This is a genomic window from Aeribacillus sp. FSL K6-1305, assembly GCF_038050115.1.
Classification (GTDB): Bacteria; Bacillota; Bacilli; order Bacillales; family Aeribacillaceae; genus Aeribacillus; species Aeribacillus composti.
Genome location: NZ_JBBOQV010000002.1, coordinates 1,571,542 through 1,626,819 on the forward strand (window position 1 = coordinate 1,571,542; position 55,278 = coordinate 1,626,819).

Consider the following 55,278-nt stretch of genomic DNA (forward strand, 5'->3'; position numbering starts at 1 on the left):
ATTTTATTGTTCTCAATATTTTTTGCATATATAGCTTTTTAAATTTCAAGTTCATAAGACCACAAATATCGTATCAAAAAAATCATAAAATGTATATTTTTTTGTGAAATTTCCCACCTTGAAAATGAGGTGGTATGATGACAAAAAAGGTAATGACAGCCATTTTAATTTTTATCTTATTATTCAGCATTTCATGGTATTTGCATGAACAAACGAAACAGACGTATGTACATCCATCATATGAGTGGACGCCAATCAATACTTTTTCCAAAAATATGAAGGGAGAAACGTTTGCACCAAGAGAATACATTCGTGTCATCAATTACTTAGAATGAAATGCCAAAAATATTTAAGAAAATACAAGTAAAATCGAGTTTTTTAAAGGAAATTGGCGATTTCCCAGTTTTTTTCTTTATTTACAGGAAGAACAATTTATGAGATGAACAGGAAGTTTTAAAATTTTCTCGGATTATTGTAAAAAACGTTTTTTTATGTTTTCACTAGGAAGGATGCATTTGTTTTTTTGACCGAACCATTTATATCGGTTTTTAGCAATGATCTGATAAAAAAAATCGCGAATTGGTTTCGGGATGATGATGAATCCGTAAAATATTTTCAAAAGCCCGCTTAAGTGTTTGGCGATATGTAAAGCAGCAGTGGATTTTGTATAATAGCGATTCCCATCCGATAATACGAGCGAATCAAAAGATTCAGTCGAAAGGCCGAATTGCTGTAATAATTCCTTTCCCTTGCTTGATTGCAGCGGTGCGAATATAAAAATTTCATCTGGATCGTGCGAAATGATGAAATTTACGGTCGAATCGCAAAAATTGCACATGCCGTCGAAAAGAATGATTTTTTTTGGCTTCATCGATATTCACTCCTTTCTTCTATTTTATAATAAAAAATTCATAAAAAATTTTTTATTTTCCGAAATGGAAGATATTTATTCTTGTTAAATGATATAATGAAGTAACGGTGTTTTCGGAGCAGTGATTCATAAGGGGGGAGGATAACGTGGAGGCCAAGAAGCAGTTATTTATTGATTTTGAATTTACAATGGCTGAGAACAAAATGAATCCGGAAGGCTTTTTTCCGGAAATTATCGAAGCGGGTGTCGTAAAGGTAGAAAGGGGAAAAATTAAAGAGACGTTTTCCACATTTGTAAAACCTAGATTTTTTCCAAAATTAACAGAACGATGTAAGCGTTTTTTGGAAATTACCCAAGAACAAGTTGATAACGGTCTATCGTTTTCCGAATTGGTTCATCTTCTTCGCAAGCTTTCTTTTGGGGAAGAAACAATGATCGTGACATGGGGCAACATGGACATGAAAGTTCTTCGCCATAATTGCAAAGAGCATGGACTGCCATTTCCAATAGCAGGTACGGAGATCGATTTATCAATGGAATATAAAAAATTTTTTGGCGACCGCAATCAAACAGGATTGTGGAAAGCTGTGGAGGAATACGGCAAAAAAGGAATCGGCAAGCATCATCGTGCACTTGACGATGCGTTAACAACTTTTAATATTTTTAAGCTGATTGAAAAAGATAAGCAATATCTTTTGAAACCAAAGCCGTTGACAATTGGTGAACGAATAGATTTAACAAAATTATGGCAAAAGCAAGCGACATGAAAAGGCCAGCTGCAATTTGTAGTGGCCTTTTCATAATGCTTTAAAATATTCTCTCTCTAATCGATTCAAGTTTTCAAGAGAACGCAATGCCCAATCGCTTCCATCTTCCTCAAGCTCCTTCTTTAAAGCAGCGGAAGCTTCTTTCAGAGAAGTTTCGTAATCAGGAATTTCCCCGTTATAATGGTGAACCATTTTTTTTGGAATATTTGCTTGTTCATTGAAGGAAAGTGCTTTGCGTTCATGAAAGAACGGAACATCAGCTTGTTTCGGCTGGTGCAAATCCCCTTGCATCGGATGTTTTAAAACCGCTTTTACTCTTACTAAATAATGATTCTCCCGAATTTCGGTAACTTCCCCGATATATTTACCGGTTTTATAAATGCCTGTAACGATATCCCCGACTTTTATGTCCAAAGTTTTCCCCTCCAGCAATTGTAATGTTTTCACCTATTGTACACTTTTATTTTCAGAGCAGATGGCATGATAAAGCAAAATTTTGCTATAGTAAAAGATAGAATGGATTTGAAAGGTCGTGATGATCATGGAATGGCTTCTAAATTTTATTCTATATTTTCCGGAAAATAAAATTGAATATTTATATGGTTTTTTGCAAATGGTTCCGTTTATCATTTTAGCTGTAGTTGCGATCATTTTTTTTAAAAAAATATCCCGCAAGGAAGAAGAAAAAGCGAATGAGCTGCTGAAAAAGCTTTCAGAAAATGAGAAAAAAAGAAGCTGAAACCGGGAGGCGATGCCTCCCAACGAATGTTAAGAAAGAGCCGTTTTTAGTCTCTTTAATCCATCTAGGACCATCTGCCGCGGACAGCCGATATTCATCCGCACAAAACCTTCTCCAGCCTTGCCGTATTTACTGCCCAGTTCCAATGCTAATTTTCCTTTTTCAAGCAGCTGTTTTTTTAATTGTTGTTCAGTCATATTTAATGAACGGCAATCAAGCCAAATTAAATACGTAGAATCAGGATGGATTACGTTTATACTTTTTAAATGCTCCCCAATATATTGTTCGACAAGTTTTACGTTTTCTTCAAGGTAAAGGAGAAGTGAATCCAGCCATTCATGTCCGTTATTGTAGGCTGCTTCCATTGCCGTAATGCCAAAAATATTTAAAGAAAAATGCCCCTGCTTTCTTTTCACTTGTTTAAATTTACCTAATATTTTCCTATCAGGAATGATCACTGCCGAAGCTTGAAGGCCGGCAAGATTAAATGTTTTGCTTGGCGCAATAGCTGTAATGGAATTTTGAGCAAATGATTCACTGATGGAAGCAAAAGGAGTGTGCTTATTGCCGAACAGCAAAATATCTGAATGAATTTCATCTGAAAAAACAAACACGCCGTTTTCTAAGCACAATTCGCCGATTTTTGCAAGCTCCTCTTTTGTCCATACTCTTCCGCTCGGGTTTTGCGGGTTGCAAAGAATCAGCATTTTGACGGATGGATCTGCCAGCTTTTCCGCCAAATCTTCAAAATCGATAGAATAACGCCCGTCTTTTAAAACTAATTCATTCTCCACAACAATGCGTTTATTATACTTCACCATGTCAAAAAAAGGCTTGTATACCGGGGGCTGAATCACAATCCGATCCCCCTCTTCCGTTAATGCTTGGATGGCTATGCTCATTGCTTCCACTACGCCTGAACAAAAATCAAGTGAATCGGCTGAAATTTCCCATCCATGTCTTGTTTTTAGCCAATTTTGAACCGATTTTTTTGTTTTGGAGGCGACGCCAGTATAGCCGTACACACCGTGTTCGACTCGTTCTTTCAAAGCCGCTATGACCGCATCGGGAGATTTGAAATCCATATCAGCTACCCACATTGGCAAAACATCTTCATGTCCGAACAATTCTTTTGTGAAATCCCATTTGTAAGATTGTGTTCCTTTTCTTTTTATTACTTGATCAAAATCACTCATCTTCTCACCTCAATACCAATGTATATGTGCTAAAATACAATTGCAAACATTTTGTACCAATTTGGGGGAAGCGATATGGAACAAAAAGAGGCAAATTTATTTATGATTGAACTGTTAAGTGAATGGGATCCGCTCCAACTGGGCAATGATGCTTACGAACTGGAAATAGTTGATTGCATTCAAGCCGTTCATACAATTGATCACCCTTTACAGTTGGCTAGGAAGATTCAGTCAATTTACGAATTCTCTTTTGAAGAGGTTATACCTTTAAAGGAATGTGAAAAAATCGCCAAAAAACTATTGGCGATTAAAAAAAATGCGTCATGCCAATTATTGTAAAAACACTTACCTATTTAGCCGAAACAAAAATCAAAAATGTGATTACTAACATGATATGGCCGCTCTTCAGGCACTAAATGGCCTGTTTGTTTGAAGGAGACAAAACGAGAGATGGGCAAATCTTTCTGAAGCTGGTATCCGACTTCGATTGGAACGATTTTATCTTCTTCCCCCCATACTAATAAGCATGGAATTTCAATCGTTTTTAAGTCTTGTGAGGAAAGATCTCCTTCACGTTCACGAATCATTCGGGTCAATGCTCTGAAAATTTTATCGTCATAAAACGGTTCGCTATATCCGTATATCATGTCTTCGTTAATGAGCGATTGGTCGTGCACGACACTGCATAAGCTTTTCCATACGCCTTGCCTGATAAATTGTCTTTTAACGTAAAGGTAAAAATACGGGAGATATGAACAAAATATGAGAGAGGAAGGCATCTTTTGCATATAACCAGAGCTGCAAATGAGCACAATTTTTTTAAACAAATCAGGTTTTTGCTTAGCTGCATATAAAGAAATTTGTCCGCCCATGGAATGGCCGACAATTACAGCCTGTTTGATTTGCAGACGTTCTAAAAGCTCTATAACCGCTTTTGCCATGTTGTGATAGGAATAGAAAAACTTCGTTGCTTTTTCTGATTTCCCAAATGGGGGAAGATCAATGGCTATAATGGAAAAGTGCTTTTTTAATAAAGGGATTAATTTTCTATAGCTGAAGGTGGAGGATAAAAATCCATGAATCAGCACGATCGTATCTGTTTGTTGTGGATGATGATAATATTCGTAATATATATTTGTTCCTAATATTTTCATCTTGTGATGGATTTCCTTTAGCAATGCTTATTTCTCCTTTCAGTAATTTTGTACCGTTAGTTTATCCATCAATTTAAAAAATTTTCTGGCATAGTGATGTAAAAATTCTGGAACGTGATATAATTATCTGAAGATTCCATTTTAGGGGGATTTACAAAAATGAAATTGACTGAAAAGGAAACAGAAATTTTAGAAATTTTGGAGGAAGACAGCCGCTTAACACCTGAAACAATTGCGAAAATGATTGGACTTTCTGAGGAAGAGACAAAGAAATTGATTTCAGGTTTAGAAGAGAAAAAAATCATCGTGAATTATGCGACAACTATTGATTGGAAAAAGGTAGACGGACATGAAGGCGTAACAGCCATGATCGATGTAAAGGTGGCTCCAAAAAGAGGCGTAGGGTTTGATGAAATTGCCGAACGCATTTATCGATTTAACGAGGTTAAATCGGTTTATTTAATGTCAGGCGCTTATGATCTTTCTGTCGTGATTGAAGGAAAAACAATGAATGATATAGCCCGTTTTGTATCGGAGAAGCTGTCAACGCTTGAATCCGTTTTATCTACAACAACACATTTTATTTTGAAAAAATATAAACATGACGGAATCATTTTTGATCACGAAGATAAAGATAAAAGAATCGTGGTGTCACCATGAAAATGAAGACGTTAAATTCATATTTGTCAGAAACTGTCATAAATATGAAGCCATCAGGCATCCGCAAGTTTTTTGACCTGGCTGCCAATATGGAAGGCGTTATTTCACTTGGTGTAGGAGAGCCTGATTTTGTCACTCCATGGAATGTACGCGAAGCCTGCATTCTTTCCTTGGAACAAGGATTTACATCTTATACAGCAAACGCTGGATTGTATGAGCTTCGCGAAAAAATCAGCGAGTATTTGTTCAAACGTTTTGATTTACAGTACGATCCGGCTGAAGAAATTATTGTAACAGTTGGTGCGAGTCAAGCGATCGATATAGCTTTCCGGTCTATTATTAATAGCGGGGATGAAGTATTAATAATAGAACCTTGCTTTGTTTCATATGCGCCTCTGGTCACTCTCGCGGGAGGGAAGCCTGTCAGCGTATCTACCTTTGGAGAAGAAGAATTTAAAGTCAATCCGGAAATTTTGGAAAAATATATTACAAGTAAGACAAAAGCCATTATGATTTGTACGCCAAACAACCCGACAGGAACGGTTTTATCGAAGAAAGAGCTGGAAGCAGTTGCACAAATTGCTAAGCGATATGACTTGCTGGTAGTGGCTGATGAGATTTATGCTGAGCTCTGTTATGAAGATGAATATGTAAGCATGCCGAGTATTGAAGGTATGAAGGAACGGACAATTCTTATTTCCGGCTTTTCTAAAGGCTTTGCCATGACAGGGTGGCGGCTTGGGTATATAGCTGCTGACCGAGTTTTTGCGCGTGCAATGTTGAAGGTTCATCAATATTCGATCATGTGCGCGCCGACAATGGCCCAATACGCTGCATTAGAAGCATTGGAAAATGATGAAGATGTTTTATACATGCGGAAAAGCTATCAAAGAAGAAGAAACTACATTGTTCAGTCGTTAAATGAAGCCGGTTTATTTTGCCATATGCCGGGCGGTGCCTTTTATGCTTTTCCAAGCATTAAAAGCACCGGATTGTCTTCCGAGGAATTTGCGGAGAGATTGCTTTTAGAAGAAAAAGTAGCAGTAGTCCCCGGCAATGTTTTTGGCCAAAGCGGAGAAGGATATATTCGTTGTTCATACGCATCATCTATGGAGCAGCTTCAAGAAGCGATGAAAAGGATCAAACGATTTGTACAATCTTTATAATGCTTTTATTGCCTGGCCTAATATGAGGCCAGGTTTTTTTATTTATTTTTGCTCAAATGAGTACATTGTGTTATAATTGATCACCGCATATTCGTTTTAAGCAGAAATTATGAATTAGGAGTGTTTAAATGGCTAATCAATATCCTATCGGGGCTGTTTTAGTTGGTAAAGTGACAGGAATCCAGCCGTACGGTGCATTTGTAGCATTGGATGAAGAAACGCAAGGTCTAGTGCATATTTCGGAAATTGCCCACGGATATGTAAAAGATGTCCGGGATTACTTAAAGATCGGCGATGAAGTAAATGTAAAAATTCTTTCTGTTGATCATGAATCGGGAAAGATCAGCTTATCCATTAAGGCAGTGGAAGAAAAATCAAAACCAATTGCTAAACAAAAAACAGAAAGCGAAGCGTCAAGAGGCTTTAACACATTGCGTGAAAAGCTGCAGGAATGGATTGAACAATCAAAACACGAAAATATTATAAAAAAATAAAGACATACGCATCGCTGTCATGGCGGAATTTTACGGAAACGTTATTGTAGAACACGAATTTGCTTTTTAATACTTATTCGTGTTACAAAGACTGCTATCGAACTTTGCCCGGACATTCTTTTAAAGATTTATCGAATGTCATTTCGGTTATAGAAGTTCGAAAAGCGGCAATCCTTCAAGCTGCGCTAATGAAAAAAACCGGCAATTATGCCGGTTTATTTGAACCCTACTTTTCGGTTCTGTCGATTTTTGAAAAAAATTATAGAAGGTTTTTTTACAGAAAATTATGTCGATTTTTTAAGCTCCGAATTTTGATCTCATTGAAATGCTTGTTGTCTTTATCTTGTTTCCGTCTTAGGCTCATTACGGGCAAATTCTGCATCAGGTTTAAATAAGAGAGCAAGATTAATGAGACCGGCAATACCGACTATACCATAAATGATTCTAGATAAAGCAGCATTTTGGCCGCCAAAAATAGCTGCCACAAGATCAAATTGAAAAAATCCGATAAGACCCCAGTTCAGGGCTCCGATTATTGTAAAAAGCAGTGCAATCCGCTGTAAAGTGCTCATGTTGCTACCTCCTTTAAGTTGAATTTTTCCTTATTAACTTGTATCAAAATGAAAAATTTATACATCTGATAGCAGGAATAATGAGCCTGCTCAGTTTATTGTTTTCTTGATTTCGACAAATATTTTCGATAAAGTGGAAGACATGGCAGATAAATTTTTAGAGATGGAGGAATTGCATTATGGCACATGTACGTTTTGATTACTCTAAAGCTTTATCTTTTTTTAGTGAGCAAGAATTTACATATTATCAAGATTTTGTAAAGGTTGCCCATCATTCCTTGCATGAAAAATCAGGTCAAGGAAGTGATTTTTTAGGTTGGATCGATTTGCCGCAAGATTATGACAAGGAGGAATTTGCACGGATTCAACAATGTGCCGAAAAAATCCGTTCGGATTCTGATGTATTGCTTGTCATCGGAATCGGAGGTTCTTATTTAGGTGCTCGAGCTGCAATTGAAATGTTGAACCATTCATTTTTTAATGCTCTTTCAAAAAGCCAAAGAAAAGCGCCGCAAATTATTTTTGTCGGAAACAATATAAGTTCTACATATATCCAAGATGTTATTGATTTTATAAAAGAAAAAGATTTTTCCATTAATGTCATTTCTAAATCTGGAACAACGACAGAACCAGCGATAGCGTTCCGAATTTTCCGCAAATTATTAGAGGATAAATATGGAAGAGAAGAAGCGAAAAAACGTATTTATGCTACGACAGATAAAGCGCGCGGAGCCCTCAAAACACTCGCAAATGAAGAAGGATATGAATCATTTATTATCCCGGATGATGTCGGCGGACGATATTCTGTTCTAACTGCTGTCGGGCTTCTTCCAATTGCGGTAAGCGGAGTGGATATTGAAGAGATTATGAAGGGCGCTCAAGATGCAAGAAGAGATTTTTCTTCTTCCGAGCTAATGGAGAATCCAGCTTACCAGTATGCCGTTGCGCGCAATATTCTTTATAATAAAGGGAAAACAATTGAAATGCTCATCAATTATGAGCCGGCTCTTCAATATTTTGCTGAATGGTGGAAGCAGCTTTTCGGGGAAAGTGAAGGAAAAGATTTGAAAGGTATTTTCCCTGCTTCAGCCAACTTTTCGACAGATCTGCATTCGTTAGGACAATATGTGCAAGAAGGGCGCCGGGACATATTTGAAACGATCTTACATGTAGAGAAGGTACGGCATGACATAACGATTGAAGAAGATGAAAGCAACCTGGACGGATTAAATTATTTAGCCGGAAAATCTGTTGATTTTGTCAATAAAAAAGCATTTGAAGGGACTCTCTTAGCTCATACTGACGGGGGCGTACCGAACCTCATTGTTTCCATTCCTGAATTAAACGCTTATACATTCGGATATCTCGTTTATTTCTTTGAAAAAGCTTGTGCAATGAGCGGTTATTTACTTGGCGTTAACCCGTTTGACCAGCCAGGCGTAGAAGCATACAAAATCAATATGTTCGCTCTTTTAGGCAAACCGGGCTTTGAAGAGAAAAAAGCTGAGCTTGAAAAACGCTTGAAATAAAAGGGAATCATGTAAAAAAGAACGGCAATTTGTTGCTGAATTTTCCTTTGCCAAGCAGACAGAATTTGATTAAACAGCAGCTGTAGCTATTTCTAGCTACAGCTGTTTTATTTTTGTCTATCTGCTGCCCGCTTCCGACAATTGGAATGCAATGTTGCTCTTTTATTCCTTTATTTAGAAAAATAAATACACAATTTGCTCTTCATCGCAATATTTTTGACTGTCACGTTATATCCCTTCCATTAACAGAAGCCCTTTAACTTTTATCTGTCCGCTGTAAGAGCGTGGAGAATATTATTGGAAAGAGGGATCCGCATAGTTAGAGCAAAATTCGAAATAAAAAACCAATTTTTTAACTTAAAATAATGACTTTCCATCAAACGAAAAATTCGCTCGAATATTTGCCGAATGCAAAAATCGCCATTTTCCATAAAGCTTGAAGAGCATCTTTCATGACTACTTTTTCACCATTGGGTAAACATAATAAAAAATGAGCAGGAAGGTGTTTAAGTTATGATTGAAATTTCTTCATCTTTGGAAGGAAAACAATATCCTTTATACGATTTAGAACTGGAATTAAAACAGTTAGGATACACAATTGGAGGGAATTGGGATTATGATCACGGTTATTTTGATTATCTGATGGATGATGACGACGGATACCACTTTTTAAGAATACCGTTTCGTGCTGTCGACGGGCAATTGGATGCACATAATGCAACGGTAAGACTCGGCCGGCCTTTTATTTTAACCCACAAATATAAAGAGGGACTTGACGATCATGCGGCAATTGGAAACTTCCAAGCCTCCTTTAATCAGTTTTCCGAACCGGCGGAAAAAGATGCCGATGTTTTAGAGCCTTATGTTCAATTAGGAGAGACACTAATTCAAGAGCTTGAAAGAAGATTAAATTAGTTTTTTAAAGCTATTAAACAATCGTGTTGAACGACTGTAAAATTGTGGGGAGGGTTTAGAAAAATCTCTTCCCCTCTTTTGATGCCAAAAAGAATGATGCCATTGGAAAACAGGTCATTATGTAATTGCTGAAAATTTTTCCCGATGTCCTGGTCTGTTGGAGATTCAATTGTTAAGCGGGCGCCGTATGCTTTCCCGAGCTCTAATATAACATTCGAAAATCCATTCTGAAATAAGAAGCTGTTTAAAAAGACTTGACCAACCACCTGGAAAGATTGAATAATCTCATCAGCTCCCGCCCGTTTGGCATTCAATGTTTGTGTTTTTGTCATCATTTCGCAAATGGTGTACACGGACGGATTTGACGCTTTTACCGTAATTAATACTAAAATCGTGAGCATGTCGGCTTCCAATTCGTTTCTATGTTGATCAGCTGTTATGAAGACAGCTTTTGCCTCTTTAATGTTTGCTTTATTTAAAATTTGATCATCGGCAGGATTTCCTTTAATAAAGTGTATGTTTTCATCAATATAAGGTGCCTCAGATAATGTTTGGTCGATAAGAACAATAGGGCAGTAAAATTTTATAATACGCAGTGTTTCAATAATCTCCTTTGTTTTTTCATTCCAGCCAATTAATAAAAAATGGTTTTTCCCTTTGAAAGGAATTTCCCCGTCAATATAGGCATTTTGCCTTTTTACAGCAGCAGCTGATAAATTCGTAAAATAGGATGTTAAAAATGCTACTCCGGTCAAAATTAGTATCATTCCGAATGTACGTCCCAAAAAAGTTTTTGGAACGAAATCGCCATAACCGGTTGTAGACATTGTTACAAGAGCCCACCATATGCCTTCAAAAGGTGTAGGAAACTCCTTCGGTTCTATGTAAGAAATCATCGTGCCAAACAAAATTAAAATCATTAACACAATAACAGACATTCGGATAAAAACCGGCCACCTTAAATATTGAATCCAAAGCTTTGTCGATTTCATGATTTACTTCCTTTCGTTTCGGCAAGAAAAGAGAAAATTTCTGTAATAATTGTATTGATTTTTTTGGAAACGGCCTCTTTTCCGTATGCATCGACCGCGCGTTTAATCGCCTTGATGGTTTGATCTTCAAATTCTATAATGCTTACATCTTCTTCTGATTCATTGTACAGCTCGATAAATACATCTAACGCATCGTTCATGTTATCAATTGCGGTACTCAGTTGTTTTTTCTCTTCATTATTAAGTTTCATCTCAACACCCCTGTATTAGTATGTGCAAATTCTTTTTTGAAAATGAAACTTTTCGTATACAAATGCGTATGAATATGTTGGACAGCTGAATTCATAATTATGGGGTGATTTTACAGTAAAGCTGAATGAAATGGTTCATGTCATCGTAGAATAGTAAAGACATGTGTCAGTTCTTTTACATTGATACAAAATTCTGTACAAATTCCTTCAAAAATTGTTATATTATTGTTAACTATAAAAAATAGAACGGGAGGTTTTTCAAAATGCTTTTTCATCCGATGGACATTCTGGTGTTCATTGCCTTCGGAATATCTATTTGGGCGCAATTCCGTGTGAAAGGGAATTTTGCTAAGTATTCCGATGTGATCGCTTCGAGTCATTTAACAGGGGCAGAAGTTGCGCGGAGAATTTTGGATCAAAACGGACTTTATGACGTTCCAGTCGAGCCTGTTCACGGGCAGCTGACAGACCACTACGATCCAATTCATCGGGTTGTGCGGTTATCAGAGCCGGTTTATTACGGAAATTCGATTGCGGCCGTCTCCGTCGCGGCGCATGAGTGCGGACACGCAATTCAACATAAAGAACGGTATGGTGCTCTTGTGTTAAGACATAAAATGTTTCCAGTTGTCAATCTTACATCGGGAATTGCTCCGATTTTGCTTATTGCCGGGTTTTTATTACAAAGCTTAAACTTGTTAGGGCTTGGGATTATCTTTTTCTCCGCTGCAGTTGCATTTCAGTTGATCACATTGCCTGTTGAGTTTAATGCGAGCTCTAGAGCAAAAGCTATTTTAGTAAGCGACGGCTTTATCCGAAACGAAGAAGAGCACGGAGTCAATAAAGTATTAAATGCAGCGGCTTTAACGTATGTTGCGGCAGCTTTAATATCTCTATTTGAACTTCTGAAATTCGTGATGATTTTCTTCCAATCTCAAGAAGAATAAAAATTGGAAAAGGGGCTTATTCGTATAATAGGCCCCTTGTCATTTTAGAAAAAGCGCAAGGCTAAGAGGCGGTGTTTATCATGTTAAAAAAATTTATATTACAGACGAGCCGGCGTGATGAAATGATTGACATTACAATGTCAATTCAACAGTTTGTACATGAATCAGCCGTTTCAGAAGGGATAGTTGTGGTATACTGTCCGCACACGACAGCAGGCATTACGATCAATGAAAATGCTGATCCTGACGTAAAGCGGGATATGATTCGCCGTTTCGATGAGCTGTACCCATGGGAGAATCCGCTTGACCGGCATTTTGAAGGGAATACTGCTGCTCATATGAAAGCAAGTACTGTCGGAGCATCCCAGCACGTTATCATCTTGGAAGGAAATTTGCTGCTTGGGACATGGCAAGGCATTTATTTTTGCGAGTTTGACGGACCTAGAAAACGGACATATTATGCAAAAATTTTAAAAGGATAGGTTTTAGTTAAAATGTATAAAAAGTTTGCCCGATTCTAGCCGAAATTCGTTTATTTTTATTTTCACGAATATAGTTTTGATAAGTTGATAGGTACTTGTAATTCGGTCTTGTAACTTGATCTTTTAAATAAGCCGATTCAACCGCTTGTCTTTTTCGATATCGATTTAACGTTTCGATGACGCCTTTTGCATCACGAATTCCGATTCCGTGACCGTAATACAGATTATTGCCGAGATGAATCGCATTTACCCCCCGCCACTGTGGTGTTTCCGGGTTAAAATCCGGGTTGTTGAAATAAACGCAGTCTCCTGGGACAAAATCAGTCGTAACGGTCGTTCGGACTCCGAGGTCTTTGTCGTAATGCCAGTCATATAAAACAAGATCTGCAAATAAATAATTAAAAGCTTTTTCTCCTATTGAATCAAGAGCAGCTTTATAGAACACAATGACTATAGCTGTTGCACATTCAAATGCATATTTATTTCCATTTATAAAAATGTCCTCTATTCCTTTTGCCGGAGTCACATCTTTTTTTAACAAAAACGCCCCTTTACTGCTCAGCTGCCAGAAGCGATCATGACAGTATGAATTTTCAAATGTCGCAAATTGCGCTTTGCTTTTTAAAAGGTCGAGCGAAGCTTCGATCGTTTTTCTCCTGAATAAAATTTCAAACTTTAATTCATTTAAGGATTCATAGCGATAAACTTTGTGGCTGTTTGCCATCCAATCAATAATTTCCCGATCTTTTGCATCTGAAAAAAATTCTTTTAATTCATTAGCTGTAATAGGCCTATTTTGAATTGAAATCATTTATCGTTCCCCCCTCTGTAGCCATCGTATGATTTTGATAAGTAATTGGTCCATGTAAATTCTGATATATCGTTGAAAAGAGCGTTACCGCATCAACTTTTTTACAGGAGAAAAACCTCTTATGAAATTTCGTCATTTGTATAAATTTATACTTGTATTGGAAAAATCATCACGCTATAATATTGTCTGTGACAAATGAAAAACGGGGCATTAGCTCAGTTGGGAGAGCGTCGTGCTGGCAGCGCGAAGGTCAGGGGTTCGAGCCCCCTATGCTCCATTTAAAAAACCCTTGTTGACCAAGGGTTTTATTATTTCTTCATAAAAAATGAGTTTTTTGTGATAATATTCGTCTTCAATGAAAAGAAGGGGCTGTCCAGAAAGTCAGATCCCCATTGAAAACAAAAAATCATAAACACCGATATATCAACGTTTCTAAAACATTAATGGGGGCGTCAATAAGCCGTAAAAACGAATTATTAGACACCCCCGTAAAGATTGTATAAATCTACTGATTGAATTTATAAATATATTTTGTGATAAAAAAAGTTTGTAAAAAATGCAAATATAAATCCGAGTGGAAACGAAAAAATGACGGACCAACCGTTCACTTTTCCGTTTTCTTCGCTTATTCTTATAGCTTCTTTATATCCATATGCAAAATGGAAAATGGATAAAAAATAAGCAATAATTAAGAAAGCCAGATCCATTTTTATCCCTCCCGCTTTTGTCTCTCTAAATTTTATATATTCATGCTTGTCCATTTTTAATACAAAAAAATAAATGCTATGGCTGCATCAGCATTCTGCTTTTATTTGTACTTGGCTGCATCGCGTCTTTTTTTAAGTTGAGGAAACTATTGTCTCGATCGATAAATTGCTTCACAGTGTCATGTTTCAATCCGGTGAAATCGTGTTTATGAAAACGGTGATGCTGACAAATGCTTGACATCGATTTTCCTTTGGCTCGTTAGATAGAAATTTTAGCGGATCACAAACAGTAAGAGGTGCTTAACAATGCGTTTGTTTGTGGTAAAATATGTTCTAACAGATAATTATTTGAATGAGTATGCTTTCGTCTACTAAATCAATTTTTGTCTAACGACTATCAAAAATAAATCTTTTTTTATAAAAATTTATATTGCAATTAGTGGTTAATGGTGATAGAATATCAAATGTCGTTAAGATCAATGAGACATTAGTCATGAATAAAAAATTACTTTTAAAAAAAACTCTTGACATTTTGCTCTGAATAGTTGTATATTGAAAAAGTCGCTGTAAAAATACAGCGGAAAATGATCTTTGAAAACTGAACAAAACGAAAAGCGTGCCTGTTGATTCTGACAAGAGCATTTGGTGACAAACTTTTTTTGGAGAGTTTGATCCTGGCTCAGGACGAACGCTGGCGGCGTGCCTAATACATGCAAGTCGAGCGGACCGAAGGGAGCTTGCTCCTTTAGGTTAGCGGCGGACGGGTGAGTAACACGTGGGCAACCTGCCCTGCAGACTGGGATAACTTCGGGAAACCGGAGCTAATACCGGATAACACCGAAAACCGCATGGTTTTCGGTTGAAAGGCGGCTTTTAGCTGTCACTGCAGGATGGGCCCGCGGCGCATTAGCTAGTTGGTGAGGTAACGGCTCACCAAGGCGACGATGCGTAGCCGACCTGAGAGGGTGACCGGCCACACTGGGACTGAGACACGGCCCAGACTCCTACGGGAGGCAGCAGTAGGGAATCTTCCGCAATGGACGAAAGTCTGACGGAGCAACGCCGCGTGAGCGAAGAAGGTCTTCGGATCGTAAAGCTCTGTTGTCAGGGAAGAACAAGTACCGTTCGAACAGGGCGGTACCTTGACGGTACCTGACGAGGAAGCCACGGCTAACTACGTGCCAGCAGCCGCGGTAATACGTAGGTGGCAAGCGTTGTCCGGAATTATTGGGCGTAAAGCGCGCGCAGGCGGTTCCTTAAGTCTGATGTGAAATCTCGCGGCTCAACCGCGAGCGGCCATTGGAAACTGGGGAACTTGAGTGCAGGAGAGGGGAGCGGAATTCCACGTGTAGCGGTGAAATGCGTAGAGATGTGGAGGAACACCAGTGGCGAAGGCGGCTCTCTGGCCTGTAACTGACGCTGAGGCGCGAAAGCGTGGGGAGCGAACAGGATTAGATACCCTGGTAGTCCACGCCGTAAACGATGAGTGCTAAGTGTTAGAGGGTATCCACCCTTTAGTGCTGCAGCAAACGCATTAAGCACTCCGCCTGGGGAGTACGGCCGCAAGGCTGAAACTCAAAGGAATTGACGGGGACCCGCACAAGCGGTGGAGCATGTGGTTTAATTCGAAGCAACGCGAAGAACCTTACCAGGTCTTGACATCCCCTGACAACCCTAGAGATAGGGCGTTCCCCTTTCGGGGACAGGGTGACAGGTGGTGCATGGTTGTCGTCAGCTCGTGTCGTGAGATGTTGGGTTAAGTCCCGCAACGAGCGCAACCCTTGACCTTAGTTGCCAGCATTCAGTTGGGCACTCTAAGGTGACTGCCGGCTAAAAGTCGGAGGAAGGTGGGGATGACGTCAAATCATCATGCCCCTTATGACCTGGGCTACACACGTGCTACAATGGGTGGTACAAAGGGCAGCGAAACCGCGAGGTGGAGCGAATCCCAAAAAACCACTCTCAGTTCGGATTGCAGGCTGCAACTCGCCTGCATGAAGCCGGAATCGCTAGTAATCGCGGATCAGCATGCCGCGGTGAATACGTTCCCGGGTCTTGTACACACCGCCCGTCACACCACGAGAGTTTGTAACACCCGAAGTCGGTGGGGTAACCCTTACGGGAGCCAGCCGCCGAAGGTGGGACAAATGATTGGGGTGAAGTCGTAACAAGGTAGCCGTATCGGAAGGTGCGGCTGGATCACCTCCTTTCTAAGGATATATACATTGAAATAGGGTGCGCTTTTCCGTTTTGTTTAGTTTTGAAGGATCATATCCTTCTTGATTGTTCTTTGAAAACTGGATAACGGAAAGACATTCACGAATAGATCGCTCATGTTAGGAAGAAACGGTTAAGTTAGAAAGGGCGCACGGTGGATGCCTTGGCACTAGGAGCCGATGAAGGACGGGACAAACACCGAAATGCTTCGGGGAGCTGTAAGTAAGCGTCGATCCGGAGATGTCCGAATGGGGGAACCCACTGTCCGTAATGGGGCAGTATCCATACCTGAATCCATAGGGTATGGAGGGCAACCCGGGGAACTGAAACATCTAAGTACCCGGAGGAAGAGAAAGCAACAGCGATTCCCTGAGTAGCGGCGAGCGAAACGGGAACAGCCCAAACCAAGAGGCGTGCCTCTTGGGGTTGTAGGACACTCGATTAAGGAGTGACAAAGGAACGGGGTAGACGAAGAGGTCTGGAAAGGCCCGTCAGAGAAGGTAACAACCCTGTAGTCGAAACTCCGTTCCCTCCCGAGTGGATCCTGAGTACGGCGGGACACGTGAAATCCCGTCGGAAGCAGGGAGGACCATCTCCCAAGGCTAAATACTCCCTAGTGACCGATAGTGAACCAGTACCGTGAGGGAAAGGTGAAAAGCACCCCGGGAGGGGAGTGAAAGAGAACCTGAAACCGTGTGCCTACAAGTAGTCAGAGCCCATTAACGGGTGATGGCGTGCCTTTTGTAGAATGAACCGGCGAGTTGCGATTTCGTGCAAGGTTAAGCCGAAAGGCGGAGCCGCAGCGAAAGCGAGTCTGAAGAGGGCGAAATAGTACGAGGTCGCAGACCCGAAACCAGGTGATCTACCCATGTCCAGGGTGAAGGCAAGGTAACACTTGCTGGAGGCCCGAACCCACGCACGTTGAAAAGTGCGGGGATGAGGTGTGGGTAGGGGTGAAATGCCAATCGAACTTGGAGATAGCTGGTTCTCTCCGAAATAGCTTTAGGGCTAGCCTCAAGGGAAGAGTCTTGGAGGTAGAGCACTGATTGGACGAGGGGCCCCCATCGGGTTACCGAATTCAGTCAAACTCCGAATGCCAATGACTTATCCTTGGGAGTCAGACTGCGAGTGATAAGATCCGTGGTCAAAAGGGAAACAGCCCAGACCGCCAGCTAAGGTCCCAAAGTATACGTTAAGTGGAAAAGGATGTGGAGCTGCTTAGACAACCAGGATGTTGGCTTAGAAGCAGCCACCATTTAAAGAGTGCGTAATAGCTCACTGGTCGAGTGGCTCTGCGCCGAAAATGTACCGGGGCTAAACGTATCACCGAAGCTGCGGGTTGACACCGTTGGTGTCAGCGGTAGGAGAGCGTTCTAAGGGCATCGAAGCCGGACCGGAAGGACCGGTGGAGCGCTTAGAAGTGAGAATGCCGGTATGAGTAGCGAAAGAGGGGTGAGAATCCCCTCCGCCGAAAGCCTAAGGTTTCCTGAGGAAGGCTCGTCCGCTCAGGGTTAGTCGGGACCTAAGCCGAGGCCGAAAGGCGTAGGTGATGGACAACAGGTTGATATTCCTGTACCACCTCCTCACCGTTTGAGCAATGGGGGGACGCAGGAGGATAGGGCAAGCGCGCGGCTGGATGTGCGCGTCCAAGCAGTTAGGCTGGCAAGCAGGCAAATCCGCTTGCCGTGTGCTTGAGCTGTGATGGCGAGGGAAAGGAAGTACCGAAGTTCCCGATTCCACACTGCCAAGAAAAGCCTCTAGCGAGGTGAGAGGTGCCCGTACCGCAAACCGACACAGGTAGGCGAGGAGAGAATCCTAAGGTGAGCGAGAGAACTCTCGTTAAGGAACTCGGCAAAATGACCCCGTAACTTCGGGAGAAGGGGTGCTCATCAAGGTGATAAGCCATGATGAGCCGCAGTGAAAAGGCCCAGGCGACTGTTTAGCAAAAACACAGGTCTCTGCGAAACCGTAAGGTGAAGTATAGGGGCTGACGCCTGCCCGGTGCTGGAAGGTTAAGGGGAGCGCTTAGCGAAAAGCGAAGGTGCGAACCGAAGCCCCAGTAAACGGCGGCCGTAACTATAACGGTCCTAAGGTAGCGAAATTCCTTGTCGGGTAAGTTCCGACCCGCACGAAAGGCGTAACGATCTGGGCACTGTCTCAACGAGAGACTCGGTGAAATTATAGTACCTGTGAAGATGCAGGTTACCCGCGACAGGACGGAAAGACCCCGTGGAGCTTTACTGCAGCCTGATATTGAATGTGGGTACAGCTTGTACAGGATAGGTAGGAGCCAGAGACGCGTGAGCGCCAGCTTGCGCTGAGGCGACGGTGGGATACTACCCTGGCTGTACTGACATTCTAACCCGCGCCCCTGATCGGGGCGGGAGACAGTGTCAGGTGGGCAGTTTGACTGGGGCGGTCGCCTCCTAAAAGGTAACGGAGGCGCCCAAAGGTTCCCTCAGAATGGTTGGAAATCATTCGGAGAGTGCAAAGGCAGAAGGGAGCTTGACTGCGAGACCTACAAGTCGAGCAGGGACGAAAGTCGGGCTTAGTGATCCGGTGGTTCCGCATGGAAGGGCCATCGCTCAACGGATAAAAGCTACCCCGGGGATAACAGGCTGATCTCCCCCAAGAGTCCACATCGACGGGGAGGTTTGGCACCTCGATGTCGGCTCATCGCATCCTGGGGCTGTAGTCGGTCCCAAGGGTTGGGCTGTTCGCCCATTAAAGCGGTACGCGAGCTGGGTTCAGAACGTCGTGAGACAGTTCGGTCCCTATCCGTCGCGGGCGCAGGAAATTTGAGAGGAGCTGTCCTTAGTACGAGAGGACCGGGATGGACGCACCGCTGGTGTACCAGTTGTCCCGCCAGGGGCACCGCTGGGTAGCTATGTGCGGAAGGGATAAGCGCTGAAAGCATCTAAGCGTGAAGCCCCCCTCAAGATGAGATTTCCCATCGCGAAAAGCGAGTAAGATCCCTTGAAGATGACGAGGTAGATAGGTCCGAGGTGGAAGCGTGGTGACACGTGGAGCTGACGGATACTAATCGATCGAGGACTTAACCAAGTAAGAGCATCTATTCGTGAAGGAACCGTTATCTAGTTTTGAAAGAATTATGGACTTTTATTTACTTTGCATATGTCCTCTGGTGATTTTTGAATTGGAGGATTAGCTCAGCTGGGAGAGCACTTGCCTTACAAGCAAGGGGTCGGCGGTTCGATCCCGTCATCCTCCACCATACAGTATATCGATTCAGCTCAATTGGCAAAGCACGGTCGAGATATCGTCTTTCATGCTGCTTCATCGTACCAATTGAACTTTTCCTTGGACAAGATTTCTAAGATTGGAACGACGATCAAACGACGATCAAATGAAGCAAGACTGATTATTGATTGTTGTATTCATCATGCCGGTGTAGCTCAATTGGCAGAGCAACTGAATCGTAATCAGTAGGTTGGGGGTTCGATTCCTCTCGCCGGCATCATTAAAGGTGTTGCATATTGAGCAGGAGCTTTTAGATTAGTCGTCAGAGCAACGAGCAATGCTTCGACGAACAATCAGAGAGTTGTCCCGACGCATCCAACATCCTCGAAAAGACTGGCAGAGGAAGGGACATCTGACAAATGAAAAATGGATTAGGAGAAAAAATTTTTTATGAGCCATTAGCTCAGTCGGTAGAGCATCTGACTTTTAATCAGAGGGTCGGAGGTTCGAATCCTCCATGGCTCACCATTTTGACGCGGGTGTGGCGGAATTGGCAGACGCACTAGACTTAGGATCTAGCGCCTTACGGCGTGGGGGTTCAAGTCCCTCCACCCGCATAATACGCGGAAGTAGTTCAGTGGTAGAACACCACCTTGCCAAGGTGGGGGTCGCGGGTTCGAATCCCGTCTTCCGCTTTTCTCTGCCGGGGTGGCGGAATTGGCAGACGCACAGGACTTAAAATCCTGCGGTAGGTGACTACCGTACCGGTTCAAGTCCGGTCCTCGGCACCATATTTGCGCCCGTAGCTCAATTGGATAGAGCGTTTGACTACGGATCAAAAGGTTAGGGGTTCGACTCCTCTCGGGCGCGCCATATCGGGAAGTAGCTCAGCTTGGTAGAGCACATGGTTTGGGACCATGGGGTCGCAGGTTCGAATCCTGTCTTCCCGATCAGGGAATTTAAAGGGGCCTTAGCTCAGCTGGGAGAGCGCCTGCTTTGCACGCAGGAGGTCAGCGGTTCGATCCCGCTAGGCTCCATATTTAATTTGGCGGTGTAGCTCAGCTGGCTAGAGCGTACGGTTCATACCCGTGAGGTCGGGGGTTCGATCCCCTCCACCGCCATTTTTCGGACCTTTAGCTCAGCTGGTCAGAGCAGACGGCTCATAACCGTCCGGTCGCAGGTTCGAATCCTGCAAGGTCCACCATCTTTATTATATGGAGGAGTACCCAAGTCTGGCTGAAGGGGTCGGTCTTGAAAACCGAGAGGCGGGTCAAACCGCGCGGGGGTTCGAATCCCTCCTCCTCCGTCATTATTATCGCGGGGTGGAGCAGTCCGGTAGCTCGTCGGGCTCATAACCCGAAGGTCGCAGGTTCAAATCCTGCCCCCGCAACCAATGGTCCCGTAGTGTAGCGGTTAACATGCCTGCCTGTCACGCAGGAGATCGCGGGTTCGATTCCCGTCGGGACCGCCATTAATTATTGATTCAACAGCTGTAGGAGGAATTTTTCAAGTACAGCAGGTTGTGTCAATGAATTCTTTCTTTAATGATGGATTGTACATAACTTTTTATCGGAGTTTTACGGCTCGGTAGCTCAGTCGGTAGAGCAAAGGACTGAAAATCCTTGTGTCGGCGGTTCGATTCCGTCCCGAGCCATTGTTTTATTAATTGCGGCGACTGTGGCGAAGTGGTTAACGCACCAGATTGTGGCTCTGGCATTCGTGGGTTCGATTCCCATCAGTCGCCCCATTTGCCTATAGTAGAGATAGATAATATGGCATTGAAAATAAGTATTTATTTCTATTATCAGCTTATTATGCGGGTGTAGTTTAGTGGTAAAACCTCAGCCACGAGCGACACTTCAATGAATAATCTGCGAGTTACCTCGACGCATTTACATCCTCGAACAATGCTGGAAGAGGAAGAGGCATGGAAAATGCGTGTTTATCATTTAAATAGAAAAATAAATATTTTCGTGCGGGTGTAGTTTAGTGGTAAAACCTCAGCCACGAGCGACACTTCAATGAATAATCTGCGAGTTGCCTCGACGCATTTACATCCTCGAACAGTGCTGGAAGAGGAAGAGGCATGGAAAATGCGTGTTTATCATTTAAATAGAAAAATAAATATTTTCGCGCGGGTGTAGTTTAGTGGTAAAACCTCAGCCTTCCAAGCTGATGTCGTGGGTTCGATTCCCATCACCCGCTTAATATGGGCTTGTAGCTCAGCTGGTTAGAGCGCACGCCTGATAAGCGTGAGGTCGGTGGTTCAAGTCCACTCAGGCCCATTGCTATTTTTTTAGCAGCCTAGTTGGGCAATTGACATTGCTGCAATTGTCAGTCAAAAGCTGTTCTATTTGGCAAAATGCCTTAAATTTTTTTTATATTCCGCAGTAGCTCAGTGGTAGAGCATTCGGCTGTTAACCGAACGGTCGCAGGTTCGAATCCTGCCTGCGGAGTCATTTCGAAATCAAAAAAAGCGTTGCAGTTTGCAACGCTTTTTTTTGTCTTCTTGTAATTTTAATCATTTTTCGTATATGGTTCTTTTTCTGTTAATGGAAGATCTCCCCATAAAACTGTTAAATCCTCTTCATCAAGCATTTTTTCATATTGTTTATGTTCATGTGACGGATAGACGTTTACGTTTTTTCCCTCAATATCTGTATAAATGAAGTTTTCAATATCTTCAATATATCCAATTTCATCATCGGAATTATACATATCTCCGTACGATAACGGTGGAGTTCTTACATCTTGCGGTGTTTCTGACGTTCCGTATTCGATAACATCTTGAAAATAATCATACGGTTCAGTAACAGCGGTATTTTCATGGTCGATTTGAGAGGATCCGTGAAAAGTCGCATCAAGTATTTCTTCCTCTACAGGTCTTTCATGAGAAATCGTTTGAACTAGAGTATGTTCTTTGCATGTTTTGGCTGTCGGTATGGCTTTGAGACGGTCTTCATCAATTTTTTTTCCGCAGACGGAACAAGTACCGTAAGTGCCCTCATGAATTCTTTCTAATGCTTCAACGATCTCTTCATATTCTTTTTCTAAATGTTTATTTAATGCTAAATCTTTTTCTCTTTCATACAGTTCGGTCGCATCGTCTCCGGGGTGATTGTCGTAGCTGGAAAGCTCTCCAGTTGATTCATGGTCCAGCCCTTTTTCCAATTGAAAATGATCGTTATTATCCCAACGTTTTTCAATCTCATTTTTCATGAATATTAATTGCTTTTGAAATTCCTTTAATTTTTTTTCGTCCATGTCCATATGAAAGACACCTTCTTTTTTAGAATCTAAAGCTATTTTGGACGAAAAGGAATAAATTATAACTTTAAAATCATGAAAAAAATTCACCTTTGCAGCCATAAATTTCATCATCATTTTAAAACATGTCAGGAAAGGATTGCTGCTTCCACGCCTTTTTTAACGCTATGCTTTGAAGCTGATGGCACTTGAAAGGCTACCACAACATCATTCGGCTGAGAAACAGGCTGGCTATCCGATAAAGAGGCTGTGACCTATCGAGATGTTTTTTCAGGACAAAATATTTGCTCAGCATATTGAAATTGCGAGTGGATGATACAGAACAAATTTCACAGTAAAGCTTAATAAAAAAACACGATAGTAAACATACTATCGTGTTACTGAGATATGATGGTGCTTATGAGCAAACCTGCAGCAAGCAAAAAGCCTAATAAAGTGTTTGTTTGCGATGTTGCTTTCATGGCCGGCATCATTTCAATAGGCTTTGTTTTGCCGACAAATCGCTTCACCGCCTGAATAGCTTTTGGAATGCTAAGAAAAGCTAGAATAGACCACCATGTGGAATAATCAAAAATGATCATAATAAAAATGAGACAGTAAGAAACAATAAACATAATTGCTAAAAATCGAATTGCATTCTGGCGGCCAAGCAAAATTGCTAATGTTTTTCTTCCGTTTTCCTTATCGCCGTCTAAGTCTCTTATGTTATTCGCAAGCATGATGGCGCCGATCGTGATCGCAATCGGGATCGAATGAATGAAAGCTGTTGAAGTTAGATAACCTGTCTGAATAAAAAAGGAAATAAGGATAATAACGACTCCCATAAATAAACCTGAAGCTAGCTCGCCAAACGGCGTGTAAGCGATTGGATATGGACCTCCAGTATATAAGTATCCTACTGCCATACAAATTGAACCGACTAATGCCAACCACCAGCTTGACTGGAGACAAATGTAAATTCCCAATAGGATAGAGACAACAATACATGTGATTGCTAAATTTAAAACGGTTTGGGGCTTGAAGCCATTTCGGACAATTGCTCCTCCAATTCCGACAGATTCTTCTGTATCAAGACCTCGTTTATAATCGAAATATTCATTAAATAAGTTTGTGGCTGTTTGAATTAACAACGAGGCAGTAAGCATTGTAAGAAAAAGTCCAATATGAATGGGTCCTACTTGCAGTGCCAAAAGAGTTCCGACAATCACGGGGACAAATGCTGCAGTTAATGTATGGGGTCTTAAAAGCATCCACCAAGCCCGAAACCCTCGTTCAGCTTTTATAATGGGTACATTATGTGACTCCGTTTTAGGATGCATAATATGTTCTCTCCTTTATTTCATTCTGAAAACGAAAGCTATTCCCCACAACCTAGTCTAGAAAAATGTCGAAAGAGTGTCAATTGTTTTTCATTGGAATAAATGCTCAAGCCCCATCAAAGAGCTGAGCAGTTTGTTTGCTTGTTGTTTTGCATTGCGTCATTCTATAATATAGTTGACATAAATTTTGAACAGGTGTATCTTAATATAAGCTATTTTTCGGTTATGGAGGGATCATCTTTGGTTTCAATTCCATGTTCAGATACATTGAGGGATAAAGTTGCGAATGCTGTCAATCATGCCAAAAAATATTCCCATCCAATCATTTTAAGTTATGTATTTGAAATCAAGGAGAAAGATCCGCTCCAGATTTTCTCAAGCTTTCAATCGGCTTATGCAGGGAAAAGATTTTATTGGGCGACACCTGATCGTACATTTATCCTTTGTGGAATTGGTGTTGAGCTCGAATTGACGTCAGACAAAAAATTTTCCAACCGTTTTTTTGACATTTATTCAAAGTGGAAAGATTGGAAAGAGCATATACAAATTGAAGGCGCCCATCCGATTGGAACGGGTCCGCTTCTTTTTGGGGGTTTTTCTTTTGACCCTTTAAAAAATGCGAATTCTTCAAAATGGAAACCGTTTCATGAAGCACGATTCACTTTACCTTCTTTCATGATTACAAAAATTGGCCGTCACACACTTGCTACTATAAACAGGTTAATTCAATCAACTGATGATATAAATGAAATTATAAATCATTTCAATACATATGAATACACCTTAAAGAAAAAAAATGAAGACACAAATTCTTTTTTGAATTTTACCATCAAAAAAGAAAGTTTGTTTTATAAAAAAGAGTGGATGGCAGCTGTTGAAAAAGCAACAGAACAAATAAAACAAAACCGTTTTGAGAAAGTCGTATTGGCAAGGGAAATGCTGCTGGAGTTTGAGGGATCGATTGATATCCATTATGTTTTATCAATGTTAAATGAACATCAGCCTAATTGTTATTTATTTGTTGTTGAAAATGAAGGAAAAACGTTCGTTGGTGCAACTCCTGAGCGGCTTGTAAGCAAGAGAGACCAAAAGGTCCAGTCTGCATGTGTAGCAGGATCAATTAAAAGAGGAAAAACAGTGGAGGCAGACGAAGAATACGCTCAGATGCTGCTTTCAGATACAAAAAACATTCATGAACATCAAATTGTTGTCAAAGCGATCGAAAAAGTGTTCCGTGAATATTGCCAAGAAGTGCAACTACAAAACAATCCAACGATTTTAAAAACGCCGAATATTCAACATTTGTATACACCTGTTGAAGGAACCGTAAAAAAAGGTTTTACGTTGATTGATTTTGTAGAAAAATTGCATCCGACCCCTGCGCTTGGCGGCTATCCGAAAGATGCTGCTCTAGCATTTATTCGCAATGAAGAACCTTTAGAGAGAGGCTGGTATGCTGCTCCGGTTGGATGGATGGATGATCAGGACAACGGAGAATTTGTCGTTGCGATCCGTTCAGGTCTGCTGGATGAGCAAAAAGCTTATTTGTATGCAGGATGCGGGATTGTTGGAGATTCGAAGCCGGAAGAGGAATACAGGGAGACAGAAATCAAATTTGGACCTATGCAGCATGCATTAGGGGGAAAACTGAATGAAAAATAAAAATCTATCTGACTATGTCATTGCATTTGTAAATGGATTAATTACAAAAGGTATTTCTGAAGTTGTGATTAGCCCAGGTTCACGATCTACCCCGCTTGCGATCACATTTGCAGAGCATCCGAAAATACATACTTATATTAATATTGATGAACGATCTGCAGGTTTTTTTGCTCTTGGATTGGCTAAAAAACAAAGAAAACCAATTGCTTTGCTTTGCACATCAGGAACAGCTGCAGCAAACTATTATCCAGCTATCATAGAAGCCCATTATTCACGCATCCCTCTTGTGATTTTAACGGCTGACAGACCTCATGAGCTGCGGGATATTGGAGCTCCACAAGCAATTGATCAAATTCATCTGTATTCGAACTATGTGAAATGGTTTGTTGATTGCGCTCTTCCTGAAAGCAGTCAAACGATGCTGTTATATATAAAAAATATCGCTCAACGGGCGGTCCAAACTGCAAATGAAAATCCGAAAGGACCAGTCCATATCAACTTACCTTTCCGAGAGCCGCTTTTGCCCGATCTATCGAAAATCCATCAATTGCAGAAGTCTCTTCATATTGAGCCAGTGGTGGAAATAAAAAAGCTGGTCGAACATGAGCAAATTGAACGGATTGTGGATGAAATCGATTCAAGCGAGAAAGGACTTATTGTATGCGGGGAATTACATAACAAAGAGTTTCGTGAACAAGTTTTGGCACTAGCAGAGAAATTGAAATTCCCGATATTAGCGGATCCGTTGTCCAATTTACGCTTTGGCGAACATTCTAAACATTATATTATTGATTGTTATGATTCCATTTTAAAAACGATGGGAAAGAAAGCGTATCTGAAACCTGATGTCGTCCTTCGTTTTGGTGCAATGCCCGTCTCAAAACCGCTGTTTCTATTGTTAAGAGACCATCCTGAAATAAAGCAAATTGTGGTTGATGGTGATGGCGGTTATCGTGATCCTACTTTATCAGCAGAACATGTTCACAGTGATGAAGCCTATTTATGTGAAATGCTGATCAAAAAATGTAAAGATAAACAGGAAACATCCTGGTGTAAAAAATGGAAACAAGTAAACAATCTCTTTCGAGAATATTTGTCAACGCCGGTCATTGAGGAAGATTCTTTATTTGAAGGAACGGTATATGTCGAATTGCAAAAATTGCTCCCGGATCGCTGCAATGTATTTGTAGGAAACAGCATGCCGATTCGAGATGTCGACACGTTTTTCCATAACAGTGATAAAAATATTACGGTTTATGCCAACCGGGGAGCGAACGGAATTGACGGAGTCGTTTCGACAGCCCTTGGGGTTTCTGCAGCTAGTCATGAAAAAACTATTTTAATCATAGGGGATTTATCATTTTATCATGATTTAAATGGACTCCTTGCTGCAAAACAAAATAAATTGAACTTAACTGTTTTATTAATTAATAATAACGGCGGCGGCATTTTTTCATTTTTGCCGCAGGCGGATGAAAAGACGCATTTTGAACAATTGTTTGGCACCCCGACCAATTTAGATTTTCAATATGCAGCCAGCTTATATAGTGCACATTATAAAAAAATTTCCACTTGGGAAGAATTCAGAAGCGAGTTTCAATTCTGCATGAATAGAGATGGATTAAATATTATTGAAATCCCGACCAATCGACATACACGAGTCAACGAACAGAGAAAATGGCTTCGTTCTGTTTCCTGGGAAATAGAAAGGATGTTATGATGGGAAAATTGGCCGTTCGAAATGTGAATTATTGGGCTGAAACGTTTGGAAAGGGGGAGCCACTTGTTCTCCTTCATGGTTTTACAGGAAGCGGAGAAACCTGGGGATTTTTGAAAAATAGTTTAAAAAAATACCAGCTAGTACTTATCGACATCATCGGCCATGGTCAAACAGATTCGCCTGAAAATCCTGAAAGATATCGGATGGAAGAAGCAGTTGAAGATTTAAAAGAAATATTCCTTTCATTCAATATTCGAAAAGCGCATGTGCTCGGGTATTCAATGGGCGGAAGATTGGCATTGAGCTTTGCAATGAGACAGCCGGAATTTGTGAAGACTTTAATATTGGAAAGCAGTTCTCCTGGATTAAAAACTGAAAAGGAACGAGAGACGAGAAGGCTGCAGGACGAACAACTTGCCCAAATGATTTTGGACGAAGGGGTTGCGGCATTTGTCCAACATTGGGAAAATATCCCTTTGTTTTTAACGCAAAAGTCTCTCCCGCCTGCCGTCAAGGACAAAATAAGAAAGGACCGGCTGAAAAATAATGCAATTGGATTGGCAAACAGTTTAAAAGGAATGGGAACTGGCGTTCAACCTTCATGGTGGGGAGCATTAAAAAGTTTCAACATCCCTACATTATTAATTTGCGGTGAAAGGGATCTTAAGTTTTGCAAAATTATGAAAGAAATGAACCAATTGATTCCTTGCTCTGAATTAAAGGTCGTGCCGCAAGCCGGACATGCAGTTCATGTGGAACAGTCAAAATTTTTTGGTAAAATAGTAGATGAGTTTCTCCAACATTTTTCTACATATTAAAGGAGGATAAAAATGGGATTTCCTTGGGTAAAAGAACGAGAATATGATGAAATCATTTATGAAACGTACAAAGGGATAGCAAAAATTACGATGAATCGTCCTCATGTACATAATGCATTCACACCAAAAACGGTCGCGGAAATGATCGATGCTTTTTCCTATGCGCGGGACGATGATAAAATTGGTGTAATTATTTTGACAGGTGCTGGTGATAAAGCGTTTTGCTCAGGCGGAGATCAAAAAGTGCGGGGGCATGGCGGATACGTCGGGGATGATAAAATTCCTAGATTAAACGTTTTGGATTTGCAACGGCTTATTCGGGTGATTCCAAAACCGGTTATTGCAATGGTGAACGGATATGCAATTGGAGGAGGACATGTTCTGCATGTCGTGTGTGATTTAACGATCGCATCAGAGAATGCAATTTTCGGACAAACAGGCCCAAAAGTTGGAAGCTTTGATGCGGGATATGGAGTGGGACTGCTTGCCCGGCTTGTTGGTACGAAAAGAGCTCGTGAAATATGGTATTTATGCCGTCAATATAATGCGCAGGAAGCTTATGAGATGGGCTTAGTCAACAAAGTTGTCCCATTAGAGCAGCTTGAAGAGGAAACTGTCAAATGGTGTGAAGAAATTTTGGAAAAAAGTCCAACTGCTATTCGCTTCTTGAAAGCTGCATTTAATGCAGATACAGATGGTCTCGCCGGTCTCCAACAATTTGCGGGGGATGCGACATTATTGTATTATACAACAGATGAAGCGAAAGAAGGACGAGATGCATTTAAAGAGAAAAGAAAACCTGATTTCAAACAATTCCCGCGTTTCCCTTAAAAAGTACAAGCAGCTTGATGGCGATGCATCGAGCTGCTTTATTGTGCAATAATCGAGGTGTTAAGACATGAGTGCAAATCGAAATGAAACACCGAATTGGCTTAAACAGCGAGCTTTTTTGACTCCGGACCGATTGGCTATTCGTTATGAGGGGAAAAATTATTCATTTTTGGACTTGCATCAGCTTGTTGAAAAAAGAGCAAGACAGCTGCATCAAATAGATATCAAGCGTGGAGATACAGTCGGGCTTTTAATGAAAAACAGCTTAGAAATGGTCATTAATATTCATGCTTTAATGTATCTCGGTGCGGTCAATGTTCTTTTGAATACTAGACTAACAGCTCAAGAATTATTATGGCAAATAAATGATGCGAATATAAAATGCGTTATCTGTGATGATGAATTATCGGTTCATTTTCCCGGTAAAAAAGTTATGACATTATCAGAGTTGCAGCTTTGTGATGAAAAGGAAGCAGCATTAGATGACAGCTTTATTTTAGACGACGTGGCAACGATTATGTATACGTCTGGAACAACAGGAAAACCGAAAGGAGTTCAGCAAACATTTGGGAATCATTGGTGGAGTGCGATCGGTTCTGTGCTGAATCTTGGACTGAAGGACGGCGATTGCTGGCTTTTGGCAGTTCCTCTTTTTCATATAAGCGGACTGTCAATTTTGATGCGCAGCGTCATTTATGGAATCGGAATTGTTCTCCATTCTTCATTTTCAGCGAAAGAAGCAAACAGAGCGATCAAAAATGAAGGAGTTACGATTGCTTCCGTCGTTACGGCCATGCTGAATGACATGCTGCAGGAATTAGGAAGTGACACGTATCCGAAATCGTTTCGCTGCATGCTTTTAGGAGGAGGTCCTGCCCCGCGGCCGATTCTTGAACAATGCCGTGAAAAAGAAATTCCCGTTTTTCAAACATATGGGATGACGGAAACGTGTTCGCAAATTGCCACATTAGCCCCTGAATTTTGCTTTTCAAAACTCGGATCTGCGGGAAAACCGTTGTTTCCAGCTCAAATTCGGATCGTAGCAGACGGCAGGGCCTGCTCCCCTAATGAAGAAGGAGAAATTGTAGTAAAAGGACCGAATGTTACACCGGGGTATTTACATCGTCCAGACGCAACAAACGAAGCTATACGTGACGGCTGGTTTTATACTGGAGATTTAGGCTATCTGGATGAAGAAGGATTTTTATATGTATTGGACCGTCGATCCGATTTAATTGTTTCGGGAGGAGAAAACATTTATCCGGCGGAGGTTGAAGCAGTTATTTTGTCGCATCCTTCCGTAAAAGATGTAGGAGTGGTAGGAAAAGAAAATAAAAAATGGGGAAAAGTTCCCCATGCTTTTGTCGTCCGAAGCGAAGAGGTGTCTGAAGAAGAATTAAGGCAATTTTGTTTGAAAAGGCTGGCAAAATATAAAGTTCCAAAAGGATTTACATTTGTTGAATCTCTGCCACGAAATGCATCTAAAAAGCTGCTCAGGAGAAAACTAAAAGAATGGCTGTAGTTTTTGGCTATTCATGATCGACAGTTAAAATATCATATTGGCTAATATGCAATAAGTGGTGGATTTCGTTTGGCAAATGTTCGAACGAGCCGTATTCATAGCTCCACAAATTTAAAAAAGAACAAACAGAAGAATGGAACGTCTCTTCTGTTGCATTATTCACTTCATGTTTAAATTGAGCGATCATATTTTCCATATCTTTTGCTCCCTTTAGCTTTATTTGATAATTGTAGTATTTTGCATTATTTTTCATTTATTCACTCGTTTTTTTATTTATATCTTTTTCAATTTCCGGGACAGGGTCAAATCCTCCCGGGTGAAACGGGTGGCATTTCAAGATTCGTTTTACTGTCAGAAAGCCGCCTTTGACAGCTCCGAAACGCTTCACTGCTTCAAGCCCGTATTCAGAGCATGTTGGGTAAAAGCGGCATGAAGGCGGCTTTAACGGGGAGATAAAGATTTGATAAAAACGGATAAGGGCGATCATGACAGATTTCACAGCAAGCACCTCTTTTTTCTGGAATCTTGACAACATTTTAACATAAATGTATGTTATAAAATTTTGTGTTAAAATGGAAACTAAGAAAATGTAAGGAGTGATGGGAATGCCTTCAGTGGAGAGTTTTGAACTGGATCATACAAAAGTGCAAGCACCGTATGTCAGACATTGCGGAGTACATAAAGTCGGCACGGATGGAGTAGTTAACAAATTTGATATCCGCTTCTGCCAGCCGAATAAGCAGGCAATGAAACCGGATGCTATTCACACATTGGAGCATCTTCTGGCATTTACAATTCGCAAATATGCGGAAAAATATGATCACTTTGATATCATTGATATTTCTCCAATGGGGTGTCAAACAGGCTTTTATTTAGTCGTTAGCGGGGAACCGACCGTAAAAGAAATCATTGATTTATTGGAAGAGACAATGAAAGATGCTGTAGAGCAGACAGAAGTGCCTGCCGCAAACGAACTGCAATGCGGCCAAGCGAAGCTTCATGATTTAGAAGGCGCCAAAAAGCTCATGGAATATTGGCTAAAGCATAGTAAAGAGGATTTGGAAAAAGTGTTCAGCTAACAGCTACACGCAATGATGCAACTTTTTTTATAGTTTTAAGAGTGCAAAAAAGGGGTACTGTATAACTAAAAGATTAAATAAAAAGGAGATGGGATTATGTCTAAACAAGATTTATTTCAAATCGTAAATAAACAAATTGCGGATTGGACGGTACTTTATGTAAAATTACATAACTTTCATTGGAATGTAAAAGGAGACCAATTTTTCGTTCTCCATGAAAAGTTTGAAGAGCTGTACAATGAAGCTGCAGGTTATATTGACGAATTAGCGGAAAGACTTTTAGCTTTGGGCGCTAAACCTGTTGCTACGATTAGAGAAAGCCTAGAAATCTCCTCTATTAAAGAAGCAGAAGGCGTTGAAACTGCAGAACAAATGGTGCAGGCAGTTGTTGACGACTTTTCCGCCATCATTCAAGATTTGGACAAAGGAATCAAAGTTGCTGAAGAAGTGAATGACGAAGCAACTGGTGACATGCTTCTCGATATTAAAGTGAATCTTGAAAAACATAACTGGATGTTAAAGTCATTCCTTGGAAAATAATTATATCCTTCCTCTTTTGGCTGCGTTAGGCAGCCTTTTTTTATAAATATTTTTCTTTGATAAGGCAATACTTAAAAAGAGGAGGGGGATATAAATGTCCGAAAATCCAAAAAAAACCTATTATATATCAGTAGCTAGCGGTGAGATTTCCCAAAGCAGAGAAGCATCTCCGTGGGATTTTCAAATTTCTGCCAATGATGAGGAAATTACGGAGTTACGGGAGTATTTCGATCAGATTCATTCTACCAGCTGGCAAAATTTCTTCCGGGCGCATGTTCCGTATATACAGTATCATTATGACAAGGAAAATGATGCGATTGATGCTTTAACAAAAAAAGTATATGAATTCATTTATAAGCATGGCGACGAAGAAGCAAGAAAACATATTGCTTCAATGGGTCTTATGCATAATCAAGAATAAGTTATACAATCCTCTTTTCCATATGTTATGATGAAAACAGATAAATGGGAGTAGAGGGATTGATTATGTTTTATTTTAAAGATTTTTACGGCAATGATGTATACCTGTCTTTCCGTCAACACCCTTTTTCTGTTTACCCGAAGCATGTCTGGGTCATCTGCCGATATGAAAACAAATGGCTTTTAACTTTACATGAAGACCGGGGCTACGAGTTTCCAGGAGGAAAAGTCGAGAACGGCGAAAAGCCGGTTGAAGCTGCTGTCCGGGAAGTGAGGGAAGAAACGGGAGGAATTGTCCAAGATATCGTATATATTGGGCAATATAAGGTTATAGGAAAAGAGAAAACGATTGTGAAAAATATTTATTATGCGGAAATTGAGAGGCTCGAAAAACAGAGCACGTATTTTGAAACGTTAGGTCCAGTCCTGCTTGCGGACTTGCCTGAAAAAATTGAGGACGATCATCGCTTTAGCTTTATTATGAAAGATGATGTTCTAAAACGCAGCTTGGACAAAATTTATGCCGATTACATAAAATAGCTTTTAAATTCCTGAAAGTCGGTTTAGAAATTGTTTAAGGGGGTGTCTAATAAGTCGTTTTTACGGCTTATTGACGCCCCCATTAATGTGTTAGAAACGTTGATATATCGGTGTTTATGATTTTTTGTTTTCAATGGCGATTTGACTTTCTTGACAGCCTCTTATTGGCTTTTGATTAATGTTTTTTCAATTAGTTCGACAATTTTGTACATGATCGTTGCAAAGATGGCAATGATAACTAGGCTTAACAGCACAAGGGTAAAATTAAAAACTTGGAACCCGTAAATAATCATATAGCCTAATCCTTTAGCTGAAACGAGAAATTCTCCGACGATCACACCCACCCAGGATAACCCGACATTGACTTTCAAAGTAGAAATAATGGTTGGAAAAGATGACGGCAGGATCGCCTCTCTGAACACGTGCTTTTTGCCTGCCCCAAATGTTTGCAGCACTTTTATATAATTCGGATCCACTTCTTTAAAGGAAGTATAGACTACAATTGTAGTAATAATAACCGAAATGATTGTTCCCATCGCGATAATTGAGGTAAATCCGGGCCCAAGTACGACGATGAAAATCGGCCCAAGAGCTACTTTCGGCATTGCGTTTAAAACCACTAAATACGGATCTAATATTTTAGACAGCCTTGGAAACCACCATAATAGAGCAGCAAGTAATGTCCCGAATAATGTCCCAAAAATAAACCCCAAGACCGTTTCAAAAAGCGTCACGTTCAAATTGGCAAGTAATGTACCGTCCTGCAGTTTTTCAACAAATAAGTGAAAAATTTTTGTCGGCGAACTGAATATGAGCGGGTCTATCCATTTTTGGCTGGATGACACCTCCCATATGAGAAAAAAAGAAATAAAAATTAAGATTTGATAAAAGGTAATCCATTTCTTTTCCTTATTCAATCTTTGCAAATATTGTTTATGGAGGAGATCAATTGTTGTTGTTTGTTTCAAGCTGATCTAACTCCTTCCAGATTAAGTCAAAAAGTGAAGTATACGTTGGATGCTGCCTTGTTTTAAACGGGGATGTATCCCGCAATTCTTTTGGGACAGTAAATATTTTGGCAATTTTGCCAGGCCTTTTGGATAGCAGGACAATCCGATCGCTCATGGCGATTGCTTCCCCAATATCATGCGTGACTAGAATGGCTGTTTTTTTAAAATCCTTTAATGTTTGAAAGACTAAGTCTTCAAGCTTTAATTTCGTTTGATAATCGAGGGCGGAAAAAGGTTCATCCAATAGCAGCATTTTCGGATCTGTAGAAAGAGTGCGGACTAAAGCGGCTCTTTGTCTCATTCCGCCTGATAATTGATTCGGATATAGCTTTTCTACATTTTCGAGACCCATTTGGTGCAGAAGCTGAAATGTCCGCTTTTTCTCATTTTCATTCAGTTTGTTCAATAATTTTAATCCAATTAAAATATTTTCCTCTATCGTTTTCCATGGAAATAAATAATCTTGTTGCAGCATATAACCGACAGACGGTGTTGCGGAAGATATTTGCTTTCCGTTCAAAATAACTTGCCCTTCTGTCGGTTTCATGATACCGGCAATGATGGAAAGCAGCGTTGTTTTGCCGCAGCCGCTAGGACCTAGAAAGGATATAAATTCCCCTTCCTCTACTTCCAAATGGATGTCCTCCAAAGCAGTCGTTGCCGATTTTTTTGTAAAATAAGTATGGCTGACATGATCGATCGTTAAAAATGACAATCTCCTCCCCCCTTGTCGATAAATTTACTCCTTTTGAAACAACATTATTTTGCCACTTCGTTTGCTATGGACGTGTTGACTAATAGTTCATAATCAATTTTCTCCGGCAGTTCTCCTGCTTCTTCCATAATTTTTTGCAAATTGTTCCATTCGTCCTCATCTAACAGCGGGGTTTTTGCATAGGATCCTTGGCTTTTATAACGGTCAATGGAAGATATTAAAATATCGATCGGCGTATCTTTAAATTGCGGCGCTATCGTTTCGGCAATTGTTTCGGCGTCATGTTCTTCCACCCATTTTTGCGCTTTGTAGAGAGCTTTTGTGAATTTTTTCACCGTTTTATCATTTTTCTTAATATAGCTTTCTTTTGCCATAAATGTTGTATAAGGAACTTTGCCCGATTCCTTGCCGAAGGATGCGATAATGTGACCTTTTCCTTCTTTTTCAAAAATACTTGCGGTTGGCTCAAACAGCTGAACATATTCGCCTGTGCCGGAAGCAAAAGCATTTGCAATATTCGCAAAGTCGATGTTTTGGATAAGGTTTAAATCTTGATGCGGATCGATGCTATGCTTTTTCAGCACAAATTCCCCTACCATTTGCGGCATGCCGCCTTTACGCTGTCCTAAAAAAGTGCTTCCTTTTAAATCTTCCCATTGAAAATCATCCAACTTGGCTCTGGAGACAAGGAAAGTGCCGTCCGTTTCGGTCAGCTGGGCGAAGTTAATGACTGGGTCATTTGCTTCTTGGGCATATACGTAAATGGACGTTTCCGAACCGACAAGACCGATATCAGCGCCGTTTGATAAAATGGCGGTCATTGTTTTATCTCCGCCCCAAGTAGTTTTTAATTCTACGTCCAGTCCTTCTTCTTTGAAAAATTCTTTTTCAATGGCTACGTACAATGGTGCGTAAAAAACAGAATGAGTGACTTCCGCCAGCCGAATTTTTTCCACTCCTCCGCCGCAGGCTGAAAGAGGTATGATGAAAAGGATCACCAATACGATGGAAGCAAGCCTTTTTTTCATGTGAAATCCTCCCTAATGATGTTCATATTAAAGGAAAAATGTTTAAATATATTTATCTAGGATAAAGTATGAAAAAAAAATATAATGTGTGATTGCCTACCTAAATGGAGGTTGAAAAGATGCTGAGAAACGGAGAAATAGTTGACAAACAAATTTTCCCATCACCGAACCCTTCGATTAAGCTTTCCATCGTGACATATATTTCTGAAGGACTAAAAGTGAAAGGTCTGTTAGCAGAGCCTGTTCAAGAAGGTGTTTATGATGGCTTTTTATATTTGCGCGGAGGGATTAAAAATGTTGGTATGGTTCGGGCAGGAAGAATTATACAATTTGCATCAAAAGGCTTTATCGTGATGGCTCCCTTTTATCGAGGAAATTTAGGAGGAGAAGGGAATGAAGATTTTGCGGGGAATGATCGTTTTGATGCGGTCAATGCATTCTATTTGTTGATGAAACATCCGCAAGTGAATCCGGATCGCATTCACGTTTTTGGCTTTTCAAGGGGAGGAGTCATGGCCTTGCTTACTGGGATTATATGCTCAAATGTTCGATCTGTTGTAAGCTGGGGCGGGGTGTCTGATATGTTTTTAACTTATGAGGAGAGAAAGGACTTAAGAAGGATGATGAAAAGAGTTATTGGAGGGACACCGAAGAAATATCCTGACCGCTATAAATGGCGGACACCGTTGTATTACCTTGAAAAAATGCAAGCACCCGTTTTAATCATTCATGGGGGAAAAGATGAAAACGTGTCAATTGAACATGCATATCGATTGGAAAGAAGGCTGAAAGAATTGGGAAAGCAAGTGGACAGCTGGTATTTCCAACATTTTAGTCATCATTTTCCGCCTCGGCATAACCGGATGGTTTTAGAACGAATGATAAAATGGATGAAAAATTGACCATTATATTTTTCATATGATACATACTAAAAAATGATCGATCAAATGAAAGGGGATTGGAGAAATGGGCATGCCGCTTGAATTAAATACGATGATTATTACAAAAGGGAAGGAAAAGCGGATAGAGGAAAACGTATTTCAGCTTGTCAAAGATGGCTATCGCCTTTATCCTATGAATATTCCTTTGGAAGTTCGAAAAACGTTGATAAGCGATCCTACAGGAACAGCTGAAATTATTAAATTGGAATGGGCTGATAACAAAACCGTGCTTACTTATAATCTCACTTCATTGTACTCAACCAATTAACCGTCACCATATTTCCGTTCATTTGCTGAACGGATTGTGGAAGGAGGAATTTGCTTAATTTTTTCGAGTACGGCTTCCATTTGTCTTATCATAAAAAATCGCGTAACCCCTTTTTCATAAAAGTTCGTTGAAAAAGGGGTTTTCGTCTAAAAATCTGCGTTGCCGATTTGTTTTGCCAAACCACATAAAAATATTAAAAGGCTATCGACAAAGTGATATGCTCCCCTTAAGGTAGACAGATTAAAATATAAAAAATCTGTTTTACCTTAGGGGGGGTTTTTCTATGTATAAGCAATATACAACAGAGCTCAAACTTGAAGTTTTACTTGCATATGAAAACCGAGAATGTACTATTCAAGAGCTTTGTAAAAGGTATCAAATTACTAAATATTCTTTAAGGCAATGGATAAAGACAAACGAGGAAGAAAAAAAGAAGAAGCAGAGTTATCTCCAGAAGAGAAAATGAAACTGGAGATGAAAAAGTTAGAAAGAGAAAATGAGCGCTTACGTGCGGAGAATCTATTTTTAAAAAAGTTAGAGGAAATCGAAAGGAGGTGAAAGTAAACCAAATCCGTTTTGAAGACAAGTATATCGCAATCCGGGAACTTCATGAGAAAGAAAACTAAGCATAATCTTATATGTGAAATCGCCGGTATTTCACGAGCTGCTTACTATAAGTGGTTAAAACGTTTTCCCTCAACATGTTGCAGAAAATATATTGAATCGTGAATTTACAGCGGAAAAGCCAAGTGAAAAATGGGTAGCTGATGTCACAGAATTAAAATAGGTTCATCAAAGAGAGCCTATTTAAGTGCTATTCTTGATCTATATGATGGATCAATTGTGAGCGATGTTTTAGGACATTCCAATCATCATCATCTTGTATTCAAAACGTTGGATCAAGCCACCGTACTTTTAAAAGGAGAGCATCCACTTATTCATAGTGACCGTGGGTTCCAATATACCTCTCATGGTTTTAAACGTAGGATAGACCAAGCAGAGATGACACAAAGTATGTCAAGAGTAGGCAGATGCATTGATAATGGGCCAATGGTATCTTTTTGGGGAACGCTTTAAATGCGAGAAGTATTATTTACATAAGTATCAGACATTTAAAGAATTAGCTCTTGCGATGGATGAGTACAACCGCTTTTATCATTATGAAAGGTATCAAAAAAATTAAGCGGCTTTAGCCCCATGGAATATAGAGCTAAAGCCGCTTAGGTATATTTTTATTATTTCTACAGTCTACTTGACAGGGGGCAGTTCAAAGCCGGTAGCCGAAAGTAAGTAATTTTTTTATATGATTGGACCGCCAAGTTCTTCAATTTCCTTCGGAACGTTCGAGAATTTTTTGAAGTTCTCTTTGAATGCTTTTGCTAATTCATACGCTTTTTGTTCATAAGCGTTTTTATCACTCCATGTTTTAATAGGCTGTAAAACTTCATCAGGCACTCCTGGAACATGAGCAGGAATCGCCAGCCCGAAAATAGGGTCTTTTACAGTTTCCACCTCATCGAGTTCGCCTTCCAATGCTGCCTGAACCATGGCTCTTGTATAAGCAAGTTTAATTCGTTTTCCTACTCCGTATTCTCCGCCGGTCCACCCTGTATTGACTAAAAATACTTTCACATCGTGTTCTTCGATTTTTCTTCCGAGCATTTCAGAGTATCTTGTAGCTGGAAGCGGAAGAAATGGTGCGCCAAAGCATGTGGAGAACGTTGTTTTAGGGGAAGTAATACCCCTTTCCGTTCCAGCAAGCTTGCTCGTATAACCGCTTAAGAAATGATACATAGCCTGTTCTTTCGTTAATTTGCTTATTGGCGGCAGAACACCGAACGCATCAGCTGTTAAAAAAATAATAGTGTTAGGGTGACCCGCAATGCTCGGTTTAGCAATATTGTCAATCGCTTCAATTGGATAAGCCGCACGGGTGTTTTCTGTTAATAAGGAGTTGTCATAATCAGGAATTCGTGTCGATTCATCAACCACAACGTTTTCCAAAACGGAACCGAATCGAATAGCGTTATAAATTTGAGGTTCTTTTTCTTCAGACAAGCCGATGCATTTTGCATAACAGCCGCCTTCAATATTAAAAATACCAGATGAAGACCAGCCGTGTTCATCATCACCAATTAATCGGCGTTTTGGATCGGCGGAAAGTGTTGTTTTGCCTGTTCCCGATAAACCGAAAAAGAGCGCGACATCGCCTTCTTGACCGACATTGGCGGAGCAGTGCATTGAAAATATATCTCTTTCTGGAAGCAGGAAGTTCATGACGGAAAAGATAGACTTTTTCATCTCGCCTGCATATTCAGTTCCGCCGATCAGGATTATTCTCTTTTCAAAAGAAATAATGATAAATGCTTCTGAGTTCGTTCCATCCACAGCTGGATCTGCTTTAAAGGAAGGAGCGGAAACAATTGTAAACGGATTTTTATGCTCCTTTAAATCGTCTTGGCTTTTCGGACGGATAAACAGTTGGCGAGCAAATAAATTTTGCCACGCCAATTCATTGACCACTTGAATTGGAAGACGATATTTTTTGTCAGCTCCGGCAAATCCGTTAAAAACATAAATTTCATCTCTATTTTTTAAATATTGTATGACTTTTAAGTACAGTTTTTCAAAAACTTCTGATGAAATTGGCTTGTTGACGGGTCCCCAATCAATTAAATGCTTGACAGAATCTTCTTCAACGATGAATTTATCTTCTGGTGACCGGCCGGTATATTTGCCTGTTGTAACCGAAACTGCACCTGTATTTGTTAAAAAACCTTCTTTCCTAGCTAAAACTTTTTCTACAAGCCGTGCGACTGGTAAATTATGATATGCATTTGGTCCGCTGATCAACGAAGCTAATTCATTTGATACATCTACAATATTCATATACATACCATCCTTTTTTTGCATATTTGAAATGGTTTTATAGAAATAGTATAACACATTCGCAAAAATAATCCATCCTATTTATCGATTTCTGAAAATAATGTTTTTACTATATATTTTGCCTTCATTTTTGGGCATCATACGAATCATGATTGATCAGCTGATACTGAAATAATGGATATCAGATGATTTGGAAAATTACAGAGAAGCTTTATTTATTGTTGACAAGTACTTTTTTGCTCCTGTATGATATACATTTGAACGGATACTCTTATCCCGAGTTGGCGGAGGGACAGGCCCTATGAAGCCCAGCAACCGGCTCGTTGAAAGAAGACAGTAGAATATGGCTTTCAAAATCCCGGTATTCTATGGACATACAACATGATGCGAAAGAATTCCATATTCATAGACGAGCAATGGTGCTAACCTGATGCAAGGTTATATCCTTGAACGATAAGAGTGAAAGGCAATGATGTTTATAACAACCTTTCCTCTGGCAGGGAAGGTTTTTTCTATGTATAAGAGAAATCTCGTTTAGCCAAGTTTTTCTTATCGTACGCAATTTTGATATGTTTACAATAGTGGCGAGGGAATGAGTTCCGTGTCAATGTCAAGGAGTGTAGCACTCCATAAACATCATTTTAAGTTTGAGGAGGATGCAGTAAATGACAAAAAAGCGCCGTCTGTTTACATCTGAATCCGTAACGGAAGGGCATCCGGACAAAATTTGCGACCAAATTTCAGATGCGATTTTAGATGCCATTTTAGAAAAAGATCCGAACGCACGTGTAGCTTGCGAAACATCTGTCACAACCGGACTTGTATTAGTCAGTGGAGAAATTACGACAAGCACGTATGTGGATATACCAAAAATTGTGCGAGAAACGGTCAAAGAGATCGGCTATACGAGAGCTAAATACGGTTTTGATGCTGAAACTTGTGCTGTTTTAACATCAATTGATGAGCAATCACCCGATATTGCTGCAGGGGTGGATAAAGCTTTAGAAGCGCGAGAAGGACAAATGACTGATGAAGAAATTGAAGCGATTGGCGCTGGAGATCAAGGGTTAATGTTCGGTTTTGCATGCAATGAAACGAAGGAATTAATGCCTCTCCCGATTTCCATTGCCCATAAGCTTTCACGCCGGCTTACAGAAGTTAGAAAAAGCGAAGAAATTCCTTATTTGCGTCCGGACGGAAAGACGCAAGTTACGGTAGAATATGATGAAAATGAACAGCCGGTTAGAATTGACACAATTGTCATATCGACTCAACACCATCCGGAGGCAACTTTAGAACAAATTAAGCAGGATATTAAAGAAAAAGTAATTGATCCGGTTGTTCCAAAAGAACTGATCGATGAAGAAACAAAATATTTCATCAACCCTACCGGACGTTTCGTTATTGGCGGACCACAAGGAGATGCAGGATTAACGGGACGAAAAATCATTGTCGATACTTACGGAGGCTATGCGCGCCATGGCGGAGGAGCTTTCTCAGGAAAAGATCCGACGAAGGTAGACCGATCTGCAGCTTATGCGGCTCGTTATGTAGCGAAAAATATTGTCGCAGCCGGACTTGCAGACAAATGCGAGGTTCAGCTGGCCTATGCAATTGGTGTAGCGAAACCTGTCTCTATTTCTGTTGATACGTTCGGTACTGGCAAAGTAAGCGAAGATGTTTTAGTTGAATTAATTCGCAATAACTTTGATTTGCGCCCAGCTGGCATTATAAAAATGCTTGACTTGCGCCGCCCGATTTACAAACAGACAGCTGCTTACGGTCATTTCGGACGCAACGATCTAGATTTGCCATGGGAACGCACAGATAAAGCGGAAGCTTTGCGCGAACAGGCTCATCAATATTTGTAAAATAAAAAAGGTGTCCAATGCGATGCATGCATTAGACACCTTTTTGCTTGTGCGCCCGGCATGGGTGTAATCTATAGGGTGAAAGTCCCGAGCTGCGAAGGCAGAAGTAGCAGTTAGCTTAACGCAAGGGTGTCCGTGGTGACGCGGAATCTGAAGGAAGCGAGCGGCAAACTTTGGGTCTCTCGGAACACGAACTTCATATGAGGCTAGGTATCACTGGGTGAGTTTGCAAGACAAAACAAAGCCCTTTCTGCCGAAGGTGATACAGAGTAAATGAAGCAGATGGATGGAAGGAAAGATTACACTCTTACCCGGGGAGGTCTGGCTGGCACGCCAAGTAACCTTGGTAACCTATCTAGTGATAGATAGCTGAACAGTCAGAAGTCAGCAGAGGTCATAGTATTAGTTGGTCTAGAACAACTAAGAAGGACCGAACAATTAAGAGAGAATAGCCCTTGGCATTCAGTGAGTCATGATGAACACAGAAAACGTAGTACCTCACTTGAGGGAGGAAGCGGTGAATCCCGTGGGAGATCTCTTGGAGGGTGGAGTGACCACTGGCATAAAGAGAACAGCTATTCACGGAAGTTATAAAGACTTGCGTCAATTATCTTAATTGAACCGCCGTATACGGAACCGTACGTACGGTGGTGTGAGAGGACGGGAGTTAATCGCTCCCTCCTACTCGATTTATGGTCCGAATGCGACAAAACAGATGGTGCCTGCTGAAGCTCCTAGAACTATTCCCGCCAGCACATCTGAAGGGTAGTGTAGGCCAAGAAAAATTCTTGATAGTGCCACACTGAATGCGAGAGGAAGCAAAATCCATGTTAAGGCTGGAAAAAAGAGCAAAAATGGTGTTGCCACTGAAAATACAGCTGTCGTATGTCCAGAAGGAAATGAATGGTCAGTTAACGGATTTTCTAACACTTTTGTTTCAAATAATGTAAGATAAGGCCGTCTGCGTGGATAAATTCTTTTCACAATGAAAACCGGAATATGACTGAAAAAAAGAGCAGCTGAACTTGCCAAGGCAACAGTTTTTACAGGTTCATTAAAAAATAACATCAGCATTAAACATGTTGCAATTGAAAAAACAGCCCCTCCTAAATGAGTAATATACCGAAAATAAACATTCAGTCCTTTTCGTTCAAAATGCGAATTAATCAGTTTGAACAACTTGCACTCAAATTGGTAAAGCTGATTCAGCAGTCTGCCCATGTTAAAGTTCCTCTTTTCAAAAAGCAAAAATTCTTATAAAAAATTTTCTCTCATATTTATGTAAACTTCAACAAATCTAATAAAAATTTTACAAAATTTTAAAAATGCATGAAGCTGCCCGGTAAAGAATGACATTTGAAAGAGAAAGTTTTAAAATGTTTTTATAAGCAATTTATATGCTGTTCATACGAGCAATATTTTTATAATATTGAGCTTTTTCGATATACTCGCGACGGATGCGCTCCATATCTTGAAGATCTTCTTCTGTTAATTCTCTAATCACTTTGGCGGGTCTTCCGAATGCTAAAGTTTTCTCAGGTATCTTTTTGCCTGGCGGGACAAGACTGCCTGCACCGACAAAAGCGCCTTTTCCGATTTCTGCTCCATCCAGAATAATCGAACCCATTCCAATTAGAGCTCCTTTCCGCACAATCGCACTGTGGAGCAGAACTTGATGGCCGACGGTTACATCATCTTCAATAATTAACGGTTTATTTGGGCTCTGGTGCAGACAGCATTGGTCTTGAATATTGACCCGATTTCCAATAATAGTTGGGGCGACGTCACCGCGGATAACCGTCTGAAACCAAATGCTTGATTCATCTCCTATTTGAACATCGCCGGTGATTGTGACAAAATCAGCTATATAAGCCGAATCGCTAATTATAGGTTTTTTGTCTTTATATGGATAAATAACCATGGGAACCATCCTTTTCTTTTTTTCATATTATAACAAATTTTCCGTCATGTTCGGAAAGGAGTTAATTTATGTGGAAATGGGTAAGTTCTAGTCCTAAAGCTGCGATTGTCATCATTCATGGAGCTTTAGAACATCATGGACGTTACAAATGGCTGATAAAAAAGTGGCAAACAAACGGGTACCATGTTGTCATGGGGGATTTGCCAGGACAAGGAAATTCATCCTCCAGACGGGGACATGTCCAATCGTTTGATGAATATATTGATGAAGTTGACCGTTGGATCAGGGAGGCTCAATCTTTCCAATTGCCGCTTTTTTTGCTGGGGCATAGCATGGACGGTTTAATAGCCATACGTACGCTGCAGAGAAATAAAATTCCGTTAAACGGGGTCATTTTATCTTCGCCATGTTTAGGAATTTTGCAAAAACCGAGTAAAGCGCTCGATCTTTTGGCAAAAGGATTAAATATTTTCGCGCCTAGGGTACGCTTTGATTCCGGTTTGACAGTTGAGATGGCAACGAGAAATAAGGAAATTCAAGACATAAACAGAAACGACTCCCTTTACGTAAGAAAAGTTTCTGTGCGCTGGTACAGAGAGCTTCTTCATGCTATTGAACTAGCATTTCAGCAGCTTCCGCAGTTTCCAGATGTCCCTCTTTTCGTCATGCAGGGAGGAGAAGACAAAATTGTTGATAAATCAGCAGTTCAAAAATGGTATAGTCAGTTGAATCTCACGGAAAAGAGCTATAAAGAATGGGAAGGACTATATCACGAAATTTTTAATGAACCGGAAAGAGAACTTGTTTTTCAAGATGCGTTGAGATTTACAGAAAGCCATTTAACATAAACACTGGAATTTTACAATGAAGAGGTGAGTTGATCTTTGAGTATACCTGAACACCCTATCAGCCTTATGTCAAGAGTTTATAGGGAAATTCTTCCGACCGTCCATTATTACTTAGATGGGTGGAAAAAAAAGGCTGAGGAAATACCGAATCCTGAATTGAGAAAGCAGGCGCTTGCAAGCATAAATACGAAGGCATTTCATTGCGAAGGAGGAAGCATTTTAGCGCTTTTGTCGAACTCTCATATAGAGGAATGCATAGAGTTTATCGTTGCTTATCAAACGATTAGCGATTACTTGGATAATTTATGCGACAGAAGCACTTCTTTTGATCCGGAAGATTTCCGCATGCTGCACCAATCAATGAAGGATGCGCTGTCGATTCATGCAGAATTAAAAAATTACTACCAATTTCGTGAGGACCAAGATGACGGCGGATATTTAAAAGAGCTTGTCATGACATGCCAAAGAATGCTGAGCCAATTGGAGAACTATCCGGTTATAGCTGGCTATTTGATGGAGCTTTGCGAATATTATTGTGAACTGCAAGTACATAAGCATGTAATAGAAGAGGAAAGAGTGCCAAGGCTAGTACAGTGGTTCGAACAATATAAATCTTCCCTCCCGGATATGCGGTGGTATGAATTTTCTGCCTGCGCTGGATCGACATTGGGCATTTTTTGTTTAGTCGCCTATGCATTTCAGCCCAGCTTTAACGAAGCGATTGCCAAAAAAATTAAAGACGGTTACTTTCCATATGTGCAAGGGCTTCACATTTTATTGGATTACTTTATTGATCAAGAGGAGGATCAATTGGAGGGCGATTTAAATTTTTGCAGTTTTTATGAAAGCACATCAGAAATGATGGAACGATTAGCTCATTTTGTACATGAAGCGGACAAAAATTTAAAAGGTATTCCGAACGAAAATTTTCATAAATTAATTAACCGCGGATTGCTCGGCATTTATTTATCTGATGACAAAGTATTAGTACATAAAGATTTAGGAAAGCTGGCTAAAAAATTAATAAAAAAAGGAGGAACAACCTCCGTTTTCTTTTATGTGAATGCTAGGGCATATCGAACGTTCCGAAAATGGAATTTGATTAAATCTTCTTGATGGATAAAGCTAGCCGGGATATTATTCCCGGCTATTTTGCTTGTGCGCCCGGCATGGGTGTAATCTATAGGGTGAAAGTCCCGAGCTGCGAAGGCAGAAGTAGCAGTTAGCTTAACGCAAGGGTGTCCGTGGTGACGCGGAATCTGAAGGAAGCGAGCGGCAAACTTTAAGGTCTCTCGGAACACGAACTTCATATGAGGCTAGGTATCACTGGGTGAGTTTGCACAACAAAACAAAGCCCTTTCTGCCGAAGGTGATACAGAGTAAATGAAGCAGATGGATGGAAGGAAAGATTACACTCTTACCCGGGGAGGTCTGGCTGGCACGCCAAGTAACCTTGGTAACCTATCTAGTGATAGATAACTGAACAGTCAGAAGTCAGCAGAAGTCATAGTACTCTTTCAAGCTCGAGATGGAAGAGGAAGGACTGAACAATTAAGGAGAACGAATCGCTAGGCGTTCATCTTCTGTGTGGAAGCAGACAATCCGATAGGACTTACTTGAAGGAGGAAGTGGTGAATCCCACGGGGGACTTCAAGAGGGTGGAGCAGAAGATGGCACAAATAGAAGAATTCGTTCACGTGGAGAGGATATCAATGTTGATGGAAATGATTTTGTCACGGGAAAATCTCCTGGCGGCACTGAAACGAGTCGAACAGAATAAAGGAGGTCACGGAGTAGATGGCATGTCCGTAAAAGACCTACGAAGACACCTCTACGAAAATTGGGACTCCATTCGACAGTCGTTGAGAGAAGGAACCTACAAGCCCTTACCCGTCCGTCGGGTCGAAATCCCGAAACCGAACGGTGGAGTAAGGCTTCTAGGGATCCCTACCGTGACGGATCGTTTCATCCAACAAGCGATTGCCCAAGTGTTGACGAAAATTTTTGATCCGACCTTCTCGGACCATAGCTATGGTTTCCGCCCAGGCAGAAGGGGACATGATGCGGTTAGGGAAGCAAAGGGTTATATCAAAGAAGGATATCGTTGGGTAGTCGATATAGACCTAGAGAAATTCTTTGACAAGGTGAATCACGACAAACTGATGGGGATCTTGGCGAAAACGATCAAAGATCAAATTCTACTGAAGGTAATTCGCCGGTATCTTCAATCAGGCGTGATGATCAATGGAGTGGTAATGGAAACGGACATGGGAACGCCTCAAGGCGGCCCGCTTAGTCCACTTTTATCAAACATCATGCTTCATGAATTGGATAAAGAGCTTGAGAAACGTGGACATAAGTTTGTTCGGTATGCGGATGACTGTAACATCTATGTGAAAACAAAGAAAGCAGGAATTCGTGTCATGAATTCCATTACGAACTTTATCGAGAAGGAGTTAAAGCTCAAGGTAAATAAAGAGAAATCGGCGGTAGACCGTCCTTGGAAACGGAAGTTTCTCGGTTTCAGCTTCACACTCAATAAGACTCCAAAGGTACGGATTGCGAACGAAAGTGTGAAACGTTTGAAGAACAAGATCCGTGAAATTACATCAAGGTCGAAACCGTATCCAATGGAGAAAAGGATTGAGAAACTGAACAAGTATTTAATGGGATGGTGCGGATATTTTGCCTTGGCAGAAACACCAAGTAAGTTCAAAGAATTTGATGAATGGATTAGACGAAGGCTTCGAATGTGTTTGTGGAAAGAATGGAAAACCCCGAAAACAAGAATTCGGAAACTCAGAGGATTAGGGGTTCCAAGCCATAAAGCATTCGAATGGGGCAATACACGCAAGAAATATTGGCGGATTGCCTGCAGTCCCATTCTACACAAAACCCTCGACAACTCCTATTGGAAGCGTCGGGGGTTAAGAAGTCTATTCGAAAGATATCAAGCACTACGTCATACTTAATTGAACCGCCGTATACGGAACCGTACGTACGGTGGTGTGAGAGGTCGGGGGTTAGTCACCATACCCGTCAAGTTAGCGGTATAAAATTTTTTAGGATGATACGCATGTTCGAAAAATCAATCAAAGGATGAAGAGAAAACCAAATGCTGGGCATGCCAAATAACCCTCAAGAAGAGGGTTATTTGGCATTTATATCCATGACCCACACTACCATATCTCCAATTTCTTTAAAAGATCCGATACCGTTTCCTCTCCTTTCCTTCGGTCTTTCCTCGCGTGTTTCCTTAACAGAGACAGGAGAGATGGAAGGGCGGTTTCCATCGCTTGGGGATGCAAAAGAAACCGATGCCAATACGATTGGAGGATATTAAGCGCTTTCCATTCACTGATCTCGATTCCCTCCCGTTGATGCCAATACCTTCGGGCTTGGAACAGAAGAGTCTGCGTGACTAAAATGGCAATCAATGTCCCATATAAGTGGCATTCGAATCGTTCCTTCTTCATCTTTTTGACACGGTCAAGATCAAATAAGGATTTCCAGCCCTTAAATAACAGCTCCACTTGCCAGCGCAGCGAATACAGCTCATAAACTTGTTGCGCATCAAACGATTCTTGTGGTAAATTGGTCAGTAAGATGTGATATTTCTTTTGTTCAAGGGTTTGGCGTGACAGCGCCTTCCCTTTCTTTTTTTCCTTTTTCCGCACGTACGCCAGCCGTTTTTCCCATTCTTCCGCCGTGAGACGGCGAAAAATCAGACGCGGAACATACAGGCGTTGGTGTCCGATATACACGTGTTCCACTTCCACGGCTTCCCCCTCGCCCAATCGATTTCCTATCGATTCCCAATCCCATTCGTGCCACTCCCCGTCCTGTTTGATATAGACTTTGATATCGGAACGCAACCGGGTAATATAATAAGCACCTCGAGCATCGATCTCCGCCAGCGTGGCGAGTGAAAAAAACCCCAGATCCCGAATGCAAAGGTCATTCGGTAAAATCGTGTGCTGGGTATGATAAGCAAAACGGGCATCGGAATCATTGGCCTGTTGGACGCACAGCTGAAGACAGGTTCCCGATAACAGCTCATACTCAAATTGAATTTTGGCGCCAGATGAAACCGAACCTTGATAGTCCTCACCATAGTCGGTCGGAAGTAAAAAACTGGTAGAGTCTAAGATCCGCAGACGGGTGAAACAAGCGCGATACGTTTCGGTGATGGAAGAGAGTGCCGGACGTTGATGCATCAGGAGAGTAAAAAAGACCTCTTTTAAAAACGCCACGGCACGAGGCGTAAACCGCTGATTCAGTCCTTCATTCGAGAGAGAGCAATCATGCCAGAGCGCCAAATCGGCACACAACCGCTGAAGCGACTGACAGGCGAGCGATCCGTCTCCCCAAGCACATAGCGTCAGAAAGGCTTCCGCTGTTAATGAACGCTGCCGCTGAATGAATCCGACTTTCCGTGCCAGACGGGTCAGTTCTTCATAGGAGAAGAGTTGACGAATCGTTTTTATCCATGCCTTCATCTTTTTTGCCATCAAAAAATAATCCTTTCCAACGATGATTTTCGTTAGAAAGGATACCATGTTTTTGGCGCTGAAAAAAGATCAAATTCTTAACTTGATGGCTATGGGGTTAGTCACCCCCTCCTACTCGATTAATTTGGAATGATGTCTCCATATTCCTTACGTAACGAACTTAATTTCTTTGCATTTGCGATCGCTCGCTTCTCAAGTTGCTGACCAATGAGCATAACAAGCGTTTCTACAACAATAGTCGGTGCGACCATCGAATGAAACTCCCATGCATCTCCTCTATAGGCGTAAAGGACGTGATCAGCAAGGTTATTCATATCCCCAACTAGTTGGTCTGTAAATAAAATCGTTTGAATGCCTAATTTCCTTGCGTAATCTAGAATTGCTTCTGACTCAGGCTGTAGTTTAACAAATTGAAACAAAACGATACAATCGTCTTTGCTAAAGTGGATCATTGATTCATAAATTTCATGTCCGCTTTTTGCGATCCGTTCGACTGAAATGCCGAACCGCCTTAAACGATGCGAGAGTAAACTTCCGAGTCCTTCTGAAGAAGATGGGGCATGGATAAAAATGCGGTTCGCTTTGATCATTTCAATTGCGGATCGATGTAGAGCTTTTTGGTCGAGATGGGTATGCGTTTGTAGCAGATGTTCATAGTTTTGTTCAATCATTCGATCGAGTACATCATCTCTACCAATGTCTAAAATAAAATTTTTCAGTTTATTTTCAGGTGTCACTTCAATTCGCTTTTTTACATCGTTTTTAAATTCGATAAAACTTTTAAATCCAGCTAATGGAAAAAAGCGAGAAACCGTTGCGGTACTTACTCCTGCTTCTTCTGCTAAATCCTCGATGGACATGTAGGCTACTTTCATACCTCTTTTTTTAATCACTTCTAAAACGCGTTGATGGTTTGGCGTCAATTGAGCAGGATCTAAATTTAATGAAAGCGTCAATGTTTGCCCACCTTTCTTATAACATTTCGTCTCTAATTTTATTATAAACAAAGATTTTTATTAAAAATGTAAATTTTTTTTCATATTGAAAAATAATTTTCTAAATTTAGTATCTTTTTTACTAAGTCACAACACTCCTTTAACAATTGATCGGTATGATGAAGATAGAATATAAAAGGAGGCAAAAAGAAATGTCGAATCAGTTATCATCTAGATATGAATATACGCAGTCACAAAAGATGATTGTTTTTATTTTGGCGATGTCGCTGAATGGTCTTGCAAATTTATTTACAGAGATTTTGCCTGAATTTCAGCTTGGGCCAATTGACTTATCCATTTCATATTTAGCATTTATTCCGTTAATTCTCGTTTTCTTGTTCCATCCACTAATTGCAGCAATCGGTGCATCAACAGGTGAAATTATTTTTGGAGATTTACTACTCGGTGATTTTAGCGGACTCGGTGAAGTAGAAGGTTTTATTGAATTTACGTTAGCGATGTATATAGCAGGATTGCTCGTCCAAGATCCGTCTAGCAGAAAACAAATTGGAATTGCTGCGATTGTCGGTGTAGGAATCGACCAAATGTTAAGTTCGATTGTCGATATTGGAAAAGTTTGGGTTGGAATCGAAGAAATTGAAGCCGTTGCTGGTTTACCAGAAAGTATCGTTGCGATTGAAGCGTTTAGCTTTGTCAAGGAAATGGTAATTTCCGGAGTATTGTTTGGACTAATTCCTACATTGTATTTTATGCCGAAACTATACCGTAAAATTGAACCGTTAATGGGAATTAAACCGCGAGAAGCAAATGATCGGGCTTCTATGACGACATATATTTCCGTTCGCTTTTTAATTGTTGCAGTATTCCTTGCGTTTGTCGGTCTTGTTGCAGAGTTTATGGCAGAGATGGATATTAACTTTGCTGTTTGGGATCCGGATTTCTTAGAACAGTTTGGAGATGGCTACATTTGGCTTCCGATTTCGGCTGCAGCAATCATCGTTATTTTAGTGTTTAGTGTGGCCGTTCGTTTAGCGAAGAAAAAAATAAAAAGGATCATGATCAATGGTCAGCGTAAAAGAACCTCTTATTGAAATTAAAGACGTGCATTACCAATATCCGGGTTCCGATCAGCCGGTGTTAAATGGAGCGAATTTAACCGTTCACAAAGGTGACTTTCTCGCAATCATTGGCGGAAATGGCAGTGGAAAATCAACGCTTTGTAAAACGATGAATGGATTAATCCCGCATTATTTTTCCGGGGATTATAAAGGAGAAGTGATCGTAAACGGGAAAGTAGTAAAAGACCATCCCGTTTCCGTTCTCAGCCATCATGTCGGCTATGTGTATCAAGATTTCCAGTCACAATTAATGAAGCTAACCGTTTTTGAAGATGTAGCTTTTTCACCTCTCAATTTCGGATATCCTGATTATAAAGAAAGAGCGGAAGAAGCAATGGACCTCGTCGGTATTTCCCATTTAAAAGATCGAACGATTTGGGAATTAAGCGGAGGGCAAAAACATTTAACAGCAATTGCAGGTGCGTTGGCATTAAATCCGGACGTGCTTATTATCGATGAACCTGTTGCACAGCTAGATCCGAAACATGCGACCGAAATTTATGATCGCTTAAAGTATTTAAATGAAGAACTTGGAAAAACGATTATTGTCATTGAACATCATACGGAATTTATCGCAAATTACTGTAAGCATGTTGTGCTCATTGAAAACGGTCAAGTAAAATGGCATGAACCGGTAAAACTAGGTTTATTAAAAATAACGGAACTGGAAGAATTGCATATTTATCCACCCCAAGTTACGCAAGCTGCGATCAATTTAAATCCATATGGCAATATGCGGGACTTACCGATTACAGTCGATGAAGCGACAACGTATTTCAAACGGTTTAACATTGCCGATGTCGTACCAAATCAACAAACGGTTCCACATAATGGCCAAGAAATAGTGACGATAAACGATGTTTCTTACGAAGTGAAAACGTTAAATAAAGAAAGAAGGAAAGTTCTCGATATCGATGAATTAACTTTATTTGAAGGAGAGCGAGTAACGATTGTCGGAAATAACGGTGCAGGGAAGACGACGTTACTTAAAAGTTTAGCTGGAATTATCAAACCGCAAAAAGGGGCAATAACAGTCAATGGTGTGAATGTGTTGCGAACACCAGCAGAAGAGCTTTCCAGTCATATCGCCTATATTTATCAAAATCCAGAGGAAATGTTCATTCAAGATACTATCGAAAACGATATAACGTTCTTTGGCAAGGTTCGGAATTTAGACCATCAAATCCGCTATGAAAAAATTGCAGAGATGTTAAAGTTGGATGAACTGCTTCCAAAAGACGGACGTTTACTCAGTGGTGGACAACAGAGAAGGTCTTCTGTAGGAATTGGTTTGGCGATGGCCCCTGCCGTCATGATGCTTGATGAACCTACTGCTAGTTTAGATGTCGGAAATCGCATACAGCTCGTAGAAATTTTACACGCGATCCGTGACCGGGTAAAGACCGTTCTTATTGCAACGCATGATATGCAACTAGTTGCAGAATGGGCGACAAGGGTGATCGTGATGGAACATGGACGAATTGTGTTCGATGGCTCACCGCGGGAATTATTTGAACGAGTTCCAATTTGGCAACAAGCAGGGCTTAAGCTTCCGCAGATTGCTGAGTTAAGTCTTGCGCTTAATATTCATCCGGCTTTGTCAGTGGAAGAATTCATCGAGCGGGTAGAGGAGGCAGCAAAAGATGGAATTAATGGATAAAGTTAAAGACGTTTTAAATGTAGAAACGATTAAATTGGAACTCATAAAAACTGCGTTTGGAAAGCCTGACGTATATTTAGCGAAAATTGATCCGCGGGTACTAATATTTTGGTACTTAATCGTCAGTTTAGTGCCGTGGTTTACGTTTAATAATACAATTTTGCTTGCCATTATCATGTATACCGCTATCCTAGCTGTTATATCAAGGGTGAGCCCGCTCATTCTTACATTGCTCGGAATTGGGATAATGACGGAGTTGTTTACGATTTTCGTTGGATCGTTATTCTTTGGTGACGGTTCTTTTGCTGTCGTTTTACCACTTTTAACTTTTTCGATGAAAATTTTTATTATGTCAATCGCAAGTGTATCGGTTTTTGCGAGTATGAGTCCAGAGCGTCTGAGTGACGGACTGTTAAGCTTAGGGCTTCCAGCACAATTTAGTTTTGCTGTTTCTTATGCGTACCGGATGCTTCCGATTTTGCTTGATGAATACCATCAAATTTTCCAGTCCTATCGAATGCGGGGAAAATCGCCGGAACGTCCGGGCTTTTTAAAGTGGCGAATGGTTTATTACTATATCAAAGTGATCATAAAATCGTTTTATCCACTTATGTTGAACGTCGCAAAACGAACGAGGCTGACGGTAGAAGCATTAGAAGTGCGCGGTTTTTCTTATTCGCTTCATAATCCGGAAGCGAAAAAACAGAAGTTGGCATATTTAAAGTTAAGAAAGCAAGATTATGTTTTCATTGTCTTACATCTCGCCATCCTATTATCTATTTGGTGGCTAGGACACACGTTTCCATCTTAAATTTGTCGGACTGAAAGGAGATTATTATGTTTATTGATTTTCATACCCACGCCAACTTGGCGAAAAGAATACCGAGTTCAATCGACGAATTCGAAAAGAAAATGGAAGAAGCAAAAGCGAGCGGATTAACCGCAGTTGCTATAACGGAACATTTTAATTCGAGAAATATTATCGAATTATATGAAGAAATGGAAAGTAGGTTCCCTTATCAAGATGAATATTACACTGTTTCCGGCATGAAAGTATTTTGTGGATTGGAAGTAGATGTTCGAGAAACAGGACATTTCCTCGTGATCGGATCACGTGAACACATTATGAGCATTGCAAAGTATCTTCTTCCTCATCAAGAAAAAACAGCATATATTAAAGTGAATGATTTAATTGCATTGCTTCAAGACTACAATGTTTTAAAAATTGGTGCTCACCCACTTCGTGAAAAAACACCGTGGAATCATCATGAAACAGAAGTGCTCGAACAGTTCGACGCATTTGATTTAAATGGAAAAGATTTATATACATACGGAAGAGAAATGGAACAACGAGTGAAGCAATTTGCAGAACCGTATAACATACCAGTTGTTGGTGGAAGTGATACCCATCAGGCAATGCAGTACGGGTCAATTCGAAATGAATTACCGGAGTGCAACACGATTGATGAACTGAGAGAAGCGATTAAAAAACAAGATTACAAAGTAGAAATCTCTCCGTGTCTTGAAGTGAAAGTAAAAGCTGCGGCTGAGATTAAAAGAATGATTAAAGAAAAAGCGATCGTTTAGGTAAAAACGAAGAACAACTTTTCTTCGTTGTTCTTCGTTTTTTGGGTGCGCCCGGCATGGGTGTAATCTATAGGGTGAAAGTCCCGAGCTGCGAAGGCAGAAGTAGCAGTTAGCTTAACGCAAGGGTGTCCGTGGTGACGCGGAATCTGAAGGAAGCGAGCGGCAAACTTTGGGTCTCTCGGAACACGAACTTCATATGAGGCTAGGTATCACTGGGTGAGTTTGCAAGACAAAACAAAGCCCTTTCTGCCGAAGGTGATACAGAGTAAATGAAGCAGATGGATGGAAGGAAAGATTACACTCTTACCCGGGGAGGTCTGGCTGGCACGCCAAGTAACCTTGGTAACCTATCTAGTGATAGATAGCTGAACAGTCAGAAGTCAGCAGAGGTCATAGTATTAGTTGGTCTAGAACAACTAAGAAGGACCGAACAATTAAGAGAGAATAGCCCTTGGCATTCAGTGAGTCATGATGAACACAGAAAACGTAGTACCTCACTTGAGGGAGGAAGCGGTGAATCCCGTGGGAGATCTCTTGGAGGGTGGAGTGACCACTGGCATAAAGAG

54 protein-coding genes, 20 tRNA genes, 2 rRNA genes and 1 riboswitch are annotated in these 55,278 nt (G+C 40.8%); of the genes, 55 read left to right on the top strand and 21 right to left on the bottom strand.

The window, feature by feature from the left end; all coding sequences use genetic code 11:
* The first annotated feature begins 137 nt into the window (after positions 1-137).
* Positions 138-335 carry a hypothetical protein gene (locus NST97_RS17395; protein ID WP_066249259.1) on the top strand — a complete coding sequence of 66 codons (198 nt, stop codon included), beginning with the start codon at positions 138-140 and terminating at the stop codon, positions 333-335.
* Positions 336-469: 134 nt separating this feature from the next.
* Here NST97_RS17395 and NST97_RS17400 read toward each other — a convergent pair whose 3' ends face one another.
* Positions 470-871, bottom strand: a complete 402-nt coding sequence (locus NST97_RS17400; RefSeq protein WP_094245272.1) for a thiol-disulfide oxidoreductase DCC family protein — start codon at positions 869-871, stop codon at positions 470-472.
* Positions 872-1,017: 146 nt separating this feature from the next.
* Between NST97_RS17400 and kapD the strand changes: the two genes are divergently transcribed.
* A complete protein-coding gene (kapD, locus tag NST97_RS17405) occupies positions 1,018-1,638 on the top strand; it encodes a 3'-5' exonuclease KapD (protein WP_063387101.1) in 621 nt (206 codons plus the stop codon).
* Positions 1,639-1,668: 30 nt separating this feature from the next.
* On the opposite strand, the gene NST97_RS17410 is transcribed toward kapD, so the two are convergent.
* The gene (locus NST97_RS17410) at positions 1,669-2,052 is read right to left on the bottom strand and encodes a kinase-associated lipoprotein B (protein WP_063387055.1); all 384 of its coding nucleotides are present in this window, start codon (positions 2,050-2,052) and stop codon (positions 1,669-1,671) included.
* Between the two features lie 127 nt (positions 2,053-2,179).
* Between NST97_RS17410 and NST97_RS17415 the strand changes: the two genes are divergently transcribed.
* Positions 2,180-2,377, top strand: coding sequence for a hypothetical protein (locus NST97_RS17415; RefSeq protein WP_063387054.1), 198 nt, complete (start codon positions 2,180-2,182; stop codon positions 2,375-2,377).
* 29 nt (positions 2,378-2,406) lie between these two features.
* Here NST97_RS17415 and NST97_RS17420 read toward each other — a convergent pair whose 3' ends face one another.
* A complete protein-coding gene (locus NST97_RS17420) occupies positions 2,407-3,573 on the bottom strand; it encodes a MalY/PatB family protein (protein WP_063387053.1) in 1,167 nt (388 codons plus the stop codon).
* A 75-nt stretch (positions 3,574-3,648) separates the two neighbouring features.
* Here NST97_RS17420 and NST97_RS17425 point away from each other — a divergent pair, with 75 nt between their 5' ends.
* On the top strand, positions 3,649-3,912 hold the full coding sequence (locus NST97_RS17425) for a DUF1871 family protein (RefSeq protein WP_063387052.1): 264 nt from the start codon (positions 3,649-3,651) through the stop codon (positions 3,910-3,912).
* 14 nt (positions 3,913-3,926) lie between these two features.
* Here NST97_RS17425 and NST97_RS17430 read toward each other — a convergent pair whose 3' ends face one another.
* On the bottom strand, positions 3,927-4,727 hold the full coding sequence (locus NST97_RS17430; protein WP_063387100.1) for an alpha/beta fold hydrolase: 801 nt from the start codon (positions 4,725-4,727) through the stop codon (positions 3,927-3,929).
* Positions 4,728-4,886: 159 nt separating this feature from the next.
* Here NST97_RS17430 and NST97_RS17435 point away from each other — a divergent pair, with 159 nt between their 5' ends.
* The 3 genes from NST97_RS17435 to yugI all read left to right on the top strand — a co-directional run bounded on the left by NST97_RS17435 (position 4,887) and on the right by yugI (position 7,047).
* Positions 4,887-5,387: an Lrp/AsnC family transcriptional regulator gene (locus NST97_RS17435; RefSeq protein ID WP_063387051.1), complete on the top strand. Its 501-nt coding sequence runs from the start codon at positions 4,887-4,889 to the stop codon at positions 5,385-5,387.
* Positions 5,384-6,553: an aminotransferase gene (locus tag NST97_RS17440; protein ID WP_186439307.1), complete on the top strand. Its 1,170-nt coding sequence runs from the start codon at positions 5,384-5,386 to the stop codon at positions 6,551-6,553. The genes NST97_RS17435 and NST97_RS17440 overlap by 4 nt, the downstream gene beginning before the upstream one ends.
* 128 nt (positions 6,554-6,681) lie before the next feature.
* A complete protein-coding gene (gene yugI / locus NST97_RS17445; RefSeq protein WP_066249272.1) occupies positions 6,682-7,047 on the top strand; it encodes a S1 domain-containing post-transcriptional regulator GSP13 in 366 nt (121 codons plus the stop codon).
* Between the two features lie 338 nt (positions 7,048-7,385).
* Here the strand turns inward: yugI and NST97_RS17450 are convergent, their stop codons facing one another.
* Positions 7,386-7,619, bottom strand: a complete 234-nt coding sequence (locus NST97_RS17450; protein WP_063387049.1) for a DUF378 domain-containing protein — start codon at positions 7,617-7,619, stop codon at positions 7,386-7,388.
* Positions 7,620-7,798: 179 nt separating this feature from the next.
* Here NST97_RS17450 and NST97_RS17455 point away from each other — a divergent pair, with 179 nt between their 5' ends.
* Positions 7,799-9,148, top strand: coding sequence for a glucose-6-phosphate isomerase (locus NST97_RS17455; protein WP_063387048.1), 1,350 nt, complete (start codon positions 7,799-7,801; stop codon positions 9,146-9,148).
* Between the two features lie 513 nt (positions 9,149-9,661).
* Complete coding sequence (locus tag NST97_RS17460; RefSeq protein ID WP_063387047.1) at positions 9,662-10,063, top strand: YugN-like family protein; 402 nt, start codon at positions 9,662-9,664, stop codon at positions 10,061-10,063.
* On the opposite strand, the gene NST97_RS17465 is transcribed toward NST97_RS17460, so the two are convergent.
* Both NST97_RS17465 and NST97_RS17470 read right to left on the bottom strand, forming a co-directional pair.
* The gene (locus tag NST97_RS17465) at positions 10,060-11,055 is read right to left on the bottom strand and encodes a potassium channel family protein (protein WP_066249275.1); all 996 of its coding nucleotides are present in this window, start codon (positions 11,053-11,055) and stop codon (positions 10,060-10,062) included. The two genes, NST97_RS17460 and NST97_RS17465, sit on opposite strands and share 4 nt — an antisense overlap.
* A complete protein-coding gene (locus NST97_RS17470; protein ID WP_063387045.1) occupies positions 11,052-11,306 on the bottom strand; it encodes a hypothetical protein in 255 nt (84 codons plus the stop codon). Before NST97_RS17470 ends, NST97_RS17465 begins: the two co-directional genes overlap by 4 nt.
* Positions 11,307-11,569: 263 nt before the next feature.
* Here NST97_RS17470 and NST97_RS17475 point away from each other — a divergent pair, with 263 nt between their 5' ends.
* Together NST97_RS17475 and NST97_RS17480 are read left to right on the top strand one after the other, a co-directional pair.
* Positions 11,570-12,253, top strand: coding sequence for a zinc metallopeptidase (locus NST97_RS17475; RefSeq protein ID WP_063387044.1), 684 nt, complete (start codon positions 11,570-11,572; stop codon positions 12,251-12,253).
* Between the two features lie 80 nt (positions 12,254-12,333).
* Positions 12,334-12,735 (top strand): secondary thiamine-phosphate synthase enzyme YjbQ, encoded by a 402-nt coding sequence (locus NST97_RS17480; RefSeq protein WP_063387043.1) that lies wholly within the window; start codon positions 12,334-12,336, stop codon positions 12,733-12,735.
* Positions 12,736-12,742: 7 nt separating this feature from the next.
* Here NST97_RS17480 and NST97_RS17485 read toward each other — a convergent pair whose 3' ends face one another.
* Entirely contained in the window at positions 12,743-13,546 is an 804-nt protein-coding gene (locus NST97_RS17485) for a protein-glutamine gamma-glutamyltransferase (protein ID WP_144597759.1), read from the bottom strand.
* 204 nt (positions 13,547-13,750) lie between these two features.
* On the opposite strand from NST97_RS17485, the gene NST97_RS17490 reads away from it, so the two are divergent.
* Positions 13,751-13,823: transfer RNA gene (locus NST97_RS17490), tRNA-Ala, on the top strand.
* A 241-nt stretch (positions 13,824-14,064) separates the two neighbouring features.
* Here NST97_RS17490 and NST97_RS17495 read toward each other — a convergent pair.
* The gene (locus tag NST97_RS17495; protein WP_063387041.1) at positions 14,065-14,253 is read right to left on the bottom strand and encodes a hypothetical protein; all 189 of its coding nucleotides are present in this window, start codon (positions 14,251-14,253) and stop codon (positions 14,065-14,067) included.
* Between the two features lie 656 nt (positions 14,254-14,909).
* On the opposite strand from NST97_RS17495, the gene NST97_RS17500 reads away from it, so the two are divergent.
* From NST97_RS17500 to NST97_RS17600, 21 genes are all read left to right on the top strand, one after another.
* A 16S ribosomal RNA gene (locus NST97_RS17500) occupies positions 14,910-16,463 on the top strand.
* Positions 16,464-16,601: 138 nt separating this feature from the next.
* Positions 16,602-19,533, top strand: a 23S ribosomal RNA gene (locus NST97_RS17505).
* Together the 16S and 23S rRNA genes with 19 tRNA genes alongside form the textbook arrangement of a ribosomal RNA operon.
* Positions 19,534-19,629: 96 nt before the next feature.
* Positions 19,630-19,705: transfer RNA gene (locus NST97_RS17510), tRNA-Val, on the top strand.
* 170 nt (positions 19,706-19,875) lie between these two features.
* Positions 19,876-19,948, top strand: a tRNA-Thr gene (locus NST97_RS17515).
* Between the two features lie 175 nt (positions 19,949-20,123).
* Positions 20,124-20,199, top strand: a tRNA-Lys gene (locus NST97_RS17520).
* 7 nt (positions 20,200-20,206) lie between these two features.
* Positions 20,207-20,288, top strand: a tRNA-Leu gene (locus NST97_RS17525).
* Positions 20,289-20,294: 6 nt separating this feature from the next.
* Positions 20,295-20,366: transfer RNA gene (locus NST97_RS17530), tRNA-Gly, on the top strand.
* 7 nt (positions 20,367-20,373) lie between these two features.
* A tRNA-Leu gene (locus NST97_RS17535) sits at positions 20,374-20,462 on the top strand.
* Positions 20,463-20,467: 5 nt separating this feature from the next.
* Positions 20,468-20,544: transfer RNA gene (locus NST97_RS17540), tRNA-Arg, on the top strand.
* A gap of 3 nt (positions 20,545-20,547) precedes the next feature.
* Positions 20,548-20,621 (top strand) — tRNA-Pro (locus NST97_RS17545).
* Between the two features lie 14 nt (positions 20,622-20,635).
* Positions 20,636-20,708: transfer RNA gene (locus NST97_RS17550), tRNA-Ala, on the top strand.
* 10 nt (positions 20,709-20,718) lie between these two features.
* Positions 20,719-20,792, top strand: a tRNA-Met gene (locus NST97_RS17555).
* A 6-nt stretch (positions 20,793-20,798) separates the two neighbouring features.
* Positions 20,799-20,875, top strand: a tRNA-Ile gene (locus NST97_RS17560).
* Positions 20,876-20,887: 12 nt separating this feature from the next.
* Positions 20,888-20,977: transfer RNA gene (locus NST97_RS17565), tRNA-Ser, on the top strand.
* Positions 20,978-20,987: 10 nt separating this feature from the next.
* A tRNA-Met gene (locus tag NST97_RS17570) sits at positions 20,988-21,064 on the top strand.
* Between the two features lie 2 nt (positions 21,065-21,066).
* Positions 21,067-21,142: transfer RNA gene (locus tag NST97_RS17575), tRNA-Asp, on the top strand.
* Positions 21,143-21,252: 110 nt separating this feature from the next.
* Positions 21,253-21,325: transfer RNA gene (locus NST97_RS17580), tRNA-Phe, on the top strand.
* A 17-nt stretch (positions 21,326-21,342) separates the two neighbouring features.
* Positions 21,343-21,418 (top strand) — tRNA-His (locus NST97_RS17585).
* A gap of 387 nt (positions 21,419-21,805) precedes the next feature.
* Positions 21,806-21,876: transfer RNA gene (locus NST97_RS17590), tRNA-Gly, on the top strand.
* 6 nt (positions 21,877-21,882) lie between these two features.
* A tRNA-Ile gene (locus tag NST97_RS17595) sits at positions 21,883-21,956 on the top strand.
* A 99-nt stretch (positions 21,957-22,055) separates the two neighbouring features.
* Positions 22,056-22,127 (top strand) — tRNA-Asn (locus NST97_RS17600).
* A 61-nt stretch (positions 22,128-22,188) separates the two neighbouring features.
* Here NST97_RS17600 and NST97_RS17605 read toward each other — a convergent pair.
* Positions 22,189-22,941, bottom strand: coding sequence for a TraR/DksA C4-type zinc finger protein (locus tag NST97_RS17605; protein ID WP_341343513.1), 753 nt, complete (start codon positions 22,939-22,941; stop codon positions 22,189-22,191).
* Between the two features lie 374 nt (positions 22,942-23,315).
* Positions 23,316-24,257 carry a 1,4-dihydroxy-2-naphthoate polyprenyltransferase gene (locus NST97_RS17610; RefSeq protein WP_063386558.1) on the bottom strand — a complete coding sequence of 314 codons (942 nt, stop codon included), beginning with the start codon at positions 24,255-24,257 and terminating at the stop codon, positions 23,316-23,318.
* A 240-nt stretch (positions 24,258-24,497) separates the two neighbouring features.
* Between NST97_RS17610 and NST97_RS17615 the strand changes: the two genes are divergently transcribed.
* From NST97_RS17615 to NST97_RS17635, 5 genes are all read left to right on the top strand, one after another.
* Positions 24,498-25,919, top strand: coding sequence for an isochorismate synthase (locus NST97_RS17615; RefSeq protein WP_339211081.1), 1,422 nt, complete (start codon positions 24,498-24,500; stop codon positions 25,917-25,919).
* The gene (gene menD / locus NST97_RS17620; protein ID WP_339199037.1) at positions 25,909-27,639 is read left to right on the top strand and encodes a 2-succinyl-5-enolpyruvyl-6-hydroxy-3-cyclohexene-1-carboxylic-acid synthase; all 1,731 of its coding nucleotides are present in this window, start codon (positions 25,909-25,911) and stop codon (positions 27,637-27,639) included. The genes NST97_RS17615 and menD overlap by 11 nt, the downstream gene beginning before the upstream one ends.
* Positions 27,636-28,457 carry a 2-succinyl-6-hydroxy-2,4-cyclohexadiene-1-carboxylate synthase gene (gene menH, locus NST97_RS17625; protein ID WP_445206406.1) on the top strand — a complete coding sequence of 274 codons (822 nt, stop codon included), beginning with the start codon at positions 27,636-27,638 and terminating at the stop codon, positions 28,455-28,457. The genes menD and menH overlap by 4 nt, the downstream gene beginning before the upstream one ends.
* Positions 28,458-28,469: 12 nt before the next feature.
* Entirely contained in the window at positions 28,470-29,288 is an 819-nt protein-coding gene (menB, locus tag NST97_RS17630) for a 1,4-dihydroxy-2-naphthoyl-CoA synthase (RefSeq protein WP_341343514.1), read from the top strand.
* A gap of 67 nt (positions 29,289-29,355) precedes the next feature.
* Entirely contained in the window at positions 29,356-30,810 is a 1,455-nt protein-coding gene (locus tag NST97_RS17635; RefSeq protein WP_340733145.1) for an o-succinylbenzoate--CoA ligase, read from the top strand.
* Positions 30,811-30,817: 7 nt separating this feature from the next.
* Here the strand turns inward: NST97_RS17635 and NST97_RS17640 are convergent, their stop codons facing one another.
* Positions 30,818-31,063: a hypothetical protein gene (locus NST97_RS17640; RefSeq protein WP_341343515.1), complete on the bottom strand. Its 246-nt coding sequence runs from the start codon at positions 31,061-31,063 to the stop codon at positions 30,818-30,820.
* Positions 31,064-31,297: a membrane protein insertion efficiency factor YidD gene (gene yidD, locus NST97_RS17645; RefSeq protein ID WP_375338802.1), complete on the bottom strand. Its 234-nt coding sequence runs from the start codon at positions 31,295-31,297 to the stop codon at positions 31,064-31,066.
* Between the two features lie 118 nt (positions 31,298-31,415).
* Here yidD and NST97_RS17650 point away from each other — a divergent pair, with 118 nt between their 5' ends.
* The 4 genes from NST97_RS17650 (at position 31,416) to ytkD (ending at position 33,389) form a co-directional block, all read left to right on the top strand.
* Positions 31,416-31,889 (top strand): S-ribosylhomocysteine lyase, encoded by a 474-nt coding sequence (locus tag NST97_RS17650; RefSeq protein WP_063386565.1) that lies wholly within the window; start codon positions 31,416-31,418, stop codon positions 31,887-31,889.
* 96 nt (positions 31,890-31,985) lie between these two features.
* Positions 31,986-32,429 carry a Dps family protein gene (locus NST97_RS17655; RefSeq protein ID WP_063386566.1) on the top strand — a complete coding sequence of 148 codons (444 nt, stop codon included), beginning with the start codon at positions 31,986-31,988 and terminating at the stop codon, positions 32,427-32,429.
* Between the two features lie 94 nt (positions 32,430-32,523).
* Positions 32,524-32,850 (top strand): hypothetical protein, encoded by a 327-nt coding sequence (locus tag NST97_RS17660; RefSeq protein WP_063386567.1) that lies wholly within the window; start codon positions 32,524-32,526, stop codon positions 32,848-32,850.
* A gap of 65 nt (positions 32,851-32,915) precedes the next feature.
* Positions 32,916-33,389 (top strand): RNA deprotection pyrophosphohydrolase, encoded by a 474-nt coding sequence (ytkD, locus tag NST97_RS17665; RefSeq protein ID WP_094245279.1) that lies wholly within the window; start codon positions 32,916-32,918, stop codon positions 33,387-33,389.
* Positions 33,390-33,550: 161 nt separating this feature from the next.
* On the opposite strand, the gene NST97_RS17670 is transcribed toward ytkD, so the two are convergent.
* The 3 genes from NST97_RS17670 to NST97_RS17680 are packed head-to-tail and all read right to left on the bottom strand — an operon-like array spanning position 33,551 to position 36,142.
* Positions 33,551-34,357, bottom strand: a complete 807-nt coding sequence (locus tag NST97_RS17670) for an ABC transporter permease (protein ID WP_240326839.1) — start codon at positions 34,355-34,357, stop codon at positions 33,551-33,553.
* Positions 34,335-35,114 carry an ABC transporter ATP-binding protein gene (locus NST97_RS17675; protein WP_066249444.1) on the bottom strand — a complete coding sequence of 260 codons (780 nt, stop codon included), beginning with the start codon at positions 35,112-35,114 and terminating at the stop codon, positions 34,335-34,337. Before NST97_RS17675 ends, NST97_RS17670 begins: the two co-directional genes overlap by 23 nt.
* Before the next feature lie 44 nt (positions 35,115-35,158).
* A complete protein-coding gene (locus NST97_RS17680; protein ID WP_339199044.1) occupies positions 35,159-36,142 on the bottom strand; it encodes an ABC transporter substrate-binding protein in 984 nt (327 codons plus the stop codon).
* Between the two features lie 119 nt (positions 36,143-36,261).
* Between NST97_RS17680 and NST97_RS17685 the strand changes: the two genes are divergently transcribed.
* The 5 genes from NST97_RS17685 (at position 36,262) to NST97_RS17700 (ending at position 38,428) form a co-directional block, all read left to right on the top strand.
* On the top strand, positions 36,262-37,044 hold the full coding sequence (locus NST97_RS17685) for an alpha/beta hydrolase family protein (RefSeq protein WP_066249449.1): 783 nt from the start codon (positions 36,262-36,264) through the stop codon (positions 37,042-37,044).
* A 64-nt stretch (positions 37,045-37,108) separates the two neighbouring features.
* A complete protein-coding gene (locus tag NST97_RS17690; protein ID WP_063386573.1) occupies positions 37,109-37,351 on the top strand; it encodes a DUF2584 domain-containing protein in 243 nt (80 codons plus the stop codon).
* Positions 37,352-37,634: 283 nt separating this feature from the next.
* Positions 37,635-37,817 (top strand): transposase, encoded by a 183-nt coding sequence (locus tag NST97_RS19390; RefSeq protein ID WP_063386574.1) that lies wholly within the window; start codon positions 37,635-37,637, stop codon positions 37,815-37,817.
* Positions 37,754-37,909 (top strand): hypothetical protein, encoded by a 156-nt coding sequence (locus NST97_RS17695; protein WP_157727914.1) that lies wholly within the window; start codon positions 37,754-37,756, stop codon positions 37,907-37,909. Before NST97_RS19390 ends, NST97_RS17695 begins: the two co-directional genes overlap by 64 nt.
* 225 nt (positions 37,910-38,134) lie before the next feature.
* Entirely contained in the window at positions 38,135-38,428 is a 294-nt protein-coding gene (locus NST97_RS17700; protein ID WP_341343574.1) for a DDE-type integrase/transposase/recombinase, read from the top strand.
* A gap of 222 nt (positions 38,429-38,650) precedes the next feature.
* Here the strand turns inward: NST97_RS17700 and pckA are convergent, their stop codons facing one another.
* Positions 38,651-40,240, bottom strand: coding sequence for a phosphoenolpyruvate carboxykinase (ATP) (gene pckA, locus NST97_RS17705; RefSeq protein ID WP_063386648.1), 1,590 nt, complete (start codon positions 40,238-40,240; stop codon positions 38,651-38,653).
* Positions 40,241-40,508: 268 nt separating this feature from the next.
* A riboswitch (SAM riboswitch) is annotated at positions 40,509-40,700 on the top strand.
* 205 nt (positions 40,701-40,905) lie between these two features.
* Between pckA and metK the strand changes: the two genes are divergently transcribed.
* Positions 40,906-42,111 carry a methionine adenosyltransferase gene (gene metK / locus NST97_RS17710; RefSeq protein ID WP_063386575.1) on the top strand — a complete coding sequence of 402 codons (1,206 nt, stop codon included), beginning with the start codon at positions 40,906-40,908 and terminating at the stop codon, positions 42,109-42,111.
* A 690-nt stretch (positions 42,112-42,801) separates the two neighbouring features.
* Here metK and NST97_RS17715 read toward each other — a convergent pair.
* Positions 42,802-43,332 carry a phosphatase PAP2 family protein gene (locus NST97_RS17715; RefSeq protein ID WP_066249451.1) on the bottom strand — a complete coding sequence of 177 codons (531 nt, stop codon included), beginning with the start codon at positions 43,330-43,332 and terminating at the stop codon, positions 42,802-42,804.
* 172 nt (positions 43,333-43,504) lie between these two features.
* Entirely contained in the window at positions 43,505-44,032 is a 528-nt protein-coding gene (locus NST97_RS17720; RefSeq protein ID WP_341343516.1) for a gamma carbonic anhydrase, read from the bottom strand.
* Positions 44,033-44,100: 68 nt separating this feature from the next.
* On the opposite strand from NST97_RS17720, the gene NST97_RS17725 reads away from it, so the two are divergent.
* The 3 genes from NST97_RS17725 (at position 44,101) to ltrA (ending at position 47,852) form a co-directional block, all read left to right on the top strand.
* Positions 44,101-44,880 (top strand): alpha/beta hydrolase, encoded by a 780-nt coding sequence (locus NST97_RS17725; protein WP_341343517.1) that lies wholly within the window; start codon positions 44,101-44,103, stop codon positions 44,878-44,880.
* Positions 44,881-44,916: 36 nt separating this feature from the next.
* Positions 44,917-45,996 (top strand): tetraprenyl-beta-curcumene synthase family protein, encoded by a 1,080-nt coding sequence (locus NST97_RS17730; RefSeq protein WP_063386578.1) that lies wholly within the window; start codon positions 44,917-44,919, stop codon positions 45,994-45,996.
* A gap of 596 nt (positions 45,997-46,592) precedes the next feature.
* On the top strand, positions 46,593-47,852 hold the full coding sequence (ltrA, locus tag NST97_RS17735; RefSeq protein ID WP_341343575.1) for a group II intron reverse transcriptase/maturase: 1,260 nt from the start codon (positions 46,593-46,595) through the stop codon (positions 47,850-47,852).
* A 207-nt stretch (positions 47,853-48,059) separates the two neighbouring features.
* Here the strand turns inward: ltrA and NST97_RS17740 are convergent, their stop codons facing one another.
* Positions 48,060-49,391 carry an IS4 family transposase gene (locus NST97_RS17740; protein WP_341343518.1) on the bottom strand — a complete coding sequence of 444 codons (1,332 nt, stop codon included), beginning with the start codon at positions 49,389-49,391 and terminating at the stop codon, positions 48,060-48,062.
* A 119-nt stretch (positions 49,392-49,510) separates the two neighbouring features.
* Positions 49,511-50,347, bottom strand: coding sequence for a MurR/RpiR family transcriptional regulator (locus tag NST97_RS17745; protein ID WP_341343519.1), 837 nt, complete (start codon positions 50,345-50,347; stop codon positions 49,511-49,513).
* Between the two features lie 191 nt (positions 50,348-50,538).
* Between NST97_RS17745 and NST97_RS17750 the strand changes: the two genes are divergently transcribed.
* From NST97_RS17750 to NST97_RS17765, 4 genes are read left to right on the top strand one after another with little or no spacing between them, the layout of a single operon-like run.
* Positions 50,539-51,438, top strand: coding sequence for a cell division protein FtsQ (locus NST97_RS17750; RefSeq protein ID WP_341343520.1), 900 nt, complete (start codon positions 50,539-50,541; stop codon positions 51,436-51,438).
* On the top strand, positions 51,410-53,125 hold the full coding sequence (locus NST97_RS17755; protein WP_341343521.1) for an ABC transporter ATP-binding protein: 1,716 nt from the start codon (positions 51,410-51,412) through the stop codon (positions 53,123-53,125). Before NST97_RS17750 ends, NST97_RS17755 begins: the two co-directional genes overlap by 29 nt.
* Positions 53,109-53,936, top strand: a complete 828-nt coding sequence (locus NST97_RS17760; protein WP_341343522.1) for an energy-coupling factor transporter transmembrane component T family protein — start codon at positions 53,109-53,111, stop codon at positions 53,934-53,936. Before NST97_RS17755 ends, NST97_RS17760 begins: the two co-directional genes overlap by 17 nt.
* A 26-nt stretch (positions 53,937-53,962) precedes the next feature.
* The gene (locus tag NST97_RS17765; RefSeq protein ID WP_341343523.1) at positions 53,963-54,712 is read left to right on the top strand and encodes a PHP domain-containing protein; all 750 of its coding nucleotides are present in this window, start codon (positions 53,963-53,965) and stop codon (positions 54,710-54,712) included.
* Positions 54,713-55,278: the final 566 nt, after the last annotated feature.

What these genes read in the sequence shown, in the direction of transcription:
- menD (WP_339199037.1), top strand. Translation starts at nt 25,909, where the DNA reads ATGAAAAATAAAAATCTATCTGACTATGTCATTGCATTTGTAAATGGA.
- menH (WP_445206406.1), top strand. Translation starts at nt 27,636, where the DNA reads ATGATGGGAAAATTGGCCGTTCGAAATGTGAATTATTGGGCTGAAACG.
- metK (WP_063386575.1), top strand. Translation starts at nt 40,906, where the DNA reads ATGACAAAAAAGCGCCGTCTGTTTACATCTGAATCCGTAACGGAAGGG.
- NST97_RS17610 (WP_063386558.1), bottom strand. Translation starts at nt 24,257, where the DNA reads ATGCATCCTAAAACGGAGTCACATAATGTACCCATTATAAAAGCTGAA.
- NST97_RS17440 (WP_186439307.1), top strand. Translation starts at nt 5,384, where the DNA reads ATGAAAATGAAGACGTTAAATTCATATTTGTCAGAAACTGTCATAAAT.
- NST97_RS17680 (WP_339199044.1), bottom strand. Translation starts at nt 36,142, where the DNA reads ATGAAAAAAAGGCTTGCTTCCATCGTATTGGTGATCCTTTTCATCATA.
- NST97_RS17660 (WP_063386567.1), top strand. Translation starts at nt 32,524, where the DNA reads ATGTCCGAAAATCCAAAAAAAACCTATTATATATCAGTAGCTAGCGGT.
- NST97_RS17465 (WP_066249275.1), bottom strand. Translation starts at nt 11,055, where the DNA reads ATGAAATCGACAAAGCTTTGGATTCAATATTTAAGGTGGCCGGTTTTT.
- NST97_RS17415 (WP_063387054.1), top strand. Translation starts at nt 2,180, where the DNA reads ATGGAATGGCTTCTAAATTTTATTCTATATTTTCCGGAAAATAAAATT.
- NST97_RS17605 (WP_341343513.1), bottom strand. Translation starts at nt 22,941, where the DNA reads ATGGACATGGACGAAAAAAAATTAAAGGAATTTCAAAAGCAATTAATA.
- NST97_RS17460 (WP_063387047.1), top strand. Translation starts at nt 9,662, where the DNA reads ATGATTGAAATTTCTTCATCTTTGGAAGGAAAACAATATCCTTTATAC.
- NST97_RS17475 (WP_063387044.1), top strand. Translation starts at nt 11,570, where the DNA reads ATGCTTTTTCATCCGATGGACATTCTGGTGTTCATTGCCTTCGGAATA.
- NST97_RS17480 (WP_063387043.1), top strand. Translation starts at nt 12,334, where the DNA reads ATGTTAAAAAAATTTATATTACAGACGAGCCGGCGTGATGAAATGATT.
- yugI (WP_066249272.1), top strand. Translation starts at nt 6,682, where the DNA reads ATGGCTAATCAATATCCTATCGGGGCTGTTTTAGTTGGTAAAGTGACA.
- NST97_RS17760 (WP_341343522.1), top strand. Translation starts at nt 53,109, where the DNA reads ATGGAATTAATGGATAAAGTTAAAGACGTTTTAAATGTAGAAACGATT.
- NST97_RS17420 (WP_063387053.1), bottom strand. Translation starts at nt 3,573, where the DNA reads ATGAGTGATTTTGATCAAGTAATAAAAAGAAAAGGAACACAATCTTAC.
- menB (WP_341343514.1), top strand. Translation starts at nt 28,470, where the DNA reads ATGGGATTTCCTTGGGTAAAAGAACGAGAATATGATGAAATCATTTAT.
- NST97_RS17450 (WP_063387049.1), bottom strand. Translation starts at nt 7,619, where the DNA reads ATGAGCACTTTACAGCGGATTGCACTGCTTTTTACAATAATCGGAGCC.
- NST97_RS17765 (WP_341343523.1), top strand. Translation starts at nt 53,963, where the DNA reads ATGTTTATTGATTTTCATACCCACGCCAACTTGGCGAAAAGAATACCG.
- yidD (WP_375338802.1), bottom strand. Translation starts at nt 31,297, where the DNA reads ATGATCGCCCTTATCCGTTTTTATCAAATCTTTATCTCCCCGTTAAAG.
- NST97_RS19390 (WP_063386574.1), top strand. Translation starts at nt 37,635, where the DNA reads ATGTATAAGCAATATACAACAGAGCTCAAACTTGAAGTTTTACTTGCA.
- NST97_RS17725 (WP_341343517.1), top strand. Translation starts at nt 44,101, where the DNA reads ATGTGGAAATGGGTAAGTTCTAGTCCTAAAGCTGCGATTGTCATCATT.
- NST97_RS17395 (WP_066249259.1), top strand. Translation starts at nt 138, where the DNA reads ATGACAAAAAAGGTAATGACAGCCATTTTAATTTTTATCTTATTATTC.
- NST97_RS17455 (WP_063387048.1), top strand. Translation starts at nt 7,799, where the DNA reads ATGGCACATGTACGTTTTGATTACTCTAAAGCTTTATCTTTTTTTAGT.
- NST97_RS17740 (WP_341343518.1), bottom strand. Translation starts at nt 49,391, where the DNA reads ATGGCAAAAAAGATGAAGGCATGGATAAAAACGATTCGTCAACTCTTC.
- NST97_RS17495 (WP_063387041.1), bottom strand. Translation starts at nt 14,253, where the DNA reads ATGGATCTGGCTTTCTTAATTATTGCTTATTTTTTATCCATTTTCCAT.
- ytkD (WP_094245279.1), top strand. Translation starts at nt 32,916, where the DNA reads ATGTTTTATTTTAAAGATTTTTACGGCAATGATGTATACCTGTCTTTC.
- NST97_RS17635 (WP_340733145.1), top strand. Translation starts at nt 29,356, where the DNA reads ATGAGTGCAAATCGAAATGAAACACCGAATTGGCTTAAACAGCGAGCT.
- NST97_RS17400 (WP_094245272.1), bottom strand. Translation starts at nt 871, where the DNA reads ATGAAGCCAAAAAAAATCATTCTTTTCGACGGCATGTGCAATTTTTGC.
- NST97_RS17720 (WP_341343516.1), bottom strand. Translation starts at nt 44,032, where the DNA reads ATGGTTATTTATCCATATAAAGACAAAAAACCTATAATTAGCGATTCG.
- ltrA (WP_341343575.1), top strand. Translation starts at nt 46,593, where the DNA reads ATGTTGATGGAAATGATTTTGTCACGGGAAAATCTCCTGGCGGCACTG.
- NST97_RS17750 (WP_341343520.1), top strand. Translation starts at nt 50,539, where the DNA reads ATGTCGAATCAGTTATCATCTAGATATGAATATACGCAGTCACAAAAG.
- NST97_RS17655 (WP_063386566.1), top strand. Translation starts at nt 31,986, where the DNA reads ATGTCTAAACAAGATTTATTTCAAATCGTAAATAAACAAATTGCGGAT.
- NST97_RS17715 (WP_066249451.1), bottom strand. Translation starts at nt 43,332, where the DNA reads ATGGGCAGACTGCTGAATCAGCTTTACCAATTTGAGTGCAAGTTGTTC.
- NST97_RS17755 (WP_341343521.1), top strand. Translation starts at nt 51,410, where the DNA reads ATGGTCAGCGTAAAAGAACCTCTTATTGAAATTAAAGACGTGCATTAC.
- NST97_RS17685 (WP_066249449.1), top strand. Translation starts at nt 36,262, where the DNA reads ATGCTGAGAAACGGAGAAATAGTTGACAAACAAATTTTCCCATCACCG.
- NST97_RS17425 (WP_063387052.1), top strand. Translation starts at nt 3,649, where the DNA reads ATGGAACAAAAAGAGGCAAATTTATTTATGATTGAACTGTTAAGTGAA.
- NST97_RS17690 (WP_063386573.1), top strand. Translation starts at nt 37,109, where the DNA reads ATGGGCATGCCGCTTGAATTAAATACGATGATTATTACAAAAGGGAAG.
- NST97_RS17695 (WP_157727914.1), top strand. Translation starts at nt 37,754, where the DNA reads ATGGATAAAGACAAACGAGGAAGAAAAAAAGAAGAAGCAGAGTTATCT.
- NST97_RS17485 (WP_144597759.1), bottom strand. Translation starts at nt 13,546, where the DNA reads ATGATTTCAATTCAAAATAGGCCTATTACAGCTAATGAATTAAAAGAA.
- NST97_RS17650 (WP_063386565.1), top strand. Translation starts at nt 31,416, where the DNA reads ATGCCTTCAGTGGAGAGTTTTGAACTGGATCATACAAAAGTGCAAGCA.
- NST97_RS17435 (WP_063387051.1), top strand. Translation starts at nt 4,887, where the DNA reads ATGAAATTGACTGAAAAGGAAACAGAAATTTTAGAAATTTTGGAGGAA.
- NST97_RS17430 (WP_063387100.1), bottom strand. Translation starts at nt 4,727, where the DNA reads ATGAAAATATTAGGAACAAATATATATTACGAATATTATCATCATCCA.
- NST97_RS17470 (WP_063387045.1), bottom strand. Translation starts at nt 11,306, where the DNA reads ATGAAACTTAATAATGAAGAGAAAAAACAACTGAGTACCGCAATTGAT.
- NST97_RS17640 (WP_341343515.1), bottom strand. Translation starts at nt 31,063, where the DNA reads ATGAAAAATAATGCAAAATACTACAATTATCAAATAAAGCTAAAGGGA.
- pckA (WP_063386648.1), bottom strand. Translation starts at nt 40,240, where the DNA reads ATGAATATTGTAGATGTATCAAATGAATTAGCTTCGTTGATCAGCGGA.